The 55773-nt window shown below is 47.2% G+C and carries 68 protein-coding genes (2 of these 68 running past the window's edge); 63 read left to right on the top strand and 5 right to left on the bottom strand.

What is annotated here, in order from left to right:
• Together AC0YNW_RS13115 and AC0YNW_RS13110 are read left to right on the top strand one after the other, a co-directional pair.
• Positions 1-912, top strand: the 3' portion of a protein-coding gene (locus AC0YNW_RS13115; RefSeq protein ID WP_475832380.1) for an EamA family transporter. Its footprint begins 57 nt before the window's first position; 912 of the gene's 969 nt are visible here — the last part of the coding sequence; the start codon falls outside the window, past its left edge; it ends in the stop codon at positions 910-912.
• 379 nt (positions 913-1291) lie between these two features.
• Positions 1292-1558, top strand: a complete 267-nt coding sequence (locus AC0YNW_RS13110; protein WP_119799745.1) for a CD3324 family protein — start codon at positions 1292-1294, stop codon at positions 1556-1558.
• Positions 1559-1666: 108 nt separating this feature from the next.
• Here AC0YNW_RS13110 and AC0YNW_RS13105 read toward each other — a convergent pair whose 3' ends face one another.
• Entirely contained in the window at positions 1667-1957 is a 291-nt protein-coding gene (locus AC0YNW_RS13105; RefSeq protein ID WP_387473233.1) for a hypothetical protein, read from the bottom strand.
• A gap of 107 nt (positions 1958-2064) precedes the next feature.
• Complete coding sequence (locus AC0YNW_RS13100; RefSeq protein WP_475832379.1) at positions 2065-2970, bottom strand: NAD(P)/FAD-dependent oxidoreductase; 906 nt, start codon at positions 2968-2970, stop codon at positions 2065-2067.
• 121 nt (positions 2971-3091) lie between these two features.
• On the opposite strand from AC0YNW_RS13100, the gene AC0YNW_RS13095 reads away from it, so the two are divergent.
• The 14 genes from AC0YNW_RS13095 to AC0YNW_RS13030 all read left to right on the top strand — a co-directional run bounded on the left by AC0YNW_RS13095 (position 3092) and on the right by AC0YNW_RS13030 (position 19928).
• Positions 3092-7633 carry a DEAD/DEAH box helicase gene (locus AC0YNW_RS13095; RefSeq protein WP_475832378.1) on the top strand — a complete coding sequence of 1514 codons (4542 nt, stop codon included), beginning with the start codon at positions 3092-3094 and terminating at the stop codon, positions 7631-7633.
• Positions 7634-8043: 410 nt separating this feature from the next.
• Positions 8044-8946, top strand: a complete 903-nt coding sequence (ehuB, locus tag AC0YNW_RS13090; RefSeq protein ID WP_475832377.1) for an ectoine/hydroxyectoine ABC transporter substrate-binding protein EhuB — start codon at positions 8044-8046, stop codon at positions 8944-8946.
• 1 nt (position 8947) lies between these two features.
• Positions 8948-9598: an ectoine/hydroxyectoine ABC transporter permease subunit EhuC gene (gene ehuC, locus AC0YNW_RS13085; protein WP_475832376.1), complete on the top strand. Its 651-nt coding sequence runs from the start codon at positions 8948-8950 to the stop codon at positions 9596-9598.
• Between the two features lie 4 nt (positions 9599-9602).
• Positions 9603-10265 carry an ectoine/hydroxyectoine ABC transporter permease subunit EhuD gene (gene ehuD / locus AC0YNW_RS13080; protein ID WP_475832375.1) on the top strand — a complete coding sequence of 221 codons (663 nt, stop codon included), beginning with the start codon at positions 9603-9605 and terminating at the stop codon, positions 10263-10265.
• A 69-nt stretch (positions 10266-10334) separates the two neighbouring features.
• Positions 10335-11138: an amino acid ABC transporter ATP-binding protein gene (locus AC0YNW_RS13075; RefSeq protein WP_475832374.1), complete on the top strand. Its 804-nt coding sequence runs from the start codon at positions 10335-10337 to the stop codon at positions 11136-11138.
• 12 nt (positions 11139-11150) lie between these two features.
• Complete coding sequence (ectA, locus tag AC0YNW_RS13070; RefSeq protein ID WP_475832373.1) at positions 11151-11657, top strand: diaminobutyrate acetyltransferase; 507 nt, start codon at positions 11151-11153, stop codon at positions 11655-11657.
• 34 nt (positions 11658-11691) lie between these two features.
• Positions 11692-13017 (top strand): diaminobutyrate--2-oxoglutarate transaminase, encoded by a 1326-nt coding sequence (ectB, locus tag AC0YNW_RS13065; protein ID WP_475832372.1) that lies wholly within the window; start codon positions 11692-11694, stop codon positions 13015-13017.
• A gap of 25 nt (positions 13018-13042) precedes the next feature.
• A complete protein-coding gene (locus AC0YNW_RS13060; RefSeq protein ID WP_387473209.1) occupies positions 13043-13444 on the top strand; it encodes an ectoine synthase in 402 nt (133 codons plus the stop codon).
• A gap of 60 nt (positions 13445-13504) precedes the next feature.
• Positions 13505-14398 carry an ectoine hydroxylase gene (gene thpD / locus AC0YNW_RS13055; RefSeq protein ID WP_475832371.1) on the top strand — a complete coding sequence of 298 codons (894 nt, stop codon included), beginning with the start codon at positions 13505-13507 and terminating at the stop codon, positions 14396-14398.
• Positions 14398-14922, top strand: a complete 525-nt coding sequence (locus tag AC0YNW_RS13050) for a DUF2179 domain-containing protein (RefSeq protein ID WP_387473204.1) — start codon at positions 14398-14400, stop codon at positions 14920-14922. The genes thpD and AC0YNW_RS13050 overlap by 1 nt, the downstream gene beginning before the upstream one ends.
• Before the next feature lie 235 nt (positions 14923-15157).
• On the top strand, positions 15158-15610 hold the full coding sequence (locus AC0YNW_RS13045; protein WP_387473202.1) for a MarR family winged helix-turn-helix transcriptional regulator: 453 nt from the start codon (positions 15158-15160) through the stop codon (positions 15608-15610).
• 47 nt (positions 15611-15657) lie between these two features.
• Positions 15658-17283, top strand: a complete 1626-nt coding sequence (locus AC0YNW_RS13040) for an MDR family MFS transporter (protein ID WP_475832370.1) — start codon at positions 15658-15660, stop codon at positions 17281-17283.
• 185 nt (positions 17284-17468) lie between these two features.
• A complete protein-coding gene (locus AC0YNW_RS13035; RefSeq protein ID WP_387473197.1) occupies positions 17469-18269 on the top strand; it encodes a helix-turn-helix transcriptional regulator in 801 nt (266 codons plus the stop codon).
• 102 nt (positions 18270-18371) lie between these two features.
• Positions 18372-19928, top strand: a complete 1557-nt coding sequence (locus AC0YNW_RS13030) for an ABC-F family ATP-binding cassette domain-containing protein (protein ID WP_387473195.1) — start codon at positions 18372-18374, stop codon at positions 19926-19928.
• A gap of 128 nt (positions 19929-20056) precedes the next feature.
• Here AC0YNW_RS13030 and AC0YNW_RS13025 read toward each other — a convergent pair whose 3' ends face one another.
• A complete protein-coding gene (locus tag AC0YNW_RS13025; protein ID WP_475832369.1) occupies positions 20057-20482 on the bottom strand; it encodes a VOC family protein in 426 nt (141 codons plus the stop codon).
• Between the two features lie 616 nt (positions 20483-21098).
• Between AC0YNW_RS13025 and AC0YNW_RS13020 the strand changes: the two genes are divergently transcribed.
• The 12 genes from AC0YNW_RS13020 (at position 21099) to AC0YNW_RS12965 (ending at position 29843) form a co-directional block, all read left to right on the top strand.
• Positions 21099-21374, top strand: coding sequence for a hypothetical protein (locus tag AC0YNW_RS13020; protein WP_475832368.1), 276 nt, complete (start codon positions 21099-21101; stop codon positions 21372-21374).
• Between the two features lie 17 nt (positions 21375-21391).
• Positions 21392-21961, top strand: a complete 570-nt coding sequence (locus AC0YNW_RS13015; RefSeq protein ID WP_475832367.1) for an HAD-IA family hydrolase — start codon at positions 21392-21394, stop codon at positions 21959-21961.
• A gap of 42 nt (positions 21962-22003) precedes the next feature.
• Positions 22004-22699 carry a metallophosphatase gene (locus AC0YNW_RS13010; RefSeq protein WP_475832366.1) on the top strand — a complete coding sequence of 232 codons (696 nt, stop codon included), beginning with the start codon at positions 22004-22006 and terminating at the stop codon, positions 22697-22699.
• 311 nt (positions 22700-23010) lie between these two features.
• Positions 23011-23292, top strand: a complete 282-nt coding sequence (locus AC0YNW_RS13005) for a hypothetical protein (RefSeq protein ID WP_475832365.1) — start codon at positions 23011-23013, stop codon at positions 23290-23292.
• Between the two features lie 424 nt (positions 23293-23716).
• Positions 23717-24229, top strand: coding sequence for a hypothetical protein (locus tag AC0YNW_RS13000; protein WP_475832364.1), 513 nt, complete (start codon positions 23717-23719; stop codon positions 24227-24229).
• Between the two features lie 415 nt (positions 24230-24644).
• Positions 24645-25274, top strand: a complete 630-nt coding sequence (locus AC0YNW_RS12995; protein ID WP_475832363.1) for a pyridoxamine 5'-phosphate oxidase family protein — start codon at positions 24645-24647, stop codon at positions 25272-25274.
• A 75-nt stretch (positions 25275-25349) separates the two neighbouring features.
• Entirely contained in the window at positions 25350-26414 is a 1065-nt protein-coding gene (locus AC0YNW_RS12990; RefSeq protein ID WP_475832362.1) for a DUF4037 domain-containing protein, read from the top strand.
• A gap of 367 nt (positions 26415-26781) precedes the next feature.
• Positions 26782-27255, top strand: coding sequence for a hypothetical protein (locus tag AC0YNW_RS12985; RefSeq protein WP_475832361.1), 474 nt, complete (start codon positions 26782-26784; stop codon positions 27253-27255).
• Between the two features lie 27 nt (positions 27256-27282).
• Complete coding sequence (locus AC0YNW_RS12980; protein ID WP_475832360.1) at positions 27283-27687, top strand: hypothetical protein; 405 nt, start codon at positions 27283-27285, stop codon at positions 27685-27687.
• Positions 27688-27868: 181 nt separating this feature from the next.
• The gene (locus AC0YNW_RS12975) at positions 27869-28378 is read left to right on the top strand and encodes a DUF6886 family protein (RefSeq protein ID WP_475832359.1); all 510 of its coding nucleotides are present in this window, start codon (positions 27869-27871) and stop codon (positions 28376-28378) included.
• A 37-nt stretch (positions 28379-28415) separates the two neighbouring features.
• Positions 28416-28865 (top strand): DUF4362 domain-containing protein, encoded by a 450-nt coding sequence (locus AC0YNW_RS12970; protein ID WP_475832358.1) that lies wholly within the window; start codon positions 28416-28418, stop codon positions 28863-28865.
• A gap of 468 nt (positions 28866-29333) precedes the next feature.
• On the top strand, positions 29334-29843 hold the full coding sequence (locus AC0YNW_RS12965; protein ID WP_475832357.1) for a DUF2569 domain-containing protein: 510 nt from the start codon (positions 29334-29336) through the stop codon (positions 29841-29843).
• A gap of 105 nt (positions 29844-29948) precedes the next feature.
• Here the strand turns inward: AC0YNW_RS12965 and AC0YNW_RS12960 are convergent, their stop codons facing one another.
• On the bottom strand, positions 29949-30422 hold the full coding sequence (locus tag AC0YNW_RS12960; RefSeq protein ID WP_475832356.1) for a GyrI-like domain-containing protein: 474 nt from the start codon (positions 30420-30422) through the stop codon (positions 29949-29951).
• Positions 30423-30562: 140 nt separating this feature from the next.
• On the opposite strand from AC0YNW_RS12960, the gene AC0YNW_RS12955 reads away from it, so the two are divergent.
• From AC0YNW_RS12955 to AC0YNW_RS12920, 8 genes are all read left to right on the top strand, one after another.
• Positions 30563-31135, top strand: coding sequence for a GNAT family N-acetyltransferase (locus tag AC0YNW_RS12955; protein WP_475832355.1), 573 nt, complete (start codon positions 30563-30565; stop codon positions 31133-31135).
• 113 nt (positions 31136-31248) lie between these two features.
• Entirely contained in the window at positions 31249-31578 is a 330-nt protein-coding gene (locus AC0YNW_RS12950) for a low molecular weight protein tyrosine phosphatase family protein (RefSeq protein WP_475832694.1), read from the top strand.
• A gap of 209 nt (positions 31579-31787) precedes the next feature.
• Positions 31788-32450, top strand: a complete 663-nt coding sequence (locus AC0YNW_RS12945) for an HAD family hydrolase (protein WP_475832354.1) — start codon at positions 31788-31790, stop codon at positions 32448-32450.
• Between the two features lie 117 nt (positions 32451-32567).
• Positions 32568-33113, top strand: coding sequence for a hypothetical protein (locus AC0YNW_RS12940; protein WP_475832353.1), 546 nt, complete (start codon positions 32568-32570; stop codon positions 33111-33113).
• Between the two features lie 36 nt (positions 33114-33149).
• Positions 33150-33635, top strand: coding sequence for a hypothetical protein (locus tag AC0YNW_RS12935; RefSeq protein WP_475832352.1), 486 nt, complete (start codon positions 33150-33152; stop codon positions 33633-33635).
• 22 nt (positions 33636-33657) lie between these two features.
• Entirely contained in the window at positions 33658-33954 is a 297-nt protein-coding gene (locus AC0YNW_RS12930; RefSeq protein ID WP_475832351.1) for a hypothetical protein, read from the top strand.
• Between the two features lie 128 nt (positions 33955-34082).
• Positions 34083-34553 (top strand): hypothetical protein, encoded by a 471-nt coding sequence (locus AC0YNW_RS12925; protein WP_475832350.1) that lies wholly within the window; start codon positions 34083-34085, stop codon positions 34551-34553.
• A gap of 67 nt (positions 34554-34620) precedes the next feature.
• Positions 34621-35115, top strand: a complete 495-nt coding sequence (locus AC0YNW_RS12920) for an NUDIX domain-containing protein (RefSeq protein WP_475832349.1) — start codon at positions 34621-34623, stop codon at positions 35113-35115.
• Positions 35116-35291: 176 nt separating this feature from the next.
• Here the strand turns inward: AC0YNW_RS12920 and AC0YNW_RS12915 are convergent, their stop codons facing one another.
• The gene (locus AC0YNW_RS12915) at positions 35292-36371 is read right to left on the bottom strand and encodes a hypothetical protein (RefSeq protein ID WP_475832348.1); all 1080 of its coding nucleotides are present in this window, start codon (positions 36369-36371) and stop codon (positions 35292-35294) included.
• A gap of 194 nt (positions 36372-36565) precedes the next feature.
• On the opposite strand from AC0YNW_RS12915, the gene AC0YNW_RS12910 reads away from it, so the two are divergent.
• The 27 genes from AC0YNW_RS12910 to AC0YNW_RS12780 form a co-directional block, all read left to right on the top strand.
• Entirely contained in the window at positions 36566-36862 is a 297-nt protein-coding gene (locus tag AC0YNW_RS12910; protein ID WP_475832347.1) for a hypothetical protein, read from the top strand.
• Between the two features lie 98 nt (positions 36863-36960).
• Complete coding sequence (locus tag AC0YNW_RS12905) at positions 36961-37662, top strand: HAD family hydrolase (protein ID WP_475832346.1); 702 nt, start codon at positions 36961-36963, stop codon at positions 37660-37662.
• Between the two features lie 17 nt (positions 37663-37679).
• Positions 37680-38117 (top strand): GNAT family N-acetyltransferase, encoded by a 438-nt coding sequence (locus AC0YNW_RS12900; RefSeq protein ID WP_475832345.1) that lies wholly within the window; start codon positions 37680-37682, stop codon positions 38115-38117.
• 106 nt (positions 38118-38223) lie between these two features.
• Positions 38224-38901, top strand: a complete 678-nt coding sequence (locus AC0YNW_RS12895; RefSeq protein WP_475832344.1) for a class I SAM-dependent methyltransferase — start codon at positions 38224-38226, stop codon at positions 38899-38901.
• A gap of 53 nt (positions 38902-38954) precedes the next feature.
• Positions 38955-39641, top strand: coding sequence for a VOC family protein (locus AC0YNW_RS12890; protein WP_475832343.1), 687 nt, complete (start codon positions 38955-38957; stop codon positions 39639-39641).
• 33 nt (positions 39642-39674) lie between these two features.
• The gene (locus tag AC0YNW_RS12885; RefSeq protein WP_475832342.1) at positions 39675-40421 is read left to right on the top strand and encodes an SDR family NAD(P)-dependent oxidoreductase; all 747 of its coding nucleotides are present in this window, start codon (positions 39675-39677) and stop codon (positions 40419-40421) included.
• A 181-nt stretch (positions 40422-40602) separates the two neighbouring features.
• Entirely contained in the window at positions 40603-41067 is a 465-nt protein-coding gene (locus AC0YNW_RS12880) for a hypothetical protein (protein WP_475832341.1), read from the top strand.
• Between the two features lie 15 nt (positions 41068-41082).
• Positions 41083-41790, top strand: a complete 708-nt coding sequence (locus AC0YNW_RS12875; RefSeq protein WP_475832340.1) for a hypothetical protein — start codon at positions 41083-41085, stop codon at positions 41788-41790.
• 44 nt (positions 41791-41834) lie between these two features.
• Positions 41835-42002: a hypothetical protein gene (locus AC0YNW_RS12870; RefSeq protein WP_475832339.1), complete on the top strand. Its 168-nt coding sequence runs from the start codon at positions 41835-41837 to the stop codon at positions 42000-42002.
• Positions 41999-42490, top strand: a complete 492-nt coding sequence (locus AC0YNW_RS12865; RefSeq protein ID WP_475832338.1) for a cysteine hydrolase family protein — start codon at positions 41999-42001, stop codon at positions 42488-42490. Before AC0YNW_RS12870 ends, AC0YNW_RS12865 begins: the two co-directional genes overlap by 4 nt.
• A 57-nt stretch (positions 42491-42547) precedes the next feature.
• Positions 42548-43633, top strand: coding sequence for an NUDIX hydrolase (locus AC0YNW_RS12860; protein ID WP_475832337.1), 1086 nt, complete (start codon positions 42548-42550; stop codon positions 43631-43633).
• A gap of 12 nt (positions 43634-43645) precedes the next feature.
• A complete protein-coding gene (locus tag AC0YNW_RS12855; protein WP_475832336.1) occupies positions 43646-44209 on the top strand; it encodes a histidine phosphatase family protein in 564 nt (187 codons plus the stop codon).
• Between the two features lie 517 nt (positions 44210-44726).
• Positions 44727-45014: a DUF6809 family protein gene (locus AC0YNW_RS12850; protein ID WP_475832335.1), complete on the top strand. Its 288-nt coding sequence runs from the start codon at positions 44727-44729 to the stop codon at positions 45012-45014.
• A 322-nt stretch (positions 45015-45336) separates the two neighbouring features.
• On the top strand, positions 45337-45741 hold the full coding sequence (locus tag AC0YNW_RS12845; protein ID WP_475832334.1) for a hypothetical protein: 405 nt from the start codon (positions 45337-45339) through the stop codon (positions 45739-45741).
• A 32-nt stretch (positions 45742-45773) separates the two neighbouring features.
• Positions 45774-45968 (top strand): GNAT family N-acetyltransferase, encoded by a 195-nt coding sequence (locus AC0YNW_RS12840; RefSeq protein ID WP_475832333.1) that lies wholly within the window; start codon positions 45774-45776, stop codon positions 45966-45968.
• Between the two features lie 272 nt (positions 45969-46240).
• Entirely contained in the window at positions 46241-46792 is a 552-nt protein-coding gene (locus AC0YNW_RS12835) for a hypothetical protein (protein WP_475832332.1), read from the top strand.
• A gap of 42 nt (positions 46793-46834) precedes the next feature.
• Positions 46835-47359 carry a YfiT family bacillithiol transferase gene (locus AC0YNW_RS12830; protein ID WP_475832331.1) on the top strand — a complete coding sequence of 175 codons (525 nt, stop codon included), beginning with the start codon at positions 46835-46837 and terminating at the stop codon, positions 47357-47359.
• A 59-nt stretch (positions 47360-47418) separates the two neighbouring features.
• The gene (pyrE, locus tag AC0YNW_RS12825; RefSeq protein WP_475832330.1) at positions 47419-47949 is read left to right on the top strand and encodes an orotate phosphoribosyltransferase; all 531 of its coding nucleotides are present in this window, start codon (positions 47419-47421) and stop codon (positions 47947-47949) included.
• A gap of 3 nt (positions 47950-47952) precedes the next feature.
• Positions 47953-49236 carry a Cof-type HAD-IIB family hydrolase gene (locus tag AC0YNW_RS12820; protein ID WP_475832329.1) on the top strand — a complete coding sequence of 428 codons (1284 nt, stop codon included), beginning with the start codon at positions 47953-47955 and terminating at the stop codon, positions 49234-49236.
• Positions 49237-49696: 460 nt separating this feature from the next.
• Complete coding sequence (locus tag AC0YNW_RS12815; RefSeq protein WP_475832328.1) at positions 49697-50632, top strand: PhzF family phenazine biosynthesis protein; 936 nt, start codon at positions 49697-49699, stop codon at positions 50630-50632.
• Positions 50629-51078: a GNAT family N-acetyltransferase gene (locus tag AC0YNW_RS12810; protein WP_475832327.1), complete on the top strand. Its 450-nt coding sequence runs from the start codon at positions 50629-50631 to the stop codon at positions 51076-51078. Before AC0YNW_RS12815 ends, AC0YNW_RS12810 begins: the two co-directional genes overlap by 4 nt.
• 50 nt (positions 51079-51128) lie before the next feature.
• A complete protein-coding gene (locus AC0YNW_RS12805; protein WP_387473106.1) occupies positions 51129-51515 on the top strand; it encodes a VOC family protein in 387 nt (128 codons plus the stop codon).
• A gap of 19 nt (positions 51516-51534) precedes the next feature.
• Positions 51535-51720, top strand: a complete 186-nt coding sequence (locus AC0YNW_RS12800) for a DUF4177 domain-containing protein (protein WP_387473104.1) — start codon at positions 51535-51537, stop codon at positions 51718-51720.
• Positions 51721-51826: 106 nt separating this feature from the next.
• Complete coding sequence (locus AC0YNW_RS12795; protein ID WP_475832326.1) at positions 51827-53608, top strand: cellulose binding domain-containing protein; 1782 nt, start codon at positions 51827-51829, stop codon at positions 53606-53608.
• Positions 53609-53734: 126 nt separating this feature from the next.
• Positions 53735-54556, top strand: a complete 822-nt coding sequence (locus AC0YNW_RS12790) for a VanW family protein (protein ID WP_475832325.1) — start codon at positions 53735-53737, stop codon at positions 54554-54556.
• A gap of 217 nt (positions 54557-54773) precedes the next feature.
• Entirely contained in the window at positions 54774-55262 is a 489-nt protein-coding gene (locus AC0YNW_RS12785; protein WP_475832324.1) for an N-acetyltransferase family protein, read from the top strand.
• On the top strand, positions 55259-55773 hold the 5' portion of the coding sequence (locus AC0YNW_RS12780) for a metallophosphoesterase family protein (protein WP_475832323.1). It continues 202 nt past the right edge of the window; 515 of the gene's 717 nt are visible here — the first part of the coding sequence; its start codon is at positions 55259-55261; its stop codon lies off the right edge, out of view. Before AC0YNW_RS12785 ends, AC0YNW_RS12780 begins: the two co-directional genes overlap by 4 nt.

Raw genomic sequence — 55773 nt, 5'->3', positions numbered from 1 at the left:
TTCGTCGTACTCGCATACGGGGAAGGCTATAAGCTTGGAGAGGTTGTAGGAAGCCAGCTGATGATCGGCTTCTTGCTGTCGTGGCTGTTCGCGACTTATATCGAACGCAAGCAGAGAAGATCCGCAGCATCCGGCTCAGCGGGGAGCAGTGCAACAGCAGGCGGTGTGAAACAACATCTGCAGAGGCTGAGCTGGAAGACACGGCTGCTGCTTATGGCTGCCGGACTCCCAACAGCGATTACCGGTCTGGTGTACTATCATTCGCTCCGGTATATTCCGGCCTCGCTTGCGATCCTGCTCCTGTTTCAATTCACATGGATTGGCGTCCTGGTGCAGTGCATCAGGCAGAAGAAGCGCCCGAACCGCGCCATTGTGACCACGCTCGTCATCTTGCTTGGTGGCACGATCTTGGCCGCAGGAATTATGGAGCAAGGCGGGGGCAGCTTCCATCCGCTAGGCGTGACGCTGGGCTTCCTCGCTGCGATCAGCTACACGCTGTTCATTCTGTTCAGCGGTAATGCGGCGCCTGAAGTGGCGCCGGCTACACGAAGCAAGTGGATGATGGCTGGCGGTATGACTTTCGTCTTTATTCTGTTCCCGCCGGAGTTTCTGTGGAACGGCGATTTGTTCAGCAGCTTGATCCTGTTCGGGACGTTGCTGGGACTGTTCGGCGCTTTCATCCCGCCGCTGCTGTTCGCTTATGGCGTACCTCATATAGGTGAAGGGATGGCCGGCATTCTGGGCGCAGCGGAGCTGCCTGTCGCGGTATTGCTTTCGTCAATTGTCCTCCACGAGCAAGTGTCCTGGCTGCAATGGGCGGGCGTTGTAATTGTCCTTGCGGGAGTCGCTTACCCGGAGCTGATCAAGCTGGTGAGGCGCAACAAACGCATTTCATCGGGCGTCGGGGCTTAGCCTTAAGCTGGTAAAGTTTTTTTTAACTCGTTTTGTTCCTTTCCCGCTTCCACGGATTGGCAGTATACTTTGGTTGTCGGGCCGACGTATTAACGTGAAGGAAAGGAGCTGATCCGTGTGATTCACAACTTAGAGGTGGTCTCCGTTTAACGGAGATTACCGTAGTCGAAGAGGCCTTCGGGCCTCTTTTTATTTGTAAAAAACGATTGTGCTCAAAAATGGTTTTCTTTATAATGGAAAAGTGACGCTTCATATGAAGCACGGGGACCACCCCAAATACTATTAATCATGAAAGGGAGGCGGCAAGACATGGAAAATGTATTTATGAATGACACGCTGCAAGCAAAACGTTTGAACTTATTTGAGGAGGATTTATACCGTGAACTACAAAAATGGAAGAGACGTGCTTCCCCCTAGTCTCCTGTTGGAGCTGCAAAAATATATTCAAGGTGATCTGATCTATATTCCCAAACCGTCCAACCAGCGCGCAAGCTGGGGAGAAGTGAGCGGCACACGCAAGCTTCTGGCGGAGCGCAATAAGGAAATTTTCCAGCATTACAGCAACGGGGCGACCGTAGCGGAGCTGGAGCGCAAGTACCACCTGTCCAGCGAGAGCATACGCAAGATTATTGTGAAGGCGCGCTAGATGAAACAATACGAGCGGACTCTATACAAAGAACCTCCCAAGTGTCGCATTGATGCGGCGGGAGGTTCTTTTTTTTTTGCAGATGACGGCTCAGGCCGTTTTTCGCTATTAATGGACGTTCGAGGTTGGAAGCGGCACTACGGTTCGCGGATATTTGTAATCGTCACGATAGCAGTTCGTTTCTGTATCGTAGACGGATTGAGAGAGCCGATGGGATACTTCGAAGATAGGCAGATCCGGGTTCACATGCAGCGCAGAACCATAGAACGAGCAACCCTCAAAGTTAAAGTTCAGTGTCGTTATGATGATGACACAGTTTGTAAAGCTGCAATTTTTGAAGCTAAAGCCGTCAAAGTTAATCGTCTCGTTGTTAAAGCTTTCATTCATAATCAATTTCATTCTCGCAACGCTCCTCTGCTAGTTATAGGCGACATGCCTATCATCCTATCAGATTCAGGTTGAAATGTTTGTCACAACATGGCCTTGCGCTTGAATACTTATCGACACTAAACCCAATCTTCCTCCACAAGTCTGCGGTTAATGGCAACTCCCGCCTCATAGCCTTCGCTAGCCGAACCGATCAGCCCCGTAAAATAATGTTTGGCGTCGCCGATCAGATACAATCCCTCGATCTGCGTGCTTCCATGCTCCATCGTCTCGTATTGGCCATCCTGCTCGCGTCCGACTCCCAGTTCATCCGGAATAGTCGTCGCGTCCCGCGTTCCGGTATCTGCCAGGAAGGCAATCCGACGCGCAATTTCTTGTCCGTCTTCCAGCATGATCTTCTCCAGCTGGCCGCCGCTGCTTCTTAGCGACTTTATCGGCTGCTCATACAGAGCAATTCCGCGAGTCTGGAGCGCTTGCTTCTGCTCAAGCGTGAGCATGGAAGCGCCGTCGGTGAATACGCTGAGGTCACGGCTCCAGTTGAAGATCAGCTGCACATAGCCAAACAAGGACTGGCCGCTGCCAATGATGGCAAGCGGCTCGCCGCGATGCTCCCATCCATCGCAATAAGGGCAGGGGAAGACGGAGATTCCGTAGCTTTCCTGAATGCCCGGAATAGGCGGAAGCTGGTCGCGAGCGCCAGTCGCGATGACCAGATACTTGCTTATATAAGATTTGCCGCTGGCAGTGGCGACATGGAAATGTCCGTCTTCCTTCCTCGCACCCGTTGCGGTATCTTGTTCCATTCGAACCAGCTCATAAGCGCGAACATCCTCGCGTCCAAGCTCCCTGAACGCCGATGGCGAGATGCCGTCTCGCGTCAAATAGCCGTGGGAGCTGTGCGCAGCCGCATGGCGGGGCTTGTCCTCGTCGATCAAGATGACAGTGCGGAGCGCGCGTCCAAGCACTAGCGCTGCGCTAAGCCCTGCCGGACCGCCCCCGATAATGGCAACATCCCATACGTTCATCGTGACACTCCTTTTCGGATTCTGAATGATTTCCTTATTCTGCCGCCTCAATCACTGTTATAATTGGACTAGGATGGCAAGGAATAGAATGTCACTATTATGCCGGTTGGAGTTGAAAGTTATGCCTCAATACGAATGGAATAGCAAGGTCTGGCATCCTGTGGTCATGTCCTGGTTTCGCCGCTCGTTCGGTGAGCCTACAGATGTCCAGGCCAAAGCGTGGGCGTCGATTACAGAAGGCCGCCATACTTTGATAGCGGCCCCTACTGGCTCCGGCAAAACATTGGCCGGCTTGCTGCCTTGTGTCAATGCGATTGTTCAAGCGAAAGCTTGCAGCACGACTCCCCCGCGAAAAGGAGTCAAGCTGTTATATATTACACCGCTCAAAGCGCTCAATAATGATATTCAGCATCATGTCCTTTCTTTTGCGAGCCAGCTGAAGGAGGAGGCCATAGCGCTGGACATGCCATGGTCCGGCTTCCGAAGCGGAGTCCGGACAGGCGATACGCCTTCGTCCCAGCGGGCGTCCATGCTCAGGAATCCGCCGGAGCTGCTCATCACGACGCCGGAATCGCTATACATTCTGTTAACGTCGGAGCAAGGCAGGGTCATGCTGAGCGAGGTCCGCTATGTCGTTGTGGATGAAATTCATGATTTGGCGGGAGACAAGCGCGGCGCTCATCTCTCTGTATCACTTGAGCGGCTGGAGCAAAACGCCGCAGAAGGTGTACGGATTCAGCGAATCGGCGTGTCGGCTACTCAGAAGCCGATGTGGAAAGTCGCGCAATTTCTCGGCGGACTTGAACCGGATCGGGGACTCGCGATTGATCCCCATCCGGATGCTCCGGAAGAGGAACGTTATCCGCTTGGCTATGCGCGGCGTCCCGTTCACATTGTCGAGAGCCGGATGGAGAAGCGGATGGATGTCCGCGTAACGATGCCGGATACGAGTGTGCCGGCGCAGACGAGAGACGGCGTATGGCTGCCGATTCTGACGCGAATGTTCGATCTGATGGCGAATTGCACCTCGGCACTGGTGTTCGTCAACAGCCGCAGGCTATGCGAGCGGCTCGTTCTGCGCATTAACGATCATGCCGGGTATCAGATGGCCAGATCCCATCATGGAAGCATGTCCAAGGAGAAGCGCCTTGAAGCGGAAGCGATGCTGAAGAATGGCGAGCTGCGCTGTCTTGTAGCGACATCTTCGCTAGAGCTCGGCATTGACGTTGGTCATATCGATCTGGTTATTCAGATCGATTCCCCGCTTGAAGCGGCTTCTGGCATTCAGCGAATCGGACGGGCCGGACATGCGGTAGGCGATGTATCGAGAGGCGTGATTGTGGTGCGCCAACGGGGCGTATTGCCAGAGGCGGCCGTGCTCGGCGGGTTGATTGCGAATCGGGAGATTGAACCGATCCGAATGCCTGAGAAGCCGCTCGATGTCTTGTCCCAGCAGATTATCGCCATTGTGGCTTCGGCCGAGATGACGGTTGACCGACTGTATGAGCTGCTGCTTGGCAGCTACAGCTACCGCCAGTTGGAGAAGGAGCAGCTGAAGAATACGTTGGCTGTGCTGGCTGGCCTGTATCCATTCGCGCGGCCGATTCTGGATTGGAATCGGGAGTCCGGCTTGCTTGCGAAGAGGGGGAACACATCCATAGCGGCAATGACGGGCGCGGGCACGATACCCCAGTCGTCCCACTTCCCGGTGCATCACCTCGACAGTCGCACTCATCTGGGGGAGCTGGATGAGGAATTCGTGCATGAAAGCCGGGTAGGAGACGTCTTCCTGCTTGGTACGAGCTCATGGATGATCCGCAAGATCGATAAAGACAGGGTATATGTCTCTGAGGCTGCGAACAGCTTCAGCGAGGTGCCGTTCTGGCGCAATGAAGGTCCTGGCCGCACGCTGGCGCTCGGCTTGAAGGTGGGCGAGCTGATGGAGAGCTTGTCCGCCCGCCTTGGGCTTGACCCGTCGCCCGACCGGCCTCGGCAGCGGCAATGGAGCAACTGGCGGTCCGCTTATCCGGCAGGTGAGGACCACTTGAACGCGGCGATGAATTGGCTGGGCAGCGAATACGGCTTGGATGGCTATACGGCTGGCGAGCTCTTAGGGTATGTGGTCTCCCAGCATGCGTTCAGCGAGCTGCCCACGGCCAGCCGAATTGTCATCGAGCATTACAAGGATATGATGAACCAGACTCATGTCATTATCCTGAATCCCTACGGCAGACGCTTGAACCGGACATGGCTGCTCGCCGTTCAACGGCAGTTCGAGCGCTCGCTCCCTTATCAGCTGTACGGGAATGCGAAGGATAACGGCATTGAATTTGTGCTTCCGGAGTGGGATGCGTCCTGGCTTAGAATGATCTGGGAGGTGACGCCGGCCAATGTCGAGCCGCTGCTGACAGAAGCTGTGACGGGCTCGCCGCTGCTGGCAATCGCATTCCGCCGCATCGCAGAGACGTCGCTGCTGCTTGCCAGAAGCTTCACTCGCGTCCCCATGTGGCAGAAGCGACTCCGAAGTGAGGAGCTGCTGCGGGAATCCCTGCCGTATGCCGACTCGTTCCCATTCCTGACGGAAGCGATGAAGGAATGTCTGTATGATTATTTGGACCTTGTATCCTTGCGCTCCCTGCTGGCTTCGATTCAAAGCGGTGAGATCGAGATCGTCGTCAGGGAGACGGAATATCCTTCGCCGATGGCGACGCAGTTTCTGGCGGATTACGTCAACATGCGATTGTATGAGGGCGACGGGCTGGATGCGGCGACGAAAGCGGGTCTGTTGCATATTAGCAAAGACCTGGCAGGCGAGCTGTTCGGCCGCGATGCGGTGAAGCGAAGCGTCTCGAACGATGTGCTGCGCCAGGTGGAGGAACGGATCGACAAGCGCTCCGGTACGATCAGCTCCGCTGATGATCTTCGTGCTTGCTTGAAGATCCGCGGGGATATGAGCTTAACCGAACTGATCTCGCTTGCAGGGGCGAATGCCGCAGACTGGATTCAGTCATTGGCGTCGGCGGGAACGATACAAGAAATGGATATGGGAGGCAGCAATGACGATGGGCCGCTTCCGCGCTGGATATGCGCGGACGAAGCGGACATCTATGCCTCATTCCCGCAAGAGCTATCCTCTTGCCTGTTCATCATTAGCCGGTATGCGGAAGGGCGGATGTCCTATACCGAGCCGGAGCTGTGCGAGCGCTATCCTGCGCTGCAATTGGAGGATGCCTGGCGGCTGACGGATGAGCTGGTGCGGCAGGATATCATCAGGCAGGCGCCGTTCGCGGCGGACGAATCGGAGCGGATCTGGACAAGCGCCAAAGCGGCCGCGCAGATGATCAGACTGTCGATTGGCGAAGCCCGGAAGCAAGTGCCCACAATAGCTCCAGCGAAGTGGTGCGGCTATCTTGCGTACCGGCAGCATGCGCTGCATGGCGCGCAGCTGCAAGGACAAGAGGGATTGCTGGCCGTTATTGGCCGCCTGCAAGGCCTGTTCCTTCCCGCTGCGCATTGGGAGAGCTTCCTCTTTCCTTCAAGGCTTAAGGACTACCGGAAGGAAGAGCTTGACGCGTTATGCGCAACCGGAGAAGTGGTCTGGCTGGGCAGCCGGGCCTCTGGCCAGAAGGAGGGAAGGATCGCCTTCTTCCTTGCGTCGAATTCCGCATTGCTGGCGCCTTATGCGGAGGAGCTGCTGACCAGAAGCACGTCGCATCCTGAACTGCTGCGCATCCTGAAGGAAGGCGGCGCAAGCTTCCTGACCCAACTGAGCCGGCAGTACGGCAAGCCGCCAAGCGAGACGCTGCAGGATCTGCTGGAGCTGGCCTGGGAGGGCCACGCCTCCAATGATCAATTCGCCCCGCTAAGACTTGGCATCGGCAAGAGGGGCAAGGACTGGGCGCGTACAGGCTCCGGCTTCGGCCGCTGGTACTGGACTGGGACGCTGGGCGGCAAGCCGGCTGGAAGCTCAGATGCGGGTCACGAGCTGAATGAGCTTGCCGAATCCACCGGAGCACAGCTGCAAGTCAAGTCGGTTTCTCCGTCTGCTTCCCATTGGATTCATCAATTGATTGAAAGCTATGGCATTATTACGAAGGAGCTTATCACGGCTTATACGCCTTTCCGCTGGGATGAGGTGCTGCCTATAATGGCTAAATTGGAGGAATGGGGCACGCTGACCAGAGGCGTATTCGTTGAGGGGGCAGCGGCTATGCAATTCACGACGCCGGATATTGCCGGGGTGCTTAGCAGTCCTCTCCCCGGCAAGGAAGAGGGGAAGGTCACTGTGCTGTCCGCGCTTGATCCAGCCAATCCATATGGGCTGTTCATTGATTGGCCGGTCAAGACGGCAAGCGCGCCTTCCTACGCCAGGAAAGCCGGCAGTTACGTGGTTCTGGACGGCGGGGAATGGCACTATTGGCTGGAGGGCAACGGCAAAAAGGTATATGAGGTCCAACCGGATGCCGAGCCAAATGAGAAGATGCGTATGGATAAGCTCCGCGCCATGTTCGGTGCCGTGCTGCGCCGGCAGGGTCTCGCAAAGATTGTGGTCGAGGAATGGAACGGAGAGCCCGTCTCTCAATCCGCGGCAGCAAAGCTGCTAACCGGGATGGGAGCGGAGCGAGACCGGAATTCGTATGTTTTATGGATGAGCAAGCTGTAGCTTGGCTTAAGGAACAGATAAGCAAACTTCAATGCGGCTTCCTGTCCGGCAATTACGCCGGAACGGGAAGCCGTTATTTTTTGACGAAAAGATGCGCTTGAAGCCGGGATTTCCCGAGATCATTCGACAATATTTTTATAAATAAAATTTATAATTAAAAATCCCTAATAAGGCCGAAATATATATAAGGATTATTTATATAACATACTTCATCGGTTATGTAAACTTTCTTATTCGGAACGATCAGGAAGGATGTGGAAGGAAAAAGGAGGAGAAGCGGGGTGAGCCCCCCTCAGCAAAAGTTACCCCATCATACGATACATTATCGCCTTTTCCTGGAAATGACCGGGGCTTCGCATTCATGTTAGCCTTGTAGTGACCAAAAAATGTGGGAAAGGTTGGGATGCAATTTGCGCGGAAAATGGTTGGCCTTCATGCTGGTGACCATCATGCTGATTGGTGCCTGTGGGGTGAATAACGAGGCTAATACGGATGATGGCAACAACGGCAAACAAAATGGAGCGGAGCTGACGACGCTGGAGCGGGCTGTAAAGCAAGGCTACATAACGGTAGGTTTTGCGGGCGAAAATCCGTATGCGTATAAGAACGAGCAAGGGGAGCTGACAGGTGAAGCTGTAGAGATTGCTAGCGTCATCCTGGAACGCTTGGGCATTGGGGAGATGAGAGGGGAGTTGACGGAGTTCTCTGCCCTGGTTGCTGGCTTGCAAGCGAAGCGATTCGATATGATCACGGCGGGCATGTTCATTAACCCGGACCGCTGTGCGGCCGTGCTGTTCGCGGATCCCGAATACAGCATCGGAGAAGGGCTGGCAGTCAAAACGGGCAATCCCCTCGGACTTGACAGCTATGCTGCCATCGCCGAGAGCGGGAATGCCAAAGTTGCGGTAATGGCGGGCGCTGTGGAGATTGGTTATCTGACTGCATCCGGCGTAGCCGAGAAGCAGATGGTGATCGTACCGGATCAGGATGCGGCGATTAGCGCGCTGCAGTCCGGCAGGGCGGACGCCATGACGATGACCGGACCCGCGCTGCAATCCAGACTGGTAGCGGCTAACGATCCTGGCATTGAGCGGGTCATGGATTTCGAGCAGCCTCTTGTGGACGGCGAGAGTGTGACCGGCTATGGCGCTACCGCATTCCGCATGGATGATACGTCGTTCCGCGACGCATTCAATGCGGAGCTTGCGAAGATGAAGGAAAACGGCGAGCTATTGGCTATTTTGACGAAGTTTGGCTTTACGGAGCAGGAGCTGCCAGGTGACGTGACTGCACAGCAGCTTTGCGGACGATAACATGATCCAAACCATAAGCCAGTGGCTGCCGTATCTGGGACAAGGCGCATGGGTGACGATCAAGATCACGCTGCTCTCCGGCGTCGTAGCGACGTTGTTCGCCTTGATGTCCGGGCTAGGCAGGCTGTCCCCCTTGAAGCCGATTCGCTGGCTGGCGGGAGGATACATCGAATTGTTCCGGGCGGCTTCGCTGCTGGTATTGTTGTTCTGGGTGTACTTCGCCTTGCCGATTGCGGGTCTGGAGCTGTCCAAGACATGGTCCGCCGTGCTCGCGATCGGTCTTAATATAGGGGCATACGGCGGCGAGATCGTTAGAAGCGCTATCCAAGCCATACCAAAGGGACAGTATGAAGCGTCTATCGCGCTTAATCTCTCGCCGTTAACCCGGATGCGAGCGGTGATCTTGCCGCAAGCCATTGCGAGAATGCTGCCTCCGATGGGCAATCTCTGGATTGAAATGCTGAAGTCGACATCGCTTGTCTACTTTATCACGATGGCGGATTTGACCTATGAAGCGATGGTTCTGCGCAACAATTACTACACGGATACGCCGCTAATCTTTGGCTTGCTGCTGCTTATCTATTATGGGCTCGCATCTTGTATTGCGGTGCCGGTCAAGTGGCTGGAGCGCAAGCTCACGGCTTGGAGGTGAGGGGATGTGGGATTGGGATTACGCCATGGAGGTTGGCGCCGTACTGCTGCGCGCGCTTCCAGCCGCGTTGCTGGCCGCAGCCAGCGGATTTGTCATTGCCTCGACAGTTGGGCTTCTGATCGCAGCGCTGATCCGCTCAAGATTCGCCGCGGTCAGGCGTACTGCGAGCGGTGTCACGCATTTTATTCGCAGCACCCCTTTGCTTGTGCAGCTGTTCTTCTTGTATTACAGCTTGCCGATGCTTGTTCCGGTATCGATGACAGCCTTCTGGACCGGCGCAATCGGCCTCGGATTGCATTATTCGACCTACATGTCGGAGGTGTACCGCTCCGGAATCGATGCACTACCGAAGGGACAATGGGAAGCGGCGACCGCGCTGAATCTGTCAAAGAGACGAACGTGGTTTTCGGTCGTACTGCCGCAAGCCATACCGCCGGTGCTGCCGATTATGGGCAATTATTTGATCGTCATATTTAAAGAAACACCGACGCTATCAGCCATTACGTATATCGAGCTTCTGCTGCGCGCTAAGAATGAGGCTTCCGTCTCGTATCGGGTTTTCGAGCCTTATACGATCGTGGGCATTATTTTCATCGTCGGCAGCCTGTTGATGTCGTTTCTTGTATCCCGGCTGGAGATTAGATGGAAGCGGCGTACGTCGGTATAGAAAGGAGGAAGCGACATCACGGACATACAACTGGCACATGAAAGGAAAGAAGCTGCCCAGTCCCAGGCGGTGCGGCAGAGGAACAAGCCTGATGCCACAGGTGAAGCTGCCGAGCCGCTGGTTGAATATCGCGACGTGACCAAATCATTCGGAGAGCTGGAGGTCATTAAAGGAGTTGATCTCCAGATGCATGCGGGCGAGAAGCTGGCCTTCATCGGTCCGAGCGGCTCGGGCAAGACGACGCTGGGACGCATGCTGATGACGCTGGAGCGTCCGACGTCCGGGACGTTAACTATCGATGGGACTTCCATCTGGCAAATGAAAGACAGCCGGGGGAAATGGAAAGCGGCGAACGAGTCGCATCTGCGAGCCATCAGGGAGAAGGTGGGGATGGTGTTCCAGCATTTCAACTTGTTCCCGCACTTGACGGTGGAGCGCAATGTGACGCTGGCGCTTACGTCTGTGCTGGGTTTGACGGGAGAGGAAGCGAGTGCTCGGGCCCAATCGATGCTGGAGAAGGTCGGATTGCTCGACAAGCTGTACAGCTATCCATCTCAGCTCTCAGGCGGACAGAAGCAGCGCGTGGCCATAGCAAGAGCGCTTGTCATGAGACCCAAGGTTGTCGTCTTTGACGAGGTCACATCCGCGCTTGACCCGGAGCTTGTAGGAGAGGTTCTGGCGGTGATTAAGGAAATTGCAAAGGAAGGCGAGACCGCAATGATGCTGATCACCCATGAGATGGATTTTGCGCGGGAAGTCGCCGACCGGGTTATCTTCGGGGCAGAGGGGCTTATCGTGGAGGAAGGTACGCCTAATGAGATCTTCAATCACCCCCAAAGCGAGCGTCTTCGCACATTTCTAAACCGGCTATAGGAGGTGAACAGGTTGGGAATACGGAATCCATCAACAATTGTCTACCGCAAGCCAGTCGCTGGGGACGGTCAAGACATCTGGAGGCTGATTAAACGGGCAGGCGGTCTGGATGTCAATTCCGCCTATTGCTACTTGATGTTAGGCGACATGTTCAGCGAGACATGCTGTATTGCCGAACGGGATGGCCGGCTGAGCGCTTTCCTCTCCGCATTCCGCAAGCCCGAGGAACCGGGAACGCTGTTCGTCTGGCAGATTGCTGTAGAGCCAGTGCTTCGAGGCAATGGTATCGGAGGCGAGCTTTTGAAGCAAGTCCTCTCGCGACAGAGCAATACCGGCATCCGGTATCTCGAAGCGACCATTAGTCCAGGGAATATAGCGTCTCGAAGCTTGTTCGTGGCTATGGCGCGCGAGCTGGGAAGCGGGTGCAAGATATCGGAGTTGTATGAGGCATCGATGTTCCCAGAGAGCCACGAGACGGAGCTGTTGTTTCGGATAGGTCCTTTCTCTGAAGGAAAATAACCATCTCTTATGTTCACCATAAAGGAGGATGACAATGACTGAATGGAGCAGCAAGGCGGCGCCGAGCAGGCGACCGCTGAATGTATTCGAAAGTCTGGAATCTGAAGTAAGAAGCTATTGCAGGAGCTTCGAGACGGTATTCGTAAAAGGCAGCAATGCGCTGCTGCAGGATCGCGACGAGAGGGAGTATATCGATTTTTTTGCAGGTGCAGGCGCGTTGAATTATGGACATAACAATCCGCATATCCGCACGAAGCTGATCGATTATTTGCTGGAGGACGGCATCACGCACAGTCTGGATATGGCGACGGATGCAAAGGAAGCCTTCCTGCTCCGATTCCAGGAGACGATTCTGAAGCGGCGGGGACTATCCTATAAGGTGATGTTCCCAGGTCCTACCGGCACAAATTCGGTCGAGAGCGCCTTCAAGCTCGCCCGCAAGGTGACGGGGAGAACCAACATCATCTGCTTCACAAATGCGTTCCATGGCATGTCGCTTGGCTCCTTGGCCGCGACTGGCAACGCCTTCAAGCGCAAAGGAGCCGGAGTGCCGTTGCAGGGTACGACCTTCCTGCCTTATGACGGATATCTGGGGCCGCTCGTCGATACAACAGCTCTGCTGGAGAAGCTGCTCCAAGATCCCGGCAGCGGACTTGACTTGCCTGCAGCTGTCATTGTGGAGACGCTGCAAGGCGAAGGCGGCTTGACTGCTGCAAGCGGCAAGTGGCTGCGGAGCCTTGAGCGAATATGCCGTGAGCATGGCATTTTGCTTATCATCGATGACGTGCAGATGGGCTGCGGGCGAACAGGAACCTTCTTCAGCTTTGAGTCCGCAGGTATAAAGCCGGATATTGTATGCTTGTCCAAGTCAATTGGCGGCTACGGATTGCCAATGGCTCTCACATTGATCAAGCCCGAACATGATATCTGGCAGCCGGGTGAGCATAACGGCACGTTCCGGGGCAATAATTTGGCTTTCATTGCCGCCTCCGAGGCGCTTCGTTATTGGGAGGACGACCGTCTAGCGAACCAAATCCGTAATCGAAGTGATGTCATCGCCGAGTTCCTGGGACGGATGGCTTCAAGATATAGCGATAAAATTGCCGAAGTCAGAGGCAAAGGAATGATACAAGGTCTTGTCTTCCATCAGCCGGAAGACGCTTCCCGATTATGCAAGCTTAGCTTCGAGCGAGGCGTCATTATGGAGACATCGGGCCCACGCGATGAGGTTGCGAAGCTGATGCCGCCGCTTACCATTGAAGCCGGGGTGTTGCAGAAGGGGCTCCAGCAGATTGAGGAGGCCTTGTCCAATCTGTATGCCAGCATGAAGCCGAAAGCGGCATTGCAAGGGAAAAGCTAAAGATTGAAAGGAAGGGTGATCCATTATGATCGTGAAACATCTGGAGGATATCAAAGGCACTTCTCACGATATCGATACGCCTACATGGAATTCCAGACGCTTGCTGCTGAGGAAGGACGGGATGGGCTTCTCCATGCACGATACGGTTATCAAGGCCGGGACCGAGACCCTAATCTGGTACCGGAATCATGTGGAAGCTGTGTATTGCGTGGAAGGCGAGGGTGAAATACAAGTCGTCGGCGGGGAGACGTATCCGATCTCGCCCGGCATGCTGTATGCGCTGGACGGCCATGAGAAGCATCTTCTGCGCGCGCGAAGCCAGCTCCGCATGGTCTGTGTGTTCAACCCGCCGCTCACCGGTGCTGAGGTTCATGATCAAGACGGCGTGTATCCACTAATGGAAGAAGAGAGCGAAGTGCAGCGATAAGAACGATAGGAATGATCTATTTAACCTCATTAAGGATTGAAAATAAAGGAGATGAAGCGAATGAACAGCAACAGGACGAGTACGATTGCAACCGACTGCTACCCCTCGCGGGTAGCGGATGTCCCTTCCATGCAGGAACGTAAGGACCCTGTCGTCTATAGTGAATGGACACCTGATAGTCCTCTTACGGAAGAGCAATCTTCCTTCTATGAAAGGAACGGCTATTTATTTCTGGAGCAATTCTTTTCGGACAAGGAGCTGGAGCTCTGGAAAAATGAGCTGAGCCGGCTGCAGCAGGTTTACCGCGACGGGGAAGATGCTCATGTCATTCGCGAGCCGGCAAGCAGCGAGGTGAGATCGGTATTTGCGGTTCATCAGCATAACGACCTCTTCCAGGCGTTATCGAGGCATCCGAAGCTGCAGGCAATCACTTCCTATTTGTTAGGCTCAGATACATACATCCATCAATCGCGGATTAATTTTAAGCCTGGATTTACGGGAAAAGAATTTTATTGGCATTCGGACTTTGAGACATGGCATGTGGAAGACGGAATGCCGGGCATGCGCGCGCTCAGCTGCTCGATCGCGCTCAGCGACAATTACGCGTATAATGGTCCGCTTATGGTGATACCCGGATCTCACAAGACGTTCATCTCATGCGTTGGCAAGACGCCAGACAATCACTTCAAGGAATCACTGCGCAAGCAGGAGTATGGTGTTCCCGATCATGAGAGTCTCCATTCCATGGCGGAAGAGAAGGGGATTCATATGCCGGTCGGCAAAGCGGGCTCCGTTTTGTTGTTCGATTGCAATCTGATGCATGGCTCCAGCAGCAACATCTCTCCGTTCCCCCGCAGCAATGTCTTTATGGTCTATAACAGCGTAGACAACCGGCTGGTTCAGCCGTATTCGGGACAAAAACCAAGACCTGAATATATCGCGACGAGAATCTAGTGACGAATCCGGTCTGGATTGTCGCCCTCATACTGGGCATTAATATAACGTATGTCTCGATGTTCACCTTGCGGCTCATATTGGTCATCAAAGGGAAACGAACGGCGGCCGCGCTTCTCTCGACTGTGGAAGTGTTCGTCTATCTCGTCGGTCTGCAGCTCGTACTGAACAACTTGTCCACGCCGATTTACATGGCGGCGTACTGCATCGGCTTCGGACTGGGCGTCTATCTCGGCAGCCGGATTGAAGAAGCGCTCGCGCTAGGTTATTCTGTCGTACAAGTCATTGCTGATACAGTCAACACCAGTTTACCGGATCAGCTCCGGGCGAACGGCTACGGGGTAACGGTATGGCAAGGTGAAGGGCGAAGCGGTCCCAGACTTGTCATGCAAGTGCTGGTAAAACGCAGCGCAGAGAAAAAACTGCTGGATTCCATATCGGCGGTGGCGCCAAAAGCATTTGTGATTTCGCATGAACCGAGGCACTTTCGCGGCGGATTCTGGGCAAAGCTGCTTGAAAAATAAGAGTCTGAGTAAGGATATCTTCCAATATGGAGGGTATCCTTTTCTTATGGAATTTCGTTCAAATCGCAGCTTGCTCATGAATTCGCTTACTTGGCGACTTCGAATCATATCCTTGAATTGGGCGCTTGACAGAGGGAAGGAAGGCGACTATTATTTAAATAGTTTAAATATATAGATCTAAAGTTTATAGATCTAAAGTGTTTAGTGCTAAGCAAATATAGAAGGAGGTGTCTCTATGCCAACGCTCGTCAGTCGTTTTCAGCGTTCGGTTACGCAGCTTAACCGGCTCTTCGCTTCAGAAATCGTAGATCGGCTCGATTCCCAAGTAACGGGAACGCAGATGTATATGCTTCATTACATCCGTCAGAGTGAGAGATGCCGGTTGACGGAGCTTGCGGAGAAGCTGGATGTGAAGCCAAGCGCGGTAACGGTAATGATTGATCGATTGGTAAAATCGGATTATGTGGTGCGAACGCATGATACGGATGACCGCAGAGTCATACTGGTCGAGCTTACGCCAACCGGCATTGAAATTTTGGAGAAAGCACAAGCGATGCGTGAAGAAATTGTCGGAGCTTACATTGAAAAGCTGGACCCCGATGATGTCCATAGGGCTACAGAAGTGCTGGAGAAGATGGTGCTGATCGCACAAGCGAACTCCAAATGTCATGGGCGGCATAACCGCTAACGAAATTATGTTTAACTCATACAAAGAGAAAGAAGGAACAGGAACCAATGGAACATTTGTCCCACAAGCGCAAAATTACCATCATGATGGCCATTATTATGGCAATGTTCTTTTCCGCGATTAACCAAACGATCGTCAGTACGGCGATGCCGCGCATCATTGCGGTTTTGAGCGGTATGGAATATTACAGCTGGGTCATCACGATCTATATGCTGACTTCGACGCTCGCTACCGTTCTGGTCGGCAAGCTGTCCGATATCTACGGACGGAAGCCGTTCATATTGGCGGGTATTGTCATCTTTATGATTGGCGCATTTTTAACCGGTTTTTCAAAGGATATTTTTCAGTTGATTATTTATCGCGGTATTCAAGGCGTCGGCGCCGGTATTATTATGGCATCCGTCTTCACAGCAGTCGGCGATTTGTTCTCGCCGCGGGAGCGGGGCAAGTGGACAGGCGTCATGATGGCCGTCTTCGGCTTCTCCAGTGTCATTGGTCCGACGCTTGGCGGCTGGCTGGTCGATAACTTCGCATGGAAATGGCTGTTCTGGATCTTCCTGCCGCTCGGTTTTGTCGCATTCTTCATGATTCTGTTCCTCTTCCCTAAGGTCGAGACGAACAAATCGGAGAAAATCGACTATGTGGGCTCGCTCTTCCTGAGCTTGACGATTATTGGCGTTCTGCTTGGCTTCTCGTGGGCAGGCTCGAAGTATGATTGGGGCTCATGGCAAATCCTCAGCTTGTTCATCGGGGCTGCTGTCTGCCTGGCGATCTTTATCTTCGTGGAATGGAAAGCGAAAAGCCCGGTTCTGCCGCTTCATCTGTTCCGCAACGACATTGTAACGATCTCCAATGTCATCGGTTTTCTGATGAACGCCGGCATGATGGGCGCGCTTATCTACCTGCCGTTCTTCGTACAGGGTGTTGAAGGCATTTCGCCGACTTACTCCGGTTATGTCACCATGCCGATGTCTATCGCCATGGTTATAATGAGTACGATTATCGGTCGTCAAATTACGAAAACCGGCAAATACAAGCGTTATGCAATACTCGGCCTGCCGATTATGATCGCAGGCATGCTCATCATGGCATTCATGAACAGCGTATGGCTCGCGGTTGTCGCGATGATCGTATTCGGTGTTGGTCTTGGTGTAGGTATGCCAGTCTTCTCGCTAACGGTGCAAAATGCGGTCAAGCCTACTGAGCTAGGCGTAGCAACTGCTTCGTCCCAGCTGTTCCGTAACTTGGGCGGTACGATCGGTATTGCGGTGATGGGTACGATCATGCAATCCAGCCTGGTTCGCAACATGACGAAGGAATCGGCCTCGGCTGAAGGGTTCAAGTTTGAGAACATCGATCCGGCGCTTGCCAAGCAATTGGAGATGTTCCACAATCCGGAGATGCTTTTGGATCAGCCGAAGCTGCATGAGCTTCAATCCACATTGCCTGCCGATGTTCAGCCGATTATCTCTCAGCTGATTGAGACGCTGCGCGATGCATTAAGCTCGTCGCTGACAACGGTCTTCCTGGCTGGTACAGCGCTTGTTGCTGTGGCGCTCGTGCTTTCGTTCTTCTTGAGAGAAATTCCGCTCCGCACATCTAATGAGATGCCGGAAGTGAAAGAGAAAGAAAAGGAAACGGACGTGCATCTGAAAAGCCCGGCTAATGCATAAGCAATATTAAAAGAAGCCCTCATTTTTCTCTTCGGTAAAGGCCGGGGAGGGGATGAGGGCTTTTTTTACAGGGTAATAATTTGAAAAAGGGAACACTTGATCGCATCGCTGAATGATGTTAAACTATGGAAGAATCAAGGCGACAGGAACGTCTTGCTTTAGACCATGGTAGGACGGTGTATGACTTGACCACAACGACCACCGAAATCGATGAAGTCATTGCTTATATCCATCAGCATATCTACGATCCGCTGCCGCTTGCGCGTCTCGCAAGTCATGTCTCTTACAGCCCTTATCATTTCACCCGACTATTCAAGGAACGAATGGGCATCTCTCCCATGTATTATGTATCGTCCATACGCTTGCAGAGGGCAAAGGACCTCCTGCTTCAGACCAACCTGAGCATCAGGGATATTAGTCTGGAGATCGGCCAGCAAAGTCTTGGCACCTTCACCACGCGGTTCACGGAACGGGTAGGCATGACTCCTGCACAATTCCGCAACACAGCCAATGACGCTAGCAAGCATCTGCAGTCGCTGGAGCAATTGCGCGATTGGCACACGCCGTTATTTTGCAAGCCGAGACATACTACAGTGAGAGGAATGATTAGCTCCGAGCATCCATTCTCAGGCGTGGTGCTGATCGGACTATTCCCGAAGCCCATACCGGAAGGCTTCCCACTACATGGTACATTACTCGGCTCGCTCGGCGAATTCGAGTTTCCCAATGTCGAACCAGGCATCTATTATTTATTGGCAACAACCATCTCATGGGGCACAGGGGCAATCGATATGCTGCTGCCTCAGTCGACGCTTCGCACGCGGTCTAGGGAAGCTGTCGTGGTCAGTCCTGGCACCGACCCAGCCCCCCTGCATGTTACGCTGCATCCGCCTGCGCTGGATGATCCGCCGATTCTCATTTCTTTGCCTGTTTTGATGAATCACTTCCTGGCACGGGTGCAGAATAGGGAGGAATACCGGGTTTAGAGGCCATTTTCGACGGAAATCGGCAATTTCGTTATTGAGTTAAGCACCCTGTAACGCTTATAATATAGCGAGTATGAAGTCTAACAGAAAAGGTGTTAATTCATGAGCATATTGAATGTAGAACGATTGAGCCACGGCTTTGGAGATCGCGCCATCTTCAACGACGTGTCATTCCGCTTGTTGAAAGGCGAGCACATTGGTCTTATTGGCGCCAACGGTGAAGGCAAATCGACCTTCATGAATATTATTACAGGCAAGCTGCAGCCGGATGACGGCAAGGTGGAATGGTCGAAGCGGATGCGCGTCGGCTATCTGGATCAGCATGCGGTGCTGTCCAAAGGCATGACGATGCGCGACGTGCTGAAGGGCGCGTTCCAATACCTGTTCGACATGGAGCAGGAGATGAACGACATGTACGGCAAGATGGGCGAAGTATCGCCTGAAGAGCTGGAGCGCTTGTTGGAGGATGTCGGTACGATTCAGGATACGCTGACGAATCAGGATTTCTATATGATCGATGCCAAGATTGATGAGACAGCTCGCGGTCTTGGTCTTACGGATATCGGTCTCGATAAGGATGTCAATGATCTTAGCGGCGGCCAGCGCACAAAGGTGCTTCTGGCGAAGCTGCTCTTGGAGAAACCGGATATTCTGCTTCTTGACGAGCCTACCAACTACTTGGATGAGGTTCATATCGAATGGCTGAAGCGTTACCTGCAGGAATATGAAAATGCATTTATTCTGATCTCGCATGATATTCCATTCCTGAACAGCGTAATCAACCTGATCTACCATATGGAGAATCAGGAGCTGAACCGTTATGTCGGCGACTACGATCATTTCCAGCAAGTATACGATATGAAGAAGCAGCAATTGGAGTCCGCTTTCAAACGCCAGCAGCAAGAAATTGCGGATTTGAAGGACTTTGTCGCCCGCAACAAAGCCAGCGTTGCTACCCGCAACATGGCGATGTCCAGACAGAAGAAGCTTGATAAGATGGATGTTATCGAGCTTGCAAAGGAGAAGCCGAAGCCGCAGTTCAACTTCAGAGAAGGCAGAACGGCTGGCCGTGTCATCTTCGAGGCGAAGGATCTGGTAATCGGATACTCCGAGCCGCTGTCTCGTCCGCTTGATCTGCGTATGGAGCGCGGGCAGAAGATCGCCTTGGTCGGAGCGAACGGTATTGGTAAAACAACCTTGCTGCGCAGCATACTGGGTGAAATTCCAGCGGTATCCGGCTCGGTGGAGCTAGGCGACAACCTCGAAATCGGCTACTTTGTGCAAGAGGCGAAGGACGCCAATTACAACACATGTATCGAAGAGATCTGGAATGAATTCCCTTCCTATACTCAATTCGAAGTTCGTGCTGCACTTGCGAAGTGCGGTCTGACGACTAAGCATATCGAAAGTAAAATAACAGTGCTGAGCGGCGGCGAGAAGGCAAAGGTACGCCTGTGCAAGCTGATCAACCGCGATACGAACTTGCTAGTGCTTGACGAGCCGACAAATCACTTGGACGTGGATGCGAAGGAAGAGCTGAAGCGTGCGCTTAAAGCATACAAGGGGAGCATCCTGCTAATCTCTCACGAACCGGAGTTCTACCGTGATGTCGTGACCGAGACATGGAATTGCGAGAGCTGGACCACCAAAGTATTTTAATAGATGAATCAGAGGAGAGGCTCTATTGCGCAATTGATTGCGAATAGGGCCTCTTTTTTGTTAAGGGGAAGGGGTTGTTTGAACGATTCGAAGAAGGGGGGCTATTGTTTGTTTTCAGTTAAGCGGAATTATTGAGCTGCTTCCGTAGTCACAGTGAATGTAATACCGAATGCATCCGTAACGGTGCCAAAGGATGGACTAAAAAACGTAGCTTGTAGCGGATTTACGATATGTCCGCCTATGGAAAGTTTTTCGAATACTTCTGTTGCCCGTTCTGCATTCGGCAGCGTGACACAGACAGTAATATTGTTGCCGCGTGCATAAGGTGATCCAGGGAACGTATCGTAGAGCATAAGTTCCGATTCGCCTATCTTCAGATGAGCATGGGCAATCTTATCTGCCACGGATTCCGGTAGCGGGTATTCTGGATTGGCCGGCATATCGCCGAATGCTTGCTGCATCAGTACCTCAGCGCCTAACACTTCTTGGTAAAATGCGATCGCATCCTTTGCATTGCCCTCCATAACCAGATAAGGTGTAAGCTTAATCGACATAATCAACAACTCCTCTACTAATGTTATAACGCTAGTATACCCTGATCGTTGCATACACATTTCTTCTGAATTGCGATGCTTCATCTTTAATTCAATATTTAAACTACGAGATGATTCTTTGAATTTATAAATCATAGTAGTGGTTTTTGTTTCCAAATGAATAGGCTATTCGTATAATATAGTTAGAAACGAATGGGTGTTACGATAAAAGGCTTGAATACAGGTGATAAGATGAGTAAAAAGATAAATCGTATATCATTATTAACAGGTTTAAATTTTGTTACCTTACTTTGTATCGTAAGCAGTTGCTTTCAATTTGTACGAGCTATAAGAAACAATCTCCTCATCATAAAGGAACAGGGACAAGTTATATCAGATGCTTCTTTTGAGAACTTTTCATTGTATATTGTGGCAAATGATATTATTTATGCAGAGTTTTGTTTATCTCTCGTCATTGCAATAGTAGGCTTGTTCTTTAATGTCATTAATTATTTATATAGTTTAATCGCTATTGCAAATGGGAAGGCCTGAAAAATTATTAAGTTGCACAAACGCGATGTGAATATTGGCAAAGCTGACAGCGTACTTAAATCAACGATGAAGGAAGGTGTTCCTAATGAAATCCAAATGGGATAAATGGGAGCTAACACGAGCCAAAGGCAAGAAAAACTACGTGCTTTGGAACGGAGTAATAGGTTGGGGAATTCCGACCGGACTATTATTCTCTGCAATCTCGACTTATATCAATCACAAGGAGTTTGTTTTCAATCAGGATTTTTATCAGACATTAATAATATCGCTGGTGATTTTTTCATTAGGCGGACTCGTTTTCGGATTATGGACGTGGAGCTGGACGGAGAAGATGTACCGGAAGTATAAGGGAAACTCATAGTTGAGGTGAAAAACTAATTGCGGATCTTATGGGACTTTGACGGCACTCTATTTGATACATATCCGGCGTACTCGAGTATTTTCAAGAATATTGTTGGGGACATTGCGAGTGAGCAGGAAATTCTGAAGCAGCTTAAGATATCGATTACACACGCGATAAAACATTTCGGATTAACGGATGACCAGATTCATTTATTTGTGGATAGAGCAAATCAATTACATCCCAGTATGACGCCGCGATTCCCTTATGTAGAACAAGTTTTATTATTCGCCGAGACAAATGTAATGATGACACATAATACACGGAAAGAAGTCAACTCCACGCTAAGATACTATGGGATGGAGTCGTTGTTTCAAGATATCATTTCAAGTGATGATGGGTATCCCCGAAAGCCTGATCCTGCTTCTTATGAAGTGTTACATAGAAGGTACGGGCTAGATCTTGTTATTGGCGATCGTGAAATTGACATCTTGCCAGCCAAAGCGTTAGGGATCAAAACGTGTTTATTCCAGAATCCTACACCTGGCGCTGATTATTATTTGAATTCATATGAGGATTTTTTTGAATCATTAAGTTTATTGAGATAAGTGCAGTTGCTTTATTATCTGATATAAAAGGACGTGGTGTTCATGATCTTTGTGACAGGGGATTTGCACGGTTACACCGATATCAGTAAGCTGAACTCAAGATGTTTTGCGCAAAACACCCTTTTGTCCAAACAAGATTATGTTATAGTGACAGGTGATTTTGGACTTGTATGGGATAATAAAAATGATGAATTATACTGGCGGAAATGGCTAGGAAAGAAGAACTTCACGACACTATTTATAGATGGAAATCACGAAAACTTTAGTTTGCTCGAACAGTATCCTGTTGAAAATTGGAATGGCGGTAAGGTTCATAAGATTACCGATAGTATTCTACATTTAATGAGAGGGCAAGTGTATGATATTGATGGAACTATAATTTTTACATTTGGCGGAGCTGCCTCGCATGATAAGGAATTTAGGAAAGAAAACTTTAATTGGTGGGCGCGGGAAATGCCAAATCAAGAAGAATATTCGGAAGGAATACAAAGTTTGCTTCAGCATGATTGGACCGTTGATTACGTTATAACACACACATGTCCAACTTCAACCCTTGAAGTGTTAAGGCAATGCATAAATACTACAGTGGAACAGGATCCACTGATCAACTACTTAGAAAATATAAAAGTGAGATTAAGATTCAAGCATTGGTACTTTGGTCATTTCCATAATGATATTCAAATAGATGATCAAATGACTCTAATCTATCAGCGTGTTGAAGCACTGCAATCGACGTAATTTTTCGCAGTAGGTTGATAGATAGTTGAACTGAGGAAATAAGAAATGCAAAATAGATAACGTGTCATTCAAACTTATCAGGAGCTTGATGCGCCTAAATCGCAGATTCAAATCATTCAAGGACTCATTCCGGCAATTGATCCATTTTGTATTGTAGATGTGGCTGCTTTTGACAAGATTAAAGTTCAACTAGAACACTCCAACTATATATTTCAACAATTGAGCCAGGCATCCTTATTATTGAAAAATGTTATGAAAGCTTGATTGATCTATAAAACGCAAGCATCGCTAATCGTTAGCAGGAGGTTCCGATGGCAGTCCAAACGAAACTGCAAATCGTAACAGAAGTAATTAATAATTGGGACCCTATTAGACTGCTTGACGGCGGGGCGCCGTTAGGTGAATATAACCCGGAAATAAGGGGTATTTGGGAGCAGCAGATTGAATTCATGACAGAGTTCGAGCTTGCCATTTTTATGCAAGAACTGTTTGAACAATACATAAGTATTAAACCAGCCACACTTCCAACTTTAAAAGCAGCGATGGAGATTTCCCGCAGACTGAAGGAAAGTTTGGACACAGAGGAAATGTAGAAATGATTAATGAAGATAGACTGTCATTTAAAGTTCGGATTGAGCAAAGGAAAGAATATAAAAGCATTTCCCAATACAAGCGCATCTTGGCAACTGTAATTGATTCCACAATTGTGCGGGATTTTCGGCTGCGGAGGATTCTACGTAGATGTCCTGCACAACAAGCAGTTCATTAAATGGTCGATGGATCAGAATCCTTTTGAGGGGGGAATATCGTCTTTACCTCATTCTTTTTCCTTCAGCCGAACCACTATGATGAATGCTGCCAATGCGTTGATTCAGAACTTGGAACAATTAAACGTGTTGCTCCAGGAAAATGACCTGTCTGTATGCTACGATACGGATTACTACAATGGGATTTTAAATAGCTTTAGATAGGGACATTCCGTTTGTTGCGTCTCAATATCTGAAGGAGACATATTCAATGAGCAAACTTCTAAGAAGCAACATCTTTGCAAGTGTATTTATGTCCCCTTTTATTATCAGTATGTTCTTGCTACAACACTTTTTGTTCTGGGTTATATTTTCAATATACTTCTTGTTAATGGGTATATATTTAATCCTTTTAATGATTACATCGGATTCGGATCAAATACCTAATCGATTTAAAAGAGTTTGGGCTAGAACAACAGTAGGTATAGCCGGAACAGGGCTCATTGTTTTTTTTGCTGCTGTTTTCTCACCCGTAGTGTTGGACATTGGTCCTTATCTACGCAATGAGTTTAAGGTTGCTACGGGAAAGCAGATTGATTCCACTGTCATTTCTACAAAGGGTATATTCTTGTGGCAAAACCTTATTATTAAAGATAAAGGTCTGACTGCAATTCGGCTAAAAAATGTTTATCCAATCGGCGATCATGAGGTTTATCGTACGATCAAAGCCGTGTACTTGCCCCATTCTAAATATATCTTAGAGCTTTGGGTAATGGTGGAGTAAGGTATGTGACAATGGATTCATTGGAAGGGACGGTATGAAGATTCTATTTCCAGCAATCATTTTATGTTTGTTTTTAATCATGTCTATCTGGAGCTTCATTGAAGGGGTTCGCAACCGCTCTCGATTTGTAATTCAGGATAGACTGATATATATTCTAATCGTTTTTACTGTCTTTTGTGGGATAACCATATTTCCATTGCATGCGTCAATAAAAGAAGAGCCTATGCTATTTGCCATAGCTGCATTTATGGTAGCGTTAGTTTTGGGCAATGTTATTTACTATACAAAGGTAGAACGTGTTCGTAATGTCTTGGAAATCAAATTCAGAATATTAAAGTATATTTTATTCTCGTTTGCACTTTTGGCTGTTGTTGCATTTCTATCAGGGATAACGAATTAGAAAGGATGTGAAGGAATGAATCCATTCAAGCAGATTCTTGCAACAGAAGACGAGATTAGAGAAATCATCGGTCTTCCTAGTGAAGTGGTGCAGAGGAAAACGATCCATGAACTGGATAGTCACTGCCGAGATTTTATCGCGATGTCTCCACTCTTATTCATGGCTACTTCTGATGCACAGGGCAATTGCGATGTATCTCCACGTGGAGATGCGGCCGGTTTTGTGTACATACTCGACAACTGTCATATGGTTATCCCTGAGCGACCGGGCAACCGTCGGATCGACTCGCTTCGAAACATTCTCTCCAATCCTAGAGTAGGGTTGATTTTTCTCATACCCGGACTTGAAGAAACGCTTAGAGTGAATGGGGAAGCTTATGTAATTAAGGATGATGAGCTATTGGAACAGATGAAAGCAAACGATAAGAAACCGCTTCTCGGCATAGGCGTTCGGGTCGATGAAGCCTTTATCCATTGCGCCAAGTCCTTTAAACGCTCTGGTGCGTGGAATAAGGAGTCTTGGTCAGATCAAAATCGACTGCCCTCCATACCGCATATGATATCTGCACATGTAAATTCGGAGCCATTTACGGTAGAGAAGATTAGGGATGGGCTGAAAGAGAGTTATGAGAAAAGGTTGTACTAACAAATGATACAAGCTAGCTAATCTGAGAGGATAAAATAGGTTCAGGAAATGAGGAAGATAGAAAGAGGGAATAACATGGCTTTTATGCGGGGAATAGAATTATGCAAAAGATTTCATTTTGAATTTATTGAACCATTGCTTGCTAGCCATTTCCCAAGTCTACTATACTCATCGTCATTAATTGGTCCAGGAAGTGAAGTACTCGGCTTTGATACCGAAATGTCAATGGATCATGACTGGGGACCAAGAGTGGTATTGTTTCTTCAGGCAAAGGATATGGATTCGGCAAATGATATCCGAAAAGCTCTAATTACCAATTGCCCTCAACCGTTTTACGGATTTCATGTTGACTTGAATCAAACAGTATTCACTTCACTAGCTCAGTTTCTTCAATCAAAGCTTGCAATAGATATGGAGAAGAAGATTGAAGAATTAGACTGGTTGACGTTTCCATCGCAGGTTTTGGCTGAATTTGTTGGCGGCGAAGTCTTTCGCGACGATACAGGGCAGCTTACCGGGATTCGCACGGAATTAAAGTACTATCCTCACGATGTATGGTTATATATGATGGCTTCTGTTTGGCATAGGATCGGTCAAGAAGAGCATTTGGTACTAAGAGCTGGATATGTAGGGGATGAGCTTGGATCATCTGTCATTGGTTCAAGATTGGTAAGAGATATCATGAACTTATGTTTCTTAATGGAACGTCGATACGCACCCTATCCCAAATGGTTCGGCACTGCATTCAAAACGTTAGATTGTGCAGATGAGTTGCTTGATGTTTTGCATGCCATTCAATCATCTATGACATGGAGAGAGCGAGAACGCTCTTTATGTAAAGCATATGAAATCATAGCGCGCATGCATAATCGCCTAGGCATTTCCGAAATGGTATCCGAACAGGTCACTCCCTTTTACGAACGGCCTTATAACGTGATCCATGGCTCTGCTATTGCAAATACAATCGTTAGTCAAATCACAGATCCCATGATACGAAAGCTATCCCAAAAACGCCTAATAGGCGGGATCGATCAAATATCTGATAACACGGATTTTATCAGTATGAGTCAATGGTGCCAGCAGCCAACATCAAACAATGTTTTACGCGAACTGTATAACCAGATTCTAGAGACATCGTAACTGTACTCATTTGCAAAACTACCCTGATGGAACAGCGTGCTCTTAATTTAGAGACGCTGTTTTTTGTGTGATTTTGGAAATCATAACAACTTTTCCTTTAACCATATCGTCTAGAGAATAGGTGCTGCAAAAAGTGGACTGACAATGATTGTTGTAGCTATTTTGCTAATCATGGGATTTTCATTTGTTGGACGGTCTCGAATGGTGCGAAAAGAAAGTAGCAATATGCTCTTATGGTTGGGATGGATAATTGTAGTAATGGCCGTATTTCTTATTTTGTTTTTGGTGACGAGCAATTTGCATGAAGCTGCTCATCGTGTGGGGCATTGAAATGAATGAAGCCAAGTACATAGGGGGTTAGTGAGTAATGAAATTTCTTGCAGGTCTACTGTTGCTAGCACTAATTGGTTGTGCTGCGGTCGGTCCCGAACAGGAGGAAAAGCCGGTTGCATTTGATTTTGTGTTCTCATATGGCGTGATGAACAAAAACGTATTGGATACGGTTCAAGGGACATATACCAAAGATCTTGTGAAGAACGGCACCAGCTCGACTAAACTGCACTTATCCGATAATGAAAAGAAGCAAGTGTATGCGTTAATGCAAGAAATCGGGTTATTTGATTATCCGAATGAACTTGAAGGAATGAACATTAAACCGTCTTCTGGCTACACTTTTCAAATCTTTGTAGATGGCAAAGAGCAGAACATTCGTTGGGAAGGCGAATTCAATGAAACCAAATCTCATAGAGAGTTTCAACGACTGACGGATACGATTATAGAGATGATTAGAAATAAAGAGGCTTATCAAGCATTGCCGGAGAGTGACGGCTATTATCTGTGAAAATTTGCGTGAAAAGGGGCAATGAAGATGAAAATTTGGGTTTTAATGATAATAATAAGTTCTGCTTTAGTGCTAGCAGGATGCAATGCCAGCACGGAAAAGCTGGAAGAGAAGAAGAGCTCTTCCCAATACAATATGGGGAATCCAACACCTCAAGAGGTGTTAGAAGGAAGACCAGATGCCAACATTATGATGGTTCAAGATATCGTACTTCTTTCAGGCATAGATTGGGTGAATGAGGAAGAGCTAACAAAGGACGCATTGCTGCTAGAGATTACTTTGCAAACGGATGATGCAGCCAAGTTTGTAAACGGTGCTGCTAATAAATTACCTGTTGGGACGAAAGTTTATCGTGTGAAAGAGCGTGGAGATATCTTAATTGCAGACACGGATAAAGGTGATGTTAGATATTACAAGTTAGTTGAAGGATAGTAGTGAAAAAGAGGAAAGTGCTGAGGGGACAGTATGTCATTGAAGATTAGAGATTCGGTAAAAGCGATTGTTATCCAAAACAATGCGTTGCTAGTCGTGTAACGAGTTGGATCAGGATTTGAATCTGAAGGTCACATGTAAGAGGTACTTAAGACTATACTAAAGCGAGAGGTACTGAGTGATGAAGTTGTTTCATTTTAGCGAGGACTCGAACATTCCTTATTTCGAGCCAAGGACGATCTATAATCAGACTGAAGCACAGGTTTGGGCGATTGACGGATACCACGCTCCACACTACTATTTTCCAAGAGAATGTCCTCGGATTTGTCTATGGACAAATGAAGAAACATCGGAAAGGGATATTGCGGATTTCTTCGGAATGTCAACTTCACGCAGAATGGTCGCGATTGAATCGAGATGGTATGAGCGGCTGAGTGCGGAACGTATTTATCGGTATACGTTTGAGTCGGATTGTTTCAGAGAACAGGACGTGAATGCGGGATATTATGTCTCTAATCAAAAAGTAGTGCCATTTGCGGTGGAGCGGGTGGATAATCTGTTCGCTGCCATTTTGAATGAAGGAATTGAGATTCGGGTTATCCCTTCTTTATTACCAATGAGAGACAAGGTACTGGAATCGACGATCGCTTTCTCTATGATTCGGATGCGTAATGCGCAGGAGAATGGTTAGACCTACGTACATGATCGAATGAAATGAGGAAATGCATTTGAAAAAAACTACCGTTTTCATATTCATTTTCATTACTCTTCTGCTAATGAGCTGTTCTTCATCCAAAGATCCCTACCATGAGCTGCGTAAAAGTACGATCCTAGTTGATGCTCTTGGCACCAAAAATACAAAAAGAATAGACCAGTTCATGACAGCCATTAGTCAACAGAAGAGTGATGAGATCGGAATCGTTCATTATACCGTTGAGGGAGCCCCCATCGTTCAAGAGTTAGCTTTTGAAGGCGGCGATTATATTCGTTACTCATACGATAATTCAAGAGATAAGTATGGAGCGGATTATTCAGCCAGCACAACATGCCGCAGCTTGGAAATAAGACAGTCGGTAGAGGAAGATATTCATATCAGCAACTATGTCCTTACTGGCTGTGATGAAATCATCGGAGCCAGCGTTGGGGATGTGATATATGTGCTGACGTTGAGAAACTAAAAAGATGCGGAGGTAATAGGATGGAGATTGTATTTATTAGCCATGGGCACGGTGAGCATCTTGTCGATTATCCCATCAGATTCTATCAAGCAGCAATCATTTCATCATTTCAGCAGCAGTAGGCCCCCGTATGTTCCCTCAAATGCACGACACACCTAGTCATTTATGCGATATATCTTATTCTGTTAAAGAGATCATGCAATTATATCCAGATATCTCTATGCTCAATTGTGAAAGGGTGCCAGGTAGAGAAGGCATTAATAAGTTGGGTCATCAGTTATTCAAAGAAATAGCTACTGACTCTTTTAGCTGGTGCCGCGAAAGAACGAAGCGGCTCTTAATTATTTCACATGATGGGACGATAAGTAATTATAGGGTATATTTTGGTGAGATGGGATTGACTCGGAAGGACTTTCTTGGCGAAGCCGGAATATATCAAACTTATATCTGACAAAGGGAAGTGTATTGATGGAAACGCAGTCGCAGGCCATACCAGAAAATCGGCCTTACCCGCAGTTAATCTCTGGGTTAGGGGGCTGGCTGGTACTGGTTCAAATTGGCCTCTATGTCACCATGCTTATCTTGGTTTATCAAGTGATGAGCACGGTCAGCATTTTTGGAGACGGGACATGGGAGCTTTTTGCGGACAAAAGCTCACTGATTTATCATCCGATGTGGCAACCGCTCATCCTGTTTGAAATTATCTACAATGTTTTATTTTTTGCTTTTTGCATCTTCATTTTAGTATGTTTTTATAGCAAAAAAGCGATTTTGCCACGGTTGATGATCATTTACTTTGGCATCAGCTTGCTAGTTGTCATAGTTGATTACATCCTACTTATGCAAATTCCATTTGCACGAGATTTGGAGGATGCCAGTTCAATCAAGGAAATAATTAGATCGGCTGGTACTTGCCTGATTTGGATTCCCTATTTTATAAGATCAGTTCGTGTTAAAAATACATTTATTCATAAGTGAATTCGGATAAAGAATCTTCATGATAGACTTGATTCTGGATAATATTTGAATTATGGTGGGAGGAGACATTAGATCTCCTCTTTTTTGTTTTCGTGTATCGAATCGCTATTTATTTTCTATCGGTAAATAAATATCAATGGTGTTGTCTTCCTGGTCAAAGGAAGCCTTAGGAGCCCAGTACTCAAAATCGAAACACCGATTGATGCAGAGTTCTTGTTCGCTTATCCAATCATAGGTTTGACCTATTTCGTCTTCCGTTCCACGGTGTGTCACTTTTACAAATGAGCCAGCAGGAATCGTATGGTTTACAAACTCTTTCGATTTTTGCCCGAATTCGTATACTTCCACTGCTACCATACTTGTAAATGGAACATCAGGGGTCCATTGCTCATCCGGATAAATCTGAACTAAATACATACCATCATTTTTCTGATTCGGAATTTGATGACGTTTTTCTAATAGCCATTCACGTAATTGGACGACAATGCCTTCCTCCAAATCTTGATTCAGAGATACTACAACTTGAAAACCAACCAACTTGGTGTCAGTTCGTTCCACTTTTTTCTGTACTCGTAACATAGAATTACAACTCCTTCATGACATCAAATTCAATTTAATGCCAACTAAGCATTGAGAGACTATTATACGTTACCTTTTTGCGAAAATCCATTTTGAGGAACCTATCTTACCTAATTTTTAACAATTTAAGGACAAGGGTGATGGCATTGTACGATTTTTCAGAATTGGAAGGAAAGCGCGTTCGACTCATCCCGCTAGAAGAAGAGCATATTATGCCGCTTTTCACATGCTCAAGAGACCCAGAGATTTGGGCTCATTTCCCTTATCGAATTGATAATGTAGAAGGGATGAGTGCATTCGTACAGCAAGGCTTGGAAATGAGAGAGCGTAAAGAACAGTTCCCCTTTGCGATATATGACAAGGAACTGGAGGCGTTTGTAGGCTCTACAAGGTTTTTGCGCATCTCAGAAAGCCATCAGAATCTGAATATAGGAACGACCTGGTACTCTCCTGCCGTTTGGAGAACAAGGGTCAATACGGAATGCAAATTTTTGATGCTCCAATATGCTTTTGAAATGCTGAAGGTGATCAGAGTTGAGATCGTCACATCAACCGATAATATACGGTCTCAGCGAGCAATTGAACGATTAGGGGCAACTAAAGAAGGGACCCTTCGAAAGAAATATTACAATTTGGATTACGTGATTTATAGCATAATTGCTAGTGAATGGCCTTTGATCAAAAACAAATTGGAACAATTTCTTGCTGAGTAGTTCGTTGCTTAATGAAGAACGTCCTGTAAGAAAGGGGGCGAAGTGTTTCACTATCTATCTGTACATAAAACTAGACAAAATCGTTCATAGTCGTTTTAGAGGAGGCAGCTTCTATTAAATTATTATTCATTTGCAGCAGGAATAAATGGCGGAGCTTAACAGCTGAGAAGATCTTCAGCGCATATCCGATGTATGATGTAAGATCCGCAGGAACAGAAGAAAATGCCCGAATCAAGGTAACTGCTGGTCATATCGGTTGGGCCGATCTAATATTTGTGATGGAAACCAAACATAGCAGAAGACTTAAGTCCAAATTTAGTGATGAAATAGCAGACAAATCAATCATTCGCCTTGACATTCCGGATGAATATTCTTACATGGATGAAGAACTTATCGAGTTGCTAAAGTCGAGAGTATCGGAATATATCGAAGTACCGGATTAATTTTAATTAATTGAATTCCAGAATGGGACTTGTACGTATTGAAGCCCGCTGCCTGACGGAGAACATCGAATCTTCAAGTGTGATGGAGAAGGCTGGTCTGCAATTTGAAGGAATCATGCGCAAGTATGTTTTTTGCAAGGGCGAATATCATGATTCGAAGCTTTATGCGCTAGTGAAGGATGTCGAGTATGTTGTAAGGAGATTACATCATGAAGAAGAAAACGAACCCCATCATTAAAGGCATTGTCTTCGATATGGATAATACGCTGCTGCAATCCAGTATTGATTTTCATGCCATGAAGCGGGATACCTATTACTATTTGGTCGAAAGCCAATACTTGCCTACAGGTTGGAATTTGGATCAACATACGACATCAACCATTATTACACAAGCACTTTCCACCCAAAGTATGAGTCCCGAACACATCTCTGAGATGTGGGATATTGCGAAAAAGTATGAAGTGGCTGGAATGCGAGGAGCCAAGCTAGAGAGCGGTGTCGTTGAGCTTTTGAATGAATTACATGGTGTATATAACTTGGCCGTTGTTACGAATAACGCAGTGGAAGCAGCAGAAACAGCGCTCCTAGATAATGAGATTCTTCGATTCTTTGACCTCGTAGTCGGCAGGGAGAGGATGAACCGGATTAAACCTTCGCCTGATGGTTTTCAATATGTGTTGCAGCATTTTAAGAAGACATCCGCACAGGAATGGATCTCGGTAGGGGACGCATGGATTGATGGCAAGGCATCAATTGCCGCTGGAATCCCTTTTGTAGCGTATAAAGGAGATCGTGTCAAAATGATTCAACAAGGCGTAGACCCTCTTGGCGAGATTACAGATATTAGAGAACTGAAGCGATTTTTATATTAGCAAAGCAAACGGACAATATAAAAAATGGAAATAAAATATCATTTTTGGATAACCAACCGATGCTTCTTGACGTCTAGTAGGTAGTAAATAAAAACAGACCGTACAAGGAGTGTTGGTATGAAGCCTTTTTTATTGAAACTTTCGCTCATTGGCTGCTTGGTAGCTGTAGCCGCTTGCCAGCCATTGAATAAAACCAGTGATGCAGCTAATCCTTCTTCCAGTTTGGCTGAAGGGGTATCCAATAATCCAACCTTAAACCCGTCGCCTACAAGTTCACCAACCCCAACTCCGGAGCCTACATTGGAGCCTATTGTTTCGTCTAAGCCTTTAAGTCCGATTTATTTGGAGGAGGCGGCCTATACGGACGATGAATTAGCCATCGTGCAAGTGATAAATGCTCGATTGAAGTATTTGTGGGAGGAAAATGAAGAAGAGTATTTGAAATTATTATATGAGAGCAGCTCTTATAACGGGTTTCCTGTTTATAAAATAGAGAAAATTGAATTGCGTAGCGATATCAGTATTCAAGAGCAAAAATATGTATTTCAAGCTGTAGCGGGCGTCATCGAATCAAGAGAGGACGGTCAAGAATTTAATTATCTATATGTATTGCTTAAGAAAAAAGAAAAAGGTGCCGTGTGGAAAATAGCGGACATTGATTAATGGTCCATTTATTTTATACGGAAAGCAGGTGAGGGAATGTTAGTGAAGCAGCTCCCTTATAGCAGCAGACTCATTTATGTATTTGTATGGTTTATGGCGTCCTGCATACTTGTCGTATCCGATAATTATCAATCGATCTATCAAAGAATATCGGCAAATCATATCCAAAGTGTCCAAATGAGCAAAGCGGTGTATACGGATGGTAAACCGAATATTCATTTTGAGCGGTTAGAGCTTAGTGAAGAAGAAGTGGGAAAGCTTGTTGAATGGCTGAATTCGATACCGGAATCCACGATTAGGGAGGTACCGGGCTTTACGGCCAGGATCGATGCAGCTATTAAGCTTACAGTTACATCAGGAAAGACAATTCGAATGCAATATGATAAGGACCGCATTTATATCGAGAGGACAGATACGAGGTTCTACCCGGTAAAATATACGATTGAGCACAGCGAGTTAAAGGATTTTTTTGATAGTCATCTAAAAGGTTACTATTTCGGTAAGGACTCGGTAGACGTGTAAAGTCGAGTAAGAGGAGGATTATATGCATAGAAGAACAGTTGGCGTTGTCTTTATTGTAATCGCTGCTTTCTTGTACAGCGTTCGCTATCTAACCGCTGCTATATACGGCTCGAATTTGAGCTCTTGGAGCAGTGAACTATTCGCAGACATGTTAAGTTATGTGGGGAGCGGTCCATTGGTATTAAGCTGGATCGCTTTGATTGTGGGTATTAGTTTCTTTTATCCGGATATTCGTAAAGTGATGAAAAAAAAGTTCGTGACGATCGATGAAAATTGGAAAGAAGCCGAAATACATGTAGAGAAAAAGGATCAAAACTAGCGCTCTCTCCATAAATGCATACTCAATAATGGAAGATGATGGTACACTAACATAAGGATATAAGAGCCCACCTGAATAGGTGGGTTTTTCGTAAAATATTGGGTCAAGCATTATGAAGGAGATAGCGTATGAGCTTGAAAACAAAAAACCTCAGTTTTGATATGCTTCATTTCCATACTTGGAGGACATTCACGCTTACCATTATCATGCAAGTGAGCTTGCTGATGTTTATTTGGACGGCTTTTTTGATCCAATCTGATTTAAAAGTCCCTCTCATGATACTAACTTTTCTTATATCGTTCATTACGCTGGTGTGGCATATTATTGAGGTCAGGAAGATCGTAAAACTCGTGGTTGCCCAGGACCAGCTGCAATTTGGGTCAATGATCCTTCCAGCGGACAATATCGATGAAGTCGTATTAGCCGGTGACAAAATAACGATTCAACTCGTTCACAAGATTCATTCTTATACCGTGCTTCGCCTTAAGCTAAAACACAAAGCTCAAGTGAAACAATTGAATCAGGCGCTTCTTTTGTTTTGCGCAGAGCAATTAGTTGAAATAAAAGATGAAATGCGAATAGTATCACATGTAGTATAAGTGAGCAAGCGTATAGTTTTTTTCATAAATAATTCGAGTTCTCAATCTTTGAAATGGAGTGAAATAATTGTCCGTATCCATTCATCATAAACTGTACACGATGTGCATGATTCAAAGCGGTACAAAAGTATTGCTCATCAATCGTCCCGATCATATGGGATTTCCAGGTTACATCGCTCCCGGGGGAAAAGTGGATTTTCCCGAAAGCATAGTTGATGGAGCCATACGTGAGGTACGCGAGGAAACGGGCCTAATCGTCAAAGATATTGTATATAAAGGACTAGACGAATTTTGTGATCCGTCGACAGGACTTCGTTCAATGGTATTTAACTATTCCGTAATGTCTTTCGAAGGCGAGCTGGTATGGGTGGAGCGGGAAGCTGCGATGAATCTGCCTATGCAGGATTGGTTTCAGCGGAGGTTCCCGCTTTTCTTTCAACCAGGAACCTTTGAATTGAGCTTCATTTGGGATGGGAGCAAAGGGGAGACGCTCAAAGAAACGATTCGAAATTACAGTGAAGCGGAAGAAACTAAAGTAGGAGCACGCCCTTCGAGCAGGTAAGATACCGGAGCTGCGCGACCGCACGCAGCTGGCGATCTATTATTGGCAGAGGAAATCACTCTGAGGTGGGTTGATGCTGATTGGGAAACCGTGCACAGGAGAGATCGGGCAACAGAGCTATCATGGCCTACTAAAAAAGCTTCCAGCAACCGATAACGGTGCGGGAAGCTTTTTTGCTATTCAAGCAGCAGCGGTATGCCTGCTTGCATGGAATAAAGCAGATCAAATTTAATGATTTTGTCCGGATTATTTTTGTAGTATCCTTCAGCATCCGTCGTTACGATTTTAGCATGATATTCGCCTTTGGCTACTTTCTTGCCAGAGCTGTCCTTTTGGTCCCAAGGAATCGTTGTTCGGATCGAACCATATCTCCATAGAATTTCACCAGTAAATGGCTTAGTCGTAAGTGTGCGAAGAAGCTTGCCATTGCTATCTGAAATTTCAACACTGAGCGTAAGCGGCTTGGTTAAGATTACAGAATCTTCTTGGCCAATATTAATGACATTCACAACAATAGGTGTAGTTCCACCTAATTTGCTTTCATAAATCGTATGATGAAGCGCAGGGTTCAGCGGATAACCATAGAATCCGCCTGCACCTGTTACTGAACCTACATACCCTTGACTGTAAGACCAATCCGGCTTCTTCACCACATCCACCTTCAATGTATATTTATCTGGCGTAGCCATATAAGGGAAGGATGTTCTGAAATTGATGGTATCCCCTTGCTGGAGCTGGGATATAGGCACATGATACGGATCATAAGGCTCGATGGCGCTGCTCACGCCTAACGTGTTGCCTTTGCTGTCCAGAATGGATAGGACGATATCACGGTCTTTAGGGATCACTTTATCGATCTTGACCGTACCTTTAATTTCAGGCATATCATCATCCAAGGCAAAACGAACGTTCAGGTTGCCCAGACTAACGTAGCCATTCTTGTCTTTCAGAGCTAGATCACGATCATCTTCGTAGTAAATGTTGACCTGTGCCCGGTCGCTGCTGGTTGGCGCCGTATAGTAGACAGAAGCACCCAATTCATTAGAGAAGGAACGCAGCGGCACATACAGGGAACCTTTGTAATTCAGAATCTTGGTGTCTTCAGAAGCGAGTGTATGACCTTCCCCTCCTACATGAAAGTTGACATATACGGGCGTTAACTTCGCTCTGACCTCCTCCGATACAGCGGCAGCTGTGAAGACGAGTATCGCCATGCCGCAGATTAATCCCAATAGAAATTTTTTGATAATGGTCACTCTCCTTTAATGAATCAAAATCCCCTGCATTTGGTGTATACCCGCTAATATTTGAAAAGTTGCGGATGTGATCCAATTTAAGCTATTAACGAAAATAAATGGTTCATTACGCTGGAATATGATGGTACAATAGGGGGCAAGATGCTGAACTCGATCAGAATCGGCAATCGGGAGGTTAATCTACGGAGGAATATATGATGATTAATAAATCATTGGCAGTGGAATCACTTATTATCTCATTCTTTATTCTGATAGTCGGTGTCATATGGCAAGTTGTGCAAGGGATGATTCAAGGATATACAGCGACCAAGAAGTATGTACCTGACGTTATAAAAAACTACGAATCCGTTGATTATATGCAGCAACAGGTATCCTTCGGCTACATACAGAGTTCATTTGGGTGGAGAACCGTTCTCTTTATGGCCGCAGGATTTCTCGCTATCGCATTCATTTATTATGCGGTCAGAATGCTGCTTAGCCGAATGTTATAGTTGAAGTCTCATAACCCACCAATGGTTAACTGCCACCGGTGGGTTATGTGTTTACTGGGATCTTTAGTATAAATGGAGAGTGAAAGGATGCGTGAAATGTGAGATACAAAGCCGTGTTTCTGGACTTTTATGGGACGCTAGTTCATGAAGACGATGATATTTTGCCTGCTATTTATGAACAGATTCAACAATCTGCCGCCATCTCTTGCAGTCAGCGGGAGATAGGCAGCTACTGGTGGAAAAGTTTCTCGGTCATCTTCAGCAACAGTTATGGCGGCACCTTTCAGACACAAAGATCGATTGGCATTGAATCGCTTAGGAACACCTTGGAGCATTTTCAATCTGCTGATGAGGCAGAGGAACTGATACAAGTTCAATTTGACCATTGGAGGAAACCAAAGCTTTATTCAGATACACCGTCATTCCTGGAGCAGATTCGGGGGACAACTATCTATATTTTGTCCAACATCGATTCTGCCGATATTGCTGAAGCGGTCCGTAATCATGGCATTGAAGTGGACGAGGTATTAACGAGTGAAGATGTACGGTCCTATAAGCCAAGACCGGAATTATTCCAGGAAGCACTGCGACGGACGAACTTACAGCCACATGATGTGATCCATATTGGAGATTCGATTGTAAGTGATGTGAGTGGCGCGCAGCAGCTTGGCATACAGGCCATTTGGCTGAATCGACTAAACAAGCAGCAACCTGACGGCTACCACCCGGATTATGCATGTTCCGACTTGAAAGAGGTTTTATCTATTTTGCATAGGGGAAATGAGAACAACAATACTTAATTAGGGAGATTTAGAAGATGAACCTGCGAGTCTACAAACCACAAGATTTTGAGAATGGTGTAGCCTTATTTATTGATGTTTTTAATGCAGCGCCATGGAATGACGAATGGACGTACGCAATAGCGTCAAGCTTCATATCCGACCTGACAGCATCACCTGGTTTTCGCGGGTATGTTGTGCTAGATGAAGAAGTGATCATTGCTGTTATCTTGGGCAGAGTGAAGCATTGGTGGAGAGGACGAGAATATTTCATTGACGAATTTTATGTCAAATCCTCAGCGCAGGGACAAGGAATCGGGACTCGTCTGTTGGAGTTTGCTAGTGAGGAACTAAGAGCGGATGACATTCACCATATTACATTGCTGACGAACGAACATACACCTGTATATTCCTTCTACCAAAAGCAGGGGTATGAGCAGCTGCCTTCACTCAAATTTTTACACAAAAGGATATAGCGTTCGTGTCCACGGACATAAATAATTTAAATCGAATTGGTTCTGACCTGTAATAGAAAATAAAGGAATAATGAAACTCCTTTCAACAGGGATAAGGAGGAAACCAATGGGGATCGATTGGTATGACATGATTGCGCGAAGGAATGGCGGGTATAAAGGCAGGGCAATATTCAAAGTGCTCGGAAGATCTGCTGAAGATGTTTTCGAAGAAAGACTAAAGGAACTACTGCCTGCATGCAAATCTGTTCTAGACGCTGGTTGTGGCTATGGAGAGTTTACGCTCAGATTGGCGTCTCTTACCAGCCATATTACCGGATTTGACAATTCTTCGGAAATGATCGCAATTGCCCAGAAGCTTAAGAATGCCAATGATGTCCATCATGTAGAATTTGTTTATGCAACCACAAAAACCGAGCTGCCATTCGCCGACGGGCAATTTGATTTGATCTATGATCGGAGAGGACCAACCTCCATCATCGAGCATAGTCGGATTCTTCGCTCTGGCGGAATCATATTCGGTATTCATAATGACGTCAGTAAGGTTAGAGAGCGACTATCCTCTACAGCGTATACGGAAGTCGAATTCGAAGAGTACTGCGATGCTGTGTTTGAATTCCAGAATGAGGTGGAATTCTCGAAATTTCTGGCTGATACGCCTGGAAATCCTGATTATACGCAGCCAGCTTATCGTGCTCTGCTGGAACAAAAAATGAAAGAGAACATGCAAGATGGAAAATTGGCAGTACGTGAGCACAAATATATTTGGAAGGCGATAAAACGATAAGTCTGACGCACAGACAACTTCATCCATATTGTCAAGAAAGGAAGTAACGGAGCATGCGAATAAAAGAAGTGATTCTACAGACGAGCCGGTTAGATCAGCAACATCATTTTTATCACGTACAGCTTGGAATGCCAGTGCTAGAATTCTCCGATACTGTGCTTCGTTTGCAATGCGGCAATTCTGTGCTAACGTTTGAAGTGCAACATGGGGAAGCCATACCCTATTACCATTTTGCATTTAACATGACACCCAACAAATTAGATTCTGCGATCCAATGGATTAGAGAGCTTGGTATTGCAATAAATCTCGTAGATGGCAGGGAAGTCGTTCATTCAAACAGTTGGAATTCAGACTCTATCTATTTCTATGACCCGGCAGGCAATATCGTTGAATTGATAGCTCGTCATCTACTAACTGGAGAATCAGGGGAAACGAAGTTCAACGTTAACGATCTGCTTGGTATCAGTGAAATCGGTTTGCCGGTTACGGGTGTAACGGAGGTTTCAGCGGTATTGACCGCCTTCTTGCAGGAGCAAGTGTATTTGAACTCGGATGAGCTATTTGCTCCAATTGGAGATGAAGAGGGACTGTTTATTCTCTCCTCTACAGAACGCAACTGGCTTGGTTCCGATAAACCGGTCAAAATTTTTCCGCTCACTGTTGAAGTGGAAGGTTCTATCATGAATAGCTTTCAGCTCTCCAGCCATCCGTATCAGATCTTGATAACGAATAAATCTTGAGCTAACGCAATTGTCTCTCAAAGGAGGATACTAATGACACTACCAACACGTCACTTTATTATAACGGGAACCACAAGCGGAATCGGAGCACAATTAGCAAAGGATCTACTGGAGCAAGGAGCTAATGTTTACGGCATCGCACGGAGAACACCACAGGAGCTGGCTTCTTATGGAACGTATCAGCATTTTTCATTTGATCTCTCCAAGCTAACGGATATGGAAGGACTGGTGAATCAAATTTGCGAAAGGCTGGAGGAGAGAAAAGCGGAGCTGATTTGCCTGGTCAATAACGCTTCCATGCTAGAACCGCTGCTTCCTATCGAGCAATGCAGCTCAGATGATCTTATTAACAATATACAGATTGGCTTGCTTGCGCCGATGATGTTGACTTCAGCTTTCATAAAGTCTACATCGCATATCCATGCGAGGCGTAAAGTAGTTAATATCACATCAGGATCAGGCTCTTATCCTGCGCCGGGCATGAGTTCCTATTGCAGCGCCAAAGCGGGGCTGAACATGTTCACACAATGTGTCGGGCTGGAACAGCAGAACCAGATGAATCCTGTGGAAGTGATAGCTGTCATTCCAGGTATGGTCGATACGGAGATGCAGGCCATAGCCCGCAGTAAGGATGAGCACAGCTTTGCCATGGCTTCACTATTTCGGCAATTGCATGATGCAGGCCAATTGATCACACCGAAGGAGTTAAGCCAGCATTTGCAAAGGATAATTGAAAACCATTATTCCAATGGCCAGATTGTCCCCTATAATGAAGCTTAATTCAAAGGGAGCAAAGCTATGGGTTCAAGAGTGATGCACTTCACCATATCTACAAGGATTCTTGGTGAAATCAATCTTGATCATGAACGGTTTATTCTCGTCGGCATCGGGCCGGAATTGTATGCAAATATGAACGTATCCCTATGAAGAAGAGGCACTACAGAGCGATGGGAGGATAAGAATGGAGTCGGAGCGAAAGTATGCTATAAAAAGGCCATTCGGAAGCATTGCTGTAATTCCTTATGGACTTTTGATGATCGGGTTACTCTTAACGCTAATATTCCGAATAAACTTGCCCGATTCATTAATTCCTCTCATTTTAATTAGTTTCGCTTTTTCCGTACATGCAGCTTGGTTTATTACTGTTGTAATTCAATTCATTATATTTAAACCCCGCCATCTTCAGCTGCTGGAGAACGCCATAGCCCTCTATAATAGGGGAATTCAAGCTGCCGATATTGATAAAATCGTCATACAAGGTTATTTCTTTCCGACGATCGGCATCGTACCACGAGGCAAACGCTTCGTGCCCACTTATTTATGCTTTGCCTTTCGCGAGCATGATGAGGACATTAAAGGTTTAAAAGAATGGGCAGACCAACATCAGGTTGAAGTCAAAGCAGGTCATTATCGGACTTGGATATAGGTCAGGAGGCTAGCAATGGCTTACTATTATTGGAGTTTGGTTGTGCCATCCTTGATCATAGCTATTCCGGTAATGATTCTGTTGATCCTGATATGGAAGCAAACTGAGCGATCGGATGAATATAGCTTGGGCTGGAAAACGGCAGGGTATTTGCTGCTTACGCCTTTTCGTCTCATCCTGAATGGCTTGCATGTACCAATAGGCGTACTACTAGCATGGCTGTTCTACCGAAATGCCAAGCAGAACAAAACCTATAAGCGTCGGGTCATTATTCTTGGCATTATGGTCTATCTCATCGGGTTTATTCCACTCCATAGCGTTGTGCAGGATTGGTTCTATCCTCGTAACCAGATAAGCACTTACATAACGATCGATCGAGAAAATTCGAAACAAGGCTACAGCCTCTTGCTCCATAATCCGGAGGGAACCATCTATTGGTCTTATCATGAACATGATGAAGAAGGCCGTCAGCTCTATGAGACCATCAAGCAATCCGCTCCCGCCAAACAATATTCCTACCAGCAACAAGGCGATGAGTGGAGGCTGCTGCTGCATCAGGACACCGAGAGTTATCGAGAGGCGTTTCGGAGATTAGAATTGTTGATTCGTCCGGACGGTGAGGTGTTTTGGTTAGCTTTTCAAGGACAGCATTATTCCTTCCATGCCTCAAATAATCTAAAGCAATTTCTTCGGCCTCGCATGGAGGTGCAGTTCAATTCATAATGTCTATACGACATTCAGTAAACCTATCGAGAGGGGAAATTAACATGGATCGATCTTTACTTATAGGGTGGCCTTTTATTATGCTATTGGTATATTTAGCGGGTGTCGTACTCGTTTTTATAGCACTGATCATGTTTATTCGATTGGCGAAGCGCGGAATTATTGCACTTGATATCTACATCAACGAGAAGAGAGGAGGAAGACAAGAATGAACATCGCACTCATTGTCATCGATATGCAGGAGATTCATCTGAAGCAAGTGGACGTTGCCCGTGTGGATAGCGCTTGTGAATATATTAATCATGTTGCGGCTATGCTTCGTTCCAGCAACCAGCTAATTGTTCATGTGCAAGATGTGGACGGGAAGGACGAGACGAATCAGGATCAGTATGCTACAATTCCGGCAATTCAGATGGAACCGTCGGATATGGTTGTAACCAAGCTGTACTCCAATTCCTTCTGGCAGACAGAACTGGAGCAGCTGCTGCGGGATCATCACATTGACTTTGTGGTCATATCCGGCTTTGCGATGGAACATTGTGTACTGTTCACTTACAATGGGGCGAGTGAAAGAGGGTTCACGCCAGCGCTTCTCCAGCGAGGCGTATTAAGCGAGCATGAAGACTCCATTGCTGCAGCATATCGTGACCGCCATGTCGTTTCCCATCCCGTCATAAAGCTCATGCTGAAATCCTCATAACCGAAGGCATGGCATAAGCGATCCACCTATGGGCTGCCAGTAAACGGAGGGATGATTATGAGATCTCTGCTGTGGCGAAAGCTGTTTTTTCAAGGGGCAAAACCGTCATTTGATAAAACTGAGCTTAAAAGGTATCTTCATATCTATGAGGAAGCAGTATTGCTTCAAACCTGTCAGTTGGATGAATCGATTCAAGTGGATCTTTTCTTGCAATACTTGTCCAGCCAACATCCGATTTTGTTCCATGGCTCTAACGCAGCGGAGATACAGGAATTCGTACCTAGACCACAAACGTTATATACCGGTCAGATGACGGAGGCGGTATTTGCAACCTCTGACGGCATATGGCCAATTTTTTATGCGGTATTCAACCGCAAGAAGCTGAATGGCAATTTTCGTAATGGCTGTATCGAATCCGGGGATCAACGCTATTACTTCTTCTCGCTGAGCGAGGAAACCTATCATAATGATCCTTGGTGTGATGGCGCAGTCTATGTGCTGCCGCGCGAATCATTTAAGAAGCAAGGCAAAGGGCTGCTCAACTTTGACGAATGGATCAGTCTTGAACCTGTCAAGCCGCTGTTCCAAATTCGGGTGAAGCCGTCAGACTTTGCATACCTGCATAAGGTGTCGAAGCACCGTTCGGCTGAATGCATCCTGAAAACTTGGTTCATGTACAAATCCAGAGTAGAACAAAGGGGCACACATCTACATAGACGGAGGTCTGGTATGAATCAAATGGTTGTGGTCGTTAAGGCCATTATTATTCGCGAAGGAAAAGTTTTATTGATGAGGCGTTCCGATGAGGATCAAGTCGCTGCAGGTGAATGGGAAACCCCAGGCGGCAAGGTTGATTTCGGCGAGCAGTTGGAACCAGCACTTATTCGTGAAGTGATGGAAGAAGCAGGAATTGAGATCACCGTAGAAAAATTGATGTACGCGACGACTTTTCAAACTGGCCCTGATCGCCAGATCATCTTATTGTCGTATCATTGCAGCACAGAACAAGATGCCATCACCTTATCGGAGGAGCACTCGGCCTATGTATGGGCAGATCAGAAGCAGTTAACGGAATTGCTGCCAGAGGCGATACACGATGACTTTCGCAGGAATGGTGTATGGACGATCATCGATTCTGACTAAAGGAGAACCCTGATGGAGACCATTCTATATTTGGTTCGACATGCACAATCCATTTATGCTGAGGGCGAGGAGAGAAGCAGGGGGTTAACTGTGAAAGGCGAGAAGCAAGCCTTTTTGGTAAAAGATTTATTGGAAAGTGAGTGCTTGGATGCTTTCATCTCCAGTCCCTATGAACGAGCCATAGCGACGATTCGTCCGGCTGCCGAGCAGCAAAACATGAAGATTACGCTCTATGAGGATTTGAGAGAACGGGCCATGGGGCAATTTGAGCCGGAAGCTTTTTTCGATGCCAAAAGAAAACTCTATGCGGAGAAAGCATTTGCTTTCCCTGAAGGGGAATCGAGTGTTGTAGCGCAAACTCGCGCAGTGAAAGTAATTGATCATATTTTGTCCGCGAACAAAGGGAAAAAGCTCGCCATTGGAACGCATGGGGATATTATGACGCTTATGATGCAGCAATATGATTCTCAGTATGATTATCCGTTCTGGGCTTCGTTATCGATGCCTGATATCTATAAACTTGCCTTTGCAGAAACACAATTGCATTACGTAACACGCATTTGGTCAGAAGATTAACGGGAAGTTGGCTTTTGGGAAGGTAGTAAAAAGTTATAAGCGACACATTCCTAAACGAGTGTGTTCTTTTTTTGTGGTGCAAAGAGGCATGGTGCCATTAATACCAAATCTGCTTAGAAAGATAGTGAATGACATACGGAATTGACTTTTCGTAACCACACTAATATACTTATTGTGGACACAAAAAGTGGGGTGAAGCAATGTCGTCCAAGAAGATGGGGCGTCCTCCATCTGAAAATCCCAAAAGCGAAATTATTCGAGTACGTGCCGATCAAAACATTTTGAATAAGCTTGACGTTTGTACTGAGAAGCTAAATACGAGTCGCTCGGAGATTATTCGCAGAGGGATAGAGAAGGTGTATGACGAGCTCCAAAAATAAACAAGGAAGCAGCGTGAGTCCCGAGAAGAACACCGCTACTTCCTAGCTCGCAATCGCTTAATAAGCAGACTGCATAAATATCCTACCATGTGCAGAAATCTCATTCAAGTGATGCGATACATTTTGGGAGGATGAACATGAAAACAATTTTGGAAGCTCTGTATCGAGGGCGGATTCATCCCGAAGAGGTAATCGTTCCGTCTCATCCTGAATATCGATTACTAAGCCAAAAATTGGCGGTACAGACGGAGCAATGGCGAGAACGATTGGGTCAAGAATCGTTTCGTGAACTTGAGGAATACTTTGACCTGTGTGACAGCCTGAATAGTATGCAAGTTGAAGCAGCTTTTCTGCATGGTTTTTTGCTCGGCTCAAACTTGATAATCGAGGTTATGAACAAAAAGGAGGAGTTGGTTTCAGTTTAACCTCGGGCTCATCATGATGGCGATCAACGTTCATTTTCAGTACAAGGAATATGCGAGGTAATCGATAGAGGAATCATTATGTGCTTTGACGAGACGTTGTTTTATTATGGGAAGCAAGAAGGAAGAGAGAAGCTTTCAGGTTAATTAGCCAAAAGGCTGGGTGATTGTTGAGAGCGGATGTTGCCTGAAGCTTCCCATTTTTTTATCGGTTGATAATTTAGAGTATAGGAATTTCTAACTATTTTTTCTCAATCCAGTTCAGTTCCTTACCCATCAACTGACCGTAACATGGTGATCGGGCAATGAAAGGGGATGCTTTTCCATGGAAGACAGCAAGGCGGCAAAAAACTTGAGGAGAGTCTTGTATTCATCGATTGGATCAATCATCATCGCTTGTTATTTCATATGGTTTAATCTAACTAACAATCATCCGGCTATCTTGAGTTTTGCGTTTTTTGCGGGCATTCCAGTCCTGTTATTTGTGATCGGCATGATTAGCTTGGATATTATCTATCAGGATAAGCAAAGCTTTGTCGGTACGTTGGCGGAGAAAAGGCACAATAAGATCTATGTTACTGATGCAAAAGGTGATAAATATACTTATCGTCTCCCAAATGAGCAATTCGACCATATTGAAGAAGGCGCTCAAGTAGAACTGCGCTATTACAAACGAACGAAGACGGTAACCTCGATCCAAGCGGCAATCGTAGAAGATTACAATATCTAAAACTAAAGATAGAAATTTTTATACGCTAATATGTGATCGACCGGCGGTATCGCCAGCAGGGATTAGGCAGACAAGGCCTTGCCATGCTGGAAGAAAAATTGTTCCCCCATGGATGCAACCTTGCCATAGATGTGCTTCAACAAAACGAGGCTGGCCGTTCATTCTGGTCGTCTATCGGCTTCAAGCCCTATTCTATTCATATGAAAAATAATCCGACTAACCCCTAGCCGTGTTCATCTATTGTCCCTTTGTAAAAGCCTGACACACCAATCGTGACTAGTCCTCGTCTCCTCAGAGTAATGCTTTCCGTAGTCTACCTACTGCCATCGCAGCACTTCTCCTTATCAAACCACTACATCAACCGCTAATGCCGACCATTTCAAGATGAGGGATATGCAACCCTACCATCTATGTAAAATTTCTATAGAGAATGATGTAACTTCTTGCAGATTTGGAACGTTCTAATAAACTAGAACAACGACAAAAGGGGATTATGCCTATGAACAACAGGAGTCTGTTGCTGGCGGTGCTTTTGGTCATCCTGATCCTATCCGCAGGCTTCTATGCCTATCATTCGACAACGACAGCACAATCAATCCCCGCTGATATTCATCTGGCCGCGAGCGTAAGCAAAAACATGAATCAGAATATGGATTTGGACTATATGCTCGACATCACGCTCATCCAGAAGACCGACAGTACGCATCTCATCTATCCGGTCATTACGGGAATTAATCGCTTATCGTATGATGCCAAGGACGAGGAGCTTGGATTTTTTGTGCCGACCAACATTGTACTGGTGGATAAGGATGAGCCCAAGATCGTAGATGCGGTTGCCTCGAACAATCTCTTCACATGGGAGAGGGACACGTTTTATGGGATCTGGGCGCCTGCTCAGAAGGGGATCTACAAGCTTCGCGCATATTTCAACTCGGATCAAGAGATCGAACAATGGAAGCATACCCAGCTATTGTATGTGCATAGCGAAGAAGGCTGGCTGGGCAATGACTTAAGCTGGACCAAGATAATCGACGTTCAAATAGATAACTAATTGCTTTATCGATCCTAGCATAGAGGAGAGGTACCTGTACATATGGATGCCATTCGCTTCCCAATCGGCAAGTTTCTTCCGCAAGTGCTGTCATCTCATGATCGGATGCAATTAATTGCTGAATTGCCTTCGATAACGCAAACCTTGCGTCAATACGCAGATTCTTTGACCGAGACTCAATGGGAGAAAAATTATCGGCCAGATGGGTGGTCCATACGCCAGATCATTCATCATATGGCTGATAATGATATGAATGCCTATATCCGGTTCAAGCGTGCTTTAACAGAGGAAGCACCGGCTGCAACCTCATACCGGGAAGATCTCTGGGCGGAACTCGCCGATTATAAGCATATCCCTGTAGCCCATGCGATTGGGTTATTGGAGCTGGTTCACGAGCGATTTATCATCATATTGTCCCAAATGAAGAATAGCGACTTCAAGAGGACGTTAACGACAGAGGTGCTGGGCAGTATCTCGCTTGATACCGCGCTTCAGCGGTTCGTATGGCATAATCGGCATCACCTGGCGCAGATTGAATCAGCCATTCTTCAGAACAATGGAAAATAGTTATTCCCATATCTCTGTTAATAATTGTATGATAATAGAAATCTAATGGGGAGGTTCCTATGACACGATCTCTGGCAAACCAAATCTATGATACGGCCCATCTGAACGGCACATTCACATTGCGATCCGGGCAAGTATCCAACGAGTATTTCGACAAATACCTATTCGAGGCTGATCCTGGCCTTCTGCGTACGATCGCAGAGCAATTAGTACCGCTCATTCCAGCCGGTACCGAAGTGCTTGCAGGACTTGAGATGGGCGGTATTCCAGTCGCAACCGCAGTTTCGCTTCAGTCGGGCGTTCCTGCAGCTTTTGTCCGCAAGAAAGCGAAGGAATACGGAACCTGCAAGCTAGCCGAGGGAGCAAGCATAGCGGGCAAGCGGGTTTGCGTGGTGGAGGATGTCATTACAACCGGCGGACAAGTCATGATCAGCACACAAGAGCTTCGCGAAGCCGGTGCAATCGTCGAGAATGTCCTATGTGTCATTGAACGCAATCCGGACGGCAGGCGAAAGCTTGCGGAAATCGGTGTCCGCGTCCACGCCTTGTTCACCATGGAGCAATTGCTCAGCGGGCGCGGGGAGGGCTAGGGATTGGACATTATACGTGATCTGCTGATCCAAAAATTCCATGAAATCGAACGGCGAATTCTGCTTGTCATCAACCAACTGGATGATGAAGAACTGAACTGGCGGCCCAATGACTACAGTAACAGCATCGGGAACTTGATCGTACATATGAGAGGGAACATGAACGAGCGGATTGTGTCGGGCATACAAGGTCATGCTGTAATGCGGGATAGAGATGCTGAATTCGAACCGATGCAGCTGTCCAAGATCGAACTGATTGATCTGACAGCCGAATCCTTCCGAATCATAACGGACACAATCGCTCAGTTGACAGAGGAGCAGTGGCAGCATACTCAACTTGTAAGGGGGAAGGAGAGAACCCATCTTGACATGCTGTTTCAGTGCGCGACTCACTTCTCTGAGCATATGGGCCAAATCTTCTATATAGGGAAGCTGCTTAAAGGCGATGCGTATACGGTCACTTCCATTCCTCGCAAGAAAATGGACGCCATGAGAGTCTCGGCAGTCGTATTGGATCTTGACGGCACCTTGCTGCAATCCAGCAAACAAATAAGCGCACGTAATGCAAGAGCTGTGAGTATGTGCCATTCTCTAGGAATCAAAGTCATCTATGCGACAGCAAGACCTCCGCGTACGGTAAAGCAGTTCCTGCCGATCGAGCTGCAGCAGTTAGGCTCCTTCGTCTATTATAACGGAGCCTATATTCAATGCGCCCATACAGGACTTGAACTTCATAGACCTATTCCAGCTGCCATGACGTCCGATTTGTTGAATGCTTGTATCGAAGAGAATCCAGATATTGAGCTCAGTATCGAAGTGCTGGACGAGTGGATGAGTCTAAAGCCATTTGACGCATCATCACGTGTAGGCGTGAATCAACCTCCGGCAATCATTCCGCTAGAGCAGATGCGTAAGTATGCTGCGACAAAAGTATTAATATCCGGGCCGTTCTATATCGATCGCTTAAAAGAGAAATACGCCTCGCAGCTTCACTTCGTTGTTACGGACGGCGGTGGTCTTATTCAAATTTCTTCCCTTGATGCCGCCAAGGAGCAGGGCGTTGCGGCCATATGCAAGGAATTGGGGATATCGCTCGAGGAAGTCGTTGTGTTCGGGGACGATTATAACGATATGGGTTTATTCGAATGCTGCGGATGGCCAGTCGCGATGGGTAATGCAGTTCCCGAGCTTAAGCAATTGGCCAAAGAAATTACGGGGACAAATGATGAGGATGGAGTAGCTGCCGTATTGGAAAGACTTCTGAAGGAAGCAGCCATTCCGCGATAGAATCGTTGATTAGTATCAAAAAAAGTCGAAACGTCGATATAGGATGCTTGATTTACGAATGGTATAATGGAAATCAATAACAAAACATGATATTTATTCGGTATAAACCGTTACCCAAGCCCCACTCATGGTTAAGCCCGTGGGTGGGGTTTGCTAGTAGACAAGCCTTCTCCGAAGGAGGAGAAGCATGTGTACTCTTAGGTTGGTAGGCTAGACAGTGATCTTCAAGCGCTTCTTCAATCTTATAGCATGAATTCACCGAAATTTCACTTTTTTATTCAAGACAATAACAGGTACGATGGATCATTCGAATAAGCCAAAGGAAGGATTGCTAATAAGGCTTGAACTTGACCGGCTGCCTGAGACAATCTTGGCTGCTTTTATCGGGCGAGACATACAATCCTATGAAATTGTGCGACTGGATGGCTAACCAAACGACTTACTAGAGAGGAAGTACGACATGATTGTCTACCATTACGATGCGTTCACGCATGTACCGAATCAAGGAAATCCGGCAGGCGTTGTTTTTGAAGCCGATCACTTGGATGAAGCAACCATGCTGGAGATTGCAGGGCAAGTCGGCTTTAACGAAACCGTATTTGTGCAATCCTCCTCTGTGGCAACGGTGCGACTTCGATATTTTACGCCCGGTCATGAAATCAATTTATGCGGGCATGCCACGATGGCAGCTATATATGGCCTTCGAACCAGAGGGTATCTGAATTCGGTGCCTGAAATCACGATAGAGACAAAGGCGGGGATATTGCCGGTTGCGCTAACGCTTGATTCGAGCGATCTGCTGACGATTCGAATGCAGCAAAGCGAACCACAGTTTGTGCCTTTTGAAGGCGATAAGGAGCAGCTTATGCATGCGATTGGCTTGTCGCTTAATGATTTGGATACACGATATCCCATTATATACGGAAGCACAGGCACCTGGACGCTCCTTATTCCGATTCGGACCTTACATGCTTTTGCCAGCATGCGTCCCGAGCCCTCCCAATTTCCCGTATTGCTGACCGAGATGCCGCATGCCTCGATTCATCCATTTGGCTTCGATACCACTCATCCTGAAGCGATGATGCATGCCAGACATTTTTCCTCGCCTTATTCCGGTACGATTGAAGATCCCGTTACAGGGACGGCGTCGGGAGTAATGGGGGCCTATTATTTGACTTATATTCAGTCCGAAATGGATCAGTTATCTTGTCTGATCGAACAAGGCCATGAAGTGCAGCGGGATGGCAGGGTTCAGGTGGAGGTGAAGCGAACCGCTCGAGGCATGAATGTCTACGTCTCAGGGAATGCCGTCTTTGTGAAAGAATTAGTGATAGCCCCATTGACTGGGAAGTTGAATCCGTTGGATACGCTAGAGGCTGAAGGGAGAACGGAATGACACAAACAGAAGTAAGACTCATACGGCATCATGAGCGGGATGCTCTTCTGGTGCTCTATAGACAGTTGATTGAGCAAGATCCTGTTCTGGAAGATAGTGAAGAGCTGAGGCTGCATTGGGAAGCGATCATGCGAGACGATACGCTGAATATCATTGTTGTCGAGCAAGATGGGCTGCTTGTGGCTTCATGCGTAGTACATATTCTAAAAAATTTGACGCGGGGCGCCAGGCCCTATGCCCTGATTGAAAACGTCGTAACGCATAACCGCTACAGAAGAAGAGGGCTGGGGCGAATGGCCCTTGATGAGGCCAAGAGGATGGCTGAGGAGAGCGGCTGCTACAAAATCATGCTTCTAACGAGCCGCGCTGACGATTCCGTACATCGATTCTATCAAGCTGCCGGTTATCGCAGCGATGTGAAGACAGGTTATGTGATGAAGCTGTAATTTCATTTGGGAGTCATGCAATACCATATATATAGAAGGGGGATCTATTCATGGCAAGCCCGATTATGAACTGTGTCGACACAATCTTTGTTCATGTACGCAATTTGAATGAATCGATTCAATGGTATGCCAAGCTGCTAGGGATCGAGGTGCTTCCGAAGGACTATATCGGACCGATCTTTACCTTTCCCATGGGAGAGGGGCGCCCAGGAATAACGCTAGACAATCATTGCTTCGATCAAGACTATGACTTTACGCCATCCACGCATCCTTTATTTAACCTCCGTACAGGAGATATTGACGCCGCCTTTCAGCATGTGAAGGAGATTGGAGCTAAGAGCGTAAGTTCCATACAAGTGTATCCGGATTTATCTGAATTTACGTTCATGGACCCGGACGGCAACCTGATTATGATTTGTGATTGTAAGACGGACTAACCAGACAGGAGGAGGGGATATGTACGAATATTGCTTTGTTGAGACTCATCTAGGCGGCTTCTTCACAGAGGCAACCCATCGCGAGACGATTATGGAATACGCTGCTCAAGGGTGGAGGCTGGTGCAAGTATTGCCGACTGACTACAATGGACACGGTAAGCCAAGCGGATATGAGATTGTGTTTGAGAGACCGCGCCAGGACTGATGGACGGGCAGCACCAACAATAATTCTTGGCCTTCCCATACCTGAATATGATGGAAAGTGACGGCGACGTCATGCATGCATTCCATTCTATGAGGAGGGAAAGTCATTGAAAGTCCTGCATCGAATCATGATAGGTTTATTAGCGTTTGTACTAGTCTTAGGTACCATTACGATTGGTACACCTGAGGCAGAGGCCGCAGCGGTCGTACAGGTTGACACTGTCGCGGAGATACAGACCGCCTTGCAGCAAGCTGTTCCGGGCGATATCATTCTAATCGCACCCGGAACCTATGAACTCACTACGGCCAGCACCGTAGGCATCAGACCGGCTTATTATTATTCGGGAGCAAGCGGAACCGCTGCCGCGCCGATTACGCTTCAAAGCGCCAATCCAGCCAATCCGGCTATTCTGAAAGGCGGCGCCATCTCCTCACCGGGTTACACCTTATACTTAACCGGCGATTATTGGAACGTCAACCATATTACAGTTACGCATGGCCAGAAGGGGATTGTGCTCGATAACGCCAATCATGTTCATTTGAACGGTGTAACCGTGCGGCATGTGGGACAGGAAGGCATTCACATCCGAGACGGCAGTTCATATGCCATAATTGAGAATAGTGTTGTCGATGAGACTGGCGCGACAGGCAATGCTACGGACAAAGGCTTCGCCGAAGGCATCTATATTGGTTCGGATCGCTCGGTATGGAACGTCAACGAAGGGTTGCCGGGCAGCAGTGTCGGAATCGGGCAAGGTTATGATCGCGCTGTGCTGCATACGATTGTGCGGAACAATGTGATTGGGCCTGCCGTTGCGGCCGAACCACTCGATATTAAGGAAGGTACTTCCCATACGTTAATCGAAGATAATCTTTTTCTAGGGGCGGGCATAGCTGGTGTAGGCTTTAACTTTGCCGATAGTTTCATCGATGTTAAGGGCATAAATGTGACGATTCGCAACAATATCGGTTATCGCCAGAACAACACAGGGATAACAGCCGATATTGCAGAAGTGAATCGCACAAGCAGCAGTCCGTGGTGTCCTGCGAGCGAGACGTCGAATCAAAGCTTGGGTGACACGAGCGATGGAAATACGTACACGAACAATCAGTTTTTTACAGGACATCCTCCTGTAGCTTGGGATCGGCAAGCGCCGACCGTGCCCGGCGGATTAACCGCAACAGCACCTTCAAGCAGCGCGATTGCGTTAACTTGGAGCGCATCCTCAGACAACGTAGGTGTAGCCGGTTATCGCATCTATCGCAACGGAATTCAATTCGCGACGACGAATACGGCGTCCTATACCGATACAGGGCTAAGCTCATCTACGGCTTATACGTATACAGTTAGAGCGTATGATGCATTCAATAATGTATCGGCAAGCAGCGCCTCCGTCAGCGCGACAACTCTGTCTTCAGGCGGGGGCGGGACATCTTCCCTTAAGATTCAATATGAGGATGGAGACGGGTCAGCGGGCAATAATGCGATTAAGCCATTTTTGAAAATTGTGAATACCGGTACGACAGCTATTCCGCTAAGCGAGTTAACCGTTCGCTATTACTTCAAGCGGGAAGCAGCCGTAGCCCAAAATCTTACGATTGACTACGCCGTCGTCGGCAAGACCAATCTAACAGGAAGCTTCTATACCATGGGCTCCCCGACAGCTACGACCGACGCTTATCTGGAGCTCGGATTCTCGGCCGCTGCAGGCAGTGTGGCGGCATCGGGCGATACAGGGGTTATGAAAGTGAGAATAAACAACAGCAATTGGTCTAACTTCAACGAAGCCAATGATTACTCCTACGCGCCATCCTTAGCTTCATTTTCTGATCATGACAAAATAACGCTGTACCGCAACGGCATACTGGTGTGGGGCATTGAGCCATAGCGTATAGATAGATGCGAATAGTCGAAGGTGTCCGCTATGAATTCGAATAGTGCTTGACACCTTTCGGCTTTTTTCGCTACAATCATTTCCAATCATTGGGTGAAGTTAGAAGCAAGGAGATGTGAGATGAAACCCATCAAGCGATCAAAGGCAAGAATTATGGCGGGTACGGCGTATTATCGGTTTAGAAGACATCTGGCCTGGCGATTCAGCGGCAAGAAGTACGCAAGAACAATCAGTACGATGTCCTTGCCTCATCGTATCAGCTCACATCAGACACCGCTGCTTCGACGACTTAAAGATGTGGATATGACCATGCAGTATAATAAAATCAAAAATTTAAAGATTGCTTTGCAAAGGTTGAACGGCATCATCCTGAGTCCCGGAGAGACCTTCTCCTATTGGAAGCTGATTGGCAAGCCAACCAGAAGAAAGGGATACGTAGAGGGTATGATTCTACACTATGGCAGCTTCAAGAGCGGCGTGGGCGGGGGGTTGTGCCAATTATCGAACTTGCTCTATTGGATCACGCTCCATACGCCTCTTACCGTGGTAGAGCGTCATCGCCACAGCTACGATGTCTTCCCGGATTCGAACCGTACGCAGCCCTTCGGAAGCGGCGCGACTTGCGCTTACAATTATTTGGATCTGCAAATCTATAATGCGACAGATACGCCCTATCAATTGTCTCTTCACCTGACCGACGAGCATCTGGCAGGGGAGTGGAGATGCAATGAACTGCCACTCTATCACTATGAAGTTTATGAACGAGAGCATCGTATGACACTGGAGTATTGGGGCGGTTATACCAGGCATAATCAAATTTATCGACGGGTAATGAATCTAAGCCGTGAATGTGTTGCGGACGAGTTGGTTGCCGAAAACAAAGCGTTAATGATGTATGAACCGCTGCTTGAAGCAACAGGAAAAGGACGGAATAGCGGCTAATTAAGATAGGGGTGAATGAAGCTCAAAGTGGTTAGGGCTGTCCGTCTCTCTGCCGACAGCTTCCGAATTGCCAGAATTTTTTGTCGGCTGATGGACCAGTATCGCGAGCGATCCATCCAGAGCCTGAATCTATGCCGTCCTATGACGGTCAAACGATTCCAGCTGCCAAAGCAGAGGCGGTAGATTAATAGAAAAAGATGTGGAGAGTGAAGACAATTTGAACTATACATTACACAAAGCAACACCAAAAGATACGCCGTTTCTAAGGGATATGTTATTCGAGTCGCTTTTTGTGCCAGCAGGTCAAAAGCCGTTCGATCGTTCAATCTTGCAAGAGCCTTTCATGGCCAAATATATAGAGGGCTGGGGCAGGAGCGGGGATGTCGGGTTTATTGCAAGAGATGAGAGTGGCGCCGCGGTAGGTTCTATTACCGCTCGACTGTTCACCGAGACGAACAAAGGGTTCGGTTATGTCGGCGACGATGTTCCGGAAATGGGTATGGCCATTGTGAAGAAGCACCGGGGAAATGGGCTGGGCAAGCTGCTTATGGAAGGACTGATCGACCAGCTTCGGAGAGATGGATATGACAAGCTCTCTCTAAGCGTAGACCCGTCGAATGAAGCCGCAGTCCGGCTGTATAATCGTTACGGATTCAAAGAGATCGGCGTAGTGGGCACTTCGATTACGATGGTGGCGCAGCTATGAGCAGGACGATTATGATCAGCGATATTCATGGATGCCTGGAGCCTTTCGAGAGACTGCTTGAGAAGGTGCGTTATGTTCCGGAGCAGGATCAGCTTATTCTGCTTGGTGACTACGTCGATAAGGGCCCGCAAAGCCGTGAAGTTGTCGAAGCAGTGATGAGTCTTGTGAATCGACATGGCGCCATTGCGCTGCGCGGCAACCATGATCAGCGGCTTGTCGATTTTATCCGGGGAAACAATCCAGTCGTACTTCACAAATTCGCAGAGCATGGTGGCCCGCCTACCTTGCAAAGCTATACAGGTTTCTCCGAAGTAACAGAGCGCAGCAGGGAGGAAGCGCGGCGAATCATGGAGGAGCAATATTCAAGCCATCTGGACTTCTTGGCGGGCTTGCCGCTTTATCTGGAAGATGACCGCCATATCTATGTTCATGCCGGGCTGCGGCCAGGAACTTCCCATTGGACGTTGCAATCGGATCATGACTTTATGTATATCAAAGATGAATTCTATCT

The sequence above is a fragment of the Paenibacillus sp. J31R120 genome (genome assembly GCF_056269225.1).
This window is presented reverse-complemented; position numbering and strand designations above follow the sequence as displayed.

What these genes read in the sequence shown, in the direction of transcription:
- AC0YNW_RS12835 (WP_475832332.1), top strand. Translation starts at nt 46,241, where the DNA reads ATGAACAACAGGAGTCTGTTGCTGGCGGTGCTTTTGGTCATCCTGATC.
- AC0YNW_RS12895 (WP_475832344.1), top strand. Translation starts at nt 38,224, where the DNA reads ATGGGGATCGATTGGTATGACATGATTGCGCGAAGGAATGGCGGGTAT.
- thpD (WP_475832371.1), top strand. Translation starts at nt 13,505, where the DNA reads ATGAACAGCAACAGGACGAGTACGATTGCAACCGACTGCTACCCCTCG.
- AC0YNW_RS13045 (WP_387473202.1), top strand. Translation starts at nt 15,158, where the DNA reads ATGCCAACGCTCGTCAGTCGTTTTCAGCGTTCGGTTACGCAGCTTAAC.
- AC0YNW_RS12930 (WP_475832351.1), top strand. Translation starts at nt 33,658, where the DNA reads ATGCATAGAAGAACAGTTGGCGTTGTCTTTATTGTAATCGCTGCTTTC.
- AC0YNW_RS12890 (WP_475832343.1), top strand. Translation starts at nt 38,955, where the DNA reads ATGCGAATAAAAGAAGTGATTCTACAGACGAGCCGGTTAGATCAGCAA.
- AC0YNW_RS12810 (WP_475832327.1), top strand. Translation starts at nt 50,629, where the DNA reads ATGACACAAACAGAAGTAAGACTCATACGGCATCATGAGCGGGATGCT.
- AC0YNW_RS12940 (WP_475832353.1), top strand. Translation starts at nt 32,568, where the DNA reads ATGAAGCCTTTTTTATTGAAACTTTCGCTCATTGGCTGCTTGGTAGCT.
- AC0YNW_RS13060 (WP_387473209.1), top strand. Translation starts at nt 13,043, where the DNA reads ATGATCGTGAAACATCTGGAGGATATCAAAGGCACTTCTCACGATATC.
- AC0YNW_RS12985 (WP_475832361.1), top strand. Translation starts at nt 26,782, where the DNA reads ATGAAATTTCTTGCAGGTCTACTGTTGCTAGCACTAATTGGTTGTGCT.
- AC0YNW_RS12935 (WP_475832352.1), top strand. Translation starts at nt 33,150, where the DNA reads ATGTTAGTGAAGCAGCTCCCTTATAGCAGCAGACTCATTTATGTATTT.
- AC0YNW_RS13105 (WP_387473233.1), bottom strand. Translation starts at nt 1,957, where the DNA reads ATGAAATTGATTATGAATGAAAGCTTTAACAACGAGACGATTAACTTT.
- AC0YNW_RS12955 (WP_475832355.1), top strand. Translation starts at nt 30,563, where the DNA reads ATGGCATTGTACGATTTTTCAGAATTGGAAGGAAAGCGCGTTCGACTC.
- AC0YNW_RS12870 (WP_475832339.1), top strand. Translation starts at nt 41,835, where the DNA reads ATGGATCGATCTTTACTTATAGGGTGGCCTTTTATTATGCTATTGGTA.
- AC0YNW_RS13005 (WP_475832365.1), top strand. Translation starts at nt 23,011, where the DNA reads ATGGCAGTCCAAACGAAACTGCAAATCGTAACAGAAGTAATTAATAAT.
- AC0YNW_RS12790 (WP_475832325.1), top strand. Translation starts at nt 53,735, where the DNA reads ATGAAACCCATCAAGCGATCAAAGGCAAGAATTATGGCGGGTACGGCG.
- AC0YNW_RS13095 (WP_475832378.1), top strand. Translation starts at nt 3,092, where the DNA reads ATGCCTCAATACGAATGGAATAGCAAGGTCTGGCATCCTGTGGTCATG.
- AC0YNW_RS12990 (WP_475832362.1), top strand. Translation starts at nt 25,350, where the DNA reads ATGGCTTTTATGCGGGGAATAGAATTATGCAAAAGATTTCATTTTGAA.
- AC0YNW_RS12925 (WP_475832350.1), top strand. Translation starts at nt 34,083, where the DNA reads ATGAGCTTGAAAACAAAAAACCTCAGTTTTGATATGCTTCATTTCCAT.
- AC0YNW_RS12865 (WP_475832338.1), top strand. Translation starts at nt 41,999, where the DNA reads ATGAACATCGCACTCATTGTCATCGATATGCAGGAGATTCATCTGAAG.
- AC0YNW_RS13040 (WP_475832370.1), top strand. Translation starts at nt 15,658, where the DNA reads ATGGAACATTTGTCCCACAAGCGCAAAATTACCATCATGATGGCCATT.
- AC0YNW_RS12965 (WP_475832357.1), top strand. Translation starts at nt 29,334, where the DNA reads ATGGAAACGCAGTCGCAGGCCATACCAGAAAATCGGCCTTACCCGCAG.
- AC0YNW_RS12960 (WP_475832356.1), bottom strand. Translation starts at nt 30,422, where the DNA reads ATGTTACGAGTACAGAAAAAAGTGGAACGAACTGACACCAAGTTGGTT.
- AC0YNW_RS12860 (WP_475832337.1), top strand. Translation starts at nt 42,548, where the DNA reads ATGAGATCTCTGCTGTGGCGAAAGCTGTTTTTTCAAGGGGCAAAACCG.
- ehuD (WP_475832375.1), top strand. Translation starts at nt 9,603, where the DNA reads ATGTGGGATTGGGATTACGCCATGGAGGTTGGCGCCGTACTGCTGCGC.
- AC0YNW_RS12910 (WP_475832347.1), top strand. Translation starts at nt 36,566, where the DNA reads ATGATGATTAATAAATCATTGGCAGTGGAATCACTTATTATCTCATTC.
- ehuC (WP_475832376.1), top strand. Translation starts at nt 8,948, where the DNA reads ATGATCCAAACCATAAGCCAGTGGCTGCCGTATCTGGGACAAGGCGCA.
- pyrE (WP_475832330.1), top strand. Translation starts at nt 47,419, where the DNA reads ATGACACGATCTCTGGCAAACCAAATCTATGATACGGCCCATCTGAAC.
- AC0YNW_RS13100 (WP_475832379.1), bottom strand. Translation starts at nt 2,970, where the DNA reads ATGAACGTATGGGATGTTGCCATTATCGGGGGCGGTCCGGCAGGGCTT.
- AC0YNW_RS12850 (WP_475832335.1), top strand. Translation starts at nt 44,727, where the DNA reads ATGAAAACAATTTTGGAAGCTCTGTATCGAGGGCGGATTCATCCCGAA.
- AC0YNW_RS12885 (WP_475832342.1), top strand. Translation starts at nt 39,675, where the DNA reads ATGACACTACCAACACGTCACTTTATTATAACGGGAACCACAAGCGGA.
- AC0YNW_RS12995 (WP_475832363.1), top strand. Translation starts at nt 24,645, where the DNA reads ATGAATCCATTCAAGCAGATTCTTGCAACAGAAGACGAGATTAGAGAA.
- AC0YNW_RS12975 (WP_475832359.1), top strand. Translation starts at nt 27,869, where the DNA reads ATGAAGTTGTTTCATTTTAGCGAGGACTCGAACATTCCTTATTTCGAG.
- AC0YNW_RS12980 (WP_475832360.1), top strand. Translation starts at nt 27,283, where the DNA reads ATGAAAATTTGGGTTTTAATGATAATAATAAGTTCTGCTTTAGTGCTA.
- AC0YNW_RS12880 (WP_475832341.1), top strand. Translation starts at nt 40,603, where the DNA reads ATGGAGTCGGAGCGAAAGTATGCTATAAAAAGGCCATTCGGAAGCATT.
- AC0YNW_RS12805 (WP_387473106.1), top strand. Translation starts at nt 51,129, where the DNA reads ATGGCAAGCCCGATTATGAACTGTGTCGACACAATCTTTGTTCATGTA.
- AC0YNW_RS12830 (WP_475832331.1), top strand. Translation starts at nt 46,835, where the DNA reads ATGGATGCCATTCGCTTCCCAATCGGCAAGTTTCTTCCGCAAGTGCTG.
- AC0YNW_RS13030 (WP_387473195.1), top strand. Translation starts at nt 18,372, where the DNA reads ATGAGCATATTGAATGTAGAACGATTGAGCCACGGCTTTGGAGATCGC.
- AC0YNW_RS12845 (WP_475832334.1), top strand. Translation starts at nt 45,337, where the DNA reads ATGGAAGACAGCAAGGCGGCAAAAAACTTGAGGAGAGTCTTGTATTCA.
- AC0YNW_RS12945 (WP_475832354.1), top strand. Translation starts at nt 31,788, where the DNA reads ATGAAGAAGAAAACGAACCCCATCATTAAAGGCATTGTCTTCGATATG.
- AC0YNW_RS13020 (WP_475832368.1), top strand. Translation starts at nt 21,099, where the DNA reads ATGAAATCCAAATGGGATAAATGGGAGCTAACACGAGCCAAAGGCAAG.
- AC0YNW_RS12815 (WP_475832328.1), top strand. Translation starts at nt 49,697, where the DNA reads ATGATTGTCTACCATTACGATGCGTTCACGCATGTACCGAATCAAGGA.
- AC0YNW_RS12800 (WP_387473104.1), top strand. Translation starts at nt 51,535, where the DNA reads ATGTACGAATATTGCTTTGTTGAGACTCATCTAGGCGGCTTCTTCACA.
- ectB (WP_475832372.1), top strand. Translation starts at nt 11,692, where the DNA reads ATGACTGAATGGAGCAGCAAGGCGGCGCCGAGCAGGCGACCGCTGAAT.
- AC0YNW_RS12900 (WP_475832345.1), top strand. Translation starts at nt 37,680, where the DNA reads ATGAACCTGCGAGTCTACAAACCACAAGATTTTGAGAATGGTGTAGCC.
- AC0YNW_RS13025 (WP_475832369.1), bottom strand. Translation starts at nt 20,482, where the DNA reads ATGTCGATTAAGCTTACACCTTATCTGGTTATGGAGGGCAATGCAAAG.
- AC0YNW_RS13010 (WP_475832366.1), top strand. Translation starts at nt 22,004, where the DNA reads ATGATCTTTGTGACAGGGGATTTGCACGGTTACACCGATATCAGTAAG.
- AC0YNW_RS13000 (WP_475832364.1), top strand. Translation starts at nt 23,717, where the DNA reads ATGAGCAAACTTCTAAGAAGCAACATCTTTGCAAGTGTATTTATGTCC.
- AC0YNW_RS12875 (WP_475832340.1), top strand. Translation starts at nt 41,083, where the DNA reads ATGGCTTACTATTATTGGAGTTTGGTTGTGCCATCCTTGATCATAGCT.
- AC0YNW_RS12855 (WP_475832336.1), top strand. Translation starts at nt 43,646, where the DNA reads ATGGAGACCATTCTATATTTGGTTCGACATGCACAATCCATTTATGCT.